Consider the following 57,671-nt stretch of genomic DNA (forward strand, 5'->3'; position numbering starts at 1 on the left):
GTATGGCTTAATCGCCGTCGCAGTGGCAGTCTTAATTATTGCTGCATTTTATAGTGAAAATAGTTTTATAAAAAAACTACAAAGTAAATTTTCTAACTTAGCTAGTGGTATAAATGGCACTGCTAATGAATTAAATAACTTTCACAAAAATTCAACACGATAATTAAGAGAAAAAATGTTATCTACATTAACAACTAAAGCGTATATTTCTACTAGTGAAACATTACGTAATAAAATGAAAACTTTTAGACAGGATCAACAAGGTGTAACAGCAATTGAATATGGCTTAATTGCAGTAGCAGTTGCGGTACTAATTATTGCCGTATTCTATAGTGAGGATGGCTTTTTATTTAAATTAAGAGAAAAATTCTTTCATTTAGAGGTCGGATTAGGCAACGCCGCACCTGATGGAGATCTTATTAATTTTAATAAAGCGAGAAGCTAAAATTAGTATTAGGTCATATGTGTATTTAATTTTACTGTATGGCCTATAATTAATAGTAGGTGTAACTATGCTTGGTTATTCTAAATTAGTGCTTTTTAGTTTTATTATATCACTGCTTATTTGGCTATCTTATACCGATATTCGCGCCCGCATTATTACCAACAAAGTCGTGCTAGTGCTATGTTGTGCGGTTTTGCCATTTAGTTGGCTAACACAAGGCATGGTTTACCCCATGCCTGCATTAATTTGTTTAGTCGTTGGCTTTGTATTGTTTATGTTAGGCGTAATCGGCGCAGGTGATGTCAAATTAATGGCGGTGTTAATGCTAGCCATCCCGTCTGAATATGCGATCTTTTTCCTTTTTTTCACCGCGTGTGCAGGCTTAGGGCTAATTATCATTGGAGGGTTGTTTTTCCGCCAAGCCATTGTTAAAAAAGGGTTACCCTATGGGGTAGCAATCAGTGTCGGCTTTATTGCCACACAATTATTATTTATTTTATAAACTTTATCTTCACTCAAGGAAATAAACGATGAATTATAGATCACTCTTTATTCTCTCTATTATTATTCTGGCAGTGGGCTTTGGTGGTCTATTTTTCCTACCTGATGACCAACCAAATACACCGCAACAAACCACTACCCAAGGCGAAGTAGCCGCCGAAGCACCACAAAGCGAACCAAGCCAAAGCGAGAAAGTAATCACCACAGTTACCTTAAATCACGATATCAAAAAAGGCACCTTATTACAGCCTGAAGATTACACCGTATCTGAGTTAACCGTGCCAGAAAACAGCCCATTAGTTGAATCAGATGTTAAAGAATTAGTTGATTCAGCCGCAAATAAATCATTACAAGGCTTTTTAGTAGCCGAAAACCTCTCAAAAGGTTCGCTATTAAACCAAAAAGTATTGATCGACCCTGAAGATCCACGTTTTATTTTAATGAGTATCGACCCACAACAAGAAGTGGCGTATCGCATTTATATTAAAGAAGCGGAAAGATATTTATTAGATTCTATTCGTGGTGGCGATATGGTTTCTGTTTATAGCGTGCAACAAGATTTAGGCCGCCCAGAACGTGACCAAAACTCATTAGCAAAAATTGCTGAGAATTTCAAAGTATTAAAAGTTAAAAAATTCTCACCACAACAAGCAGATCCTAACAACGATGAAAATACGAAGAAAACCGACACTGAATACAACAAAGATTTTCTTGGTTATTTAAGTCTTAAAGTAGATGCAATGCAATTAAAAGAATTTTATTCATTAGATAAACAAGCCAGATTAATTGTATTACCAACCACAAACGATGAAGCAACAGAAGTTAATCACCGTGGTATGTTTATCCGTCAGTTAAGAGGAAGAAATTAATGTTAACTAAAAAATTTCCTAAAACGTTACTCTGCTTTGCTTTGCTTGGCATGTTTACCTTTACGCCAAGCTTAGCGAAAACATTTAATTTGGAACAAGGCCAAACTAAATTAATTAAAACGAAAACTAAAATCGATACTATTTTTGTGTCTTCTCCAGAAGTGGCTGATTATCAAATTTTAGATGATAACAGCTTTATGCTTTATGCCAAAGGCGAAGGCAAAACAGAAATCGTAGCCTTTGACTTTGAAGGCAATACGTTAACGGAAGATGTGGTAAGTGTTAATAATATGATTAATAACATTTCAGAAACCAACCAACAAATCCAAACACGCTTTCCAAACAGTAACTTAACCGTTAAAAAAATCGGTAAAGCCTATGTAGTAGAAGGCAAAGCCAAAAATGAAGCCGAAACTGAAGACGTCATTCGTGTAGTCGGTGAAGCATTAGGCGCAGGCAAAAACGTTACCTCTAAAAACTTAGCGGGCGAGCAAGTGCCATTTTTAAATGATTATCAATACGAAGGTATTATTAATAACACCACCGCTAGCGACGCAACGCAAATTAACGTTAAATTAACCGTAGCAGAAGTAAACAAAAAATTCTCTGATGAAATCGGTATCCACTGGAGCAATCTAAGCGGTAACTTTTTCAAAAATTTAACTAATTTAGCAATTCAAGGCGGTTTTGGCCCAGAAGGCGGTAAATTAGCATTAGTCAATCAAGATAACTTACAAATGTTAGTCACTGCCCTAGATAACCAAAGCAACGGTAAAATCTTAGCTGAACCAAACATTTCAATGTTATCAGGCGAAACCGCTGACATTTTAGTCGGGGGCGAAGTGCCAATCATTGAACGTAAAGATGGTTCACCAACCGTGAACTATAAAGAGTTCGGTATTAAATTAGCCGTCGGTGCTAAATTACAAAAAAATGATCGCATTCGTTTAGCATTATCACAAGAAGTCAGCACCATTGCAGGTAGCTTTAAGCTAGACCAAGATTCATTACCAATTTTTAATACACGTCGTTCAAAATCAACGTTTGAAGTTGGTAATGGTGAAAGCTTTATTATCAGTGGTTTACTCAATAAAGAAGACATTGAAAGCATCACTAAAGTGCCGGGTTTAGGCGATATACCAATTTTAGGTGCATTCTTCCGTAGTGCGAATACTTCACGCGGCAGTAAAGAGTTAGTAGTCATTGCTACAGTTAACTTAGTTAAACCGGTTGATGGTTCAGAAATTCTGTATCCAACCTTTGAAAACACCGGTACGATGGAACGTTTCTTTAATTCAACAGCATTAAAAAATGTTTACCACAAAACGTTAACCTCTAATTTCTTAAAAAATGGTGGGTTTATCCAATGAGAAAATTATTAACTGTCTGTAGCCTTTGTGCAGTGGCTCTTCCAACTTTTGCACAAACTGAACTGCTAGCAAATACACAACCAGTACAACCGCTTAAAAGCCAAATTGCATCTGCAAAATCATTTAACATTAAACGATTTGTATTAGCAAATAACAGCGATGTTGCAGTCGAAAACTTACTGACTGAAGTAGCTGCAAAAGCAAAAAGCGCGCCTGATTCACAAACTTTACATATTATCTCTATGGATAAAAAAGTTAAAGAATTAGCAAAATCTATCAGTAACCGTTTAAAAGCGATGAAGATCAAACATAATATCTCCGTTGAACACAGAGCAACGATTAATCCGTTATACCCTATTTATGTTGAGTTCCACGAAATCGCACGTAAACCAATCCATTGTAAAGTAGAAATAGGCGAAGATTATTGGAGTTTCGATCCAGCTGACTACTGTGCTACTAAACACAATGACTATTTACAATTAAAATAATAATTAACTAAAAGGATCTCTTATGTTATTGCTCGATCAAGAAAATCAAGCCGTCGATAGCGTTCGCAAGATTATGATCATTTCTGAAATTAATGAATTAAATGATCGTATTGCTCAATTGCTACGTAGTCGCGGCTTAGAAAATATAGAGTTAATCAATGCTGATTTCTTTAGTAATGACACCTTATCTATCTCTGCCGAAGAAACGATCGGTGTCATTGTTGATATTAAAAATGAAACTAGCATTAATCAAATTACTAATAAAATTCACAGCATCATTCCACAAAATGTTTGGTGCTGCACAATGGGCCATAGTGACTCAATCTCACTAGCCCAAAAATTATTAGACGCAGGCGTAGTTTATTTCAATGCTGAAACACAGCTACCTCAAATGGTTGAGCGTATCATTACAGGGGTAAATATCCCGTTCTTACGCAATACGATTAAAATCAGTGTATTAGGCTGTAAAGGCGGTATCGGTTCAAGTATCATCAGCTCCCATATTGCAAATGCCATTGCCACTGAGAAAAAAGTACCGGTATTGTTAGCGCAAAGTAAATTAGGCTCACAAGACTTAGACTTATTATTCGATAAAAAGCTACAAAGCGATATCGTTGAATATGCGCCAAATCTTGATTTATACCAAGGCATACCATCTAAATTAGCTAGCCATGCCTTAAATAAATATAACTTTATTGTTTATGACCAACCTATCTTCAGCTTAGATAAAGAAGAATACGATAGCATATTTGAGCATAGCAATACTTTTGTATTAGTAATCGAACGTAAAATCAGCTCATTACGTGTAGCAAAACAATTCTTAGATGAATGTGAACGCATCCGTAATACCACAAGCCGTTTTATCCGTACATTTATTTGTATTTCTGATCACAAAAATGAAATATCTAAATTAATGGCAACTGGCGATGTTGAACGTCTATTACAATGCGAGATCGATAACATTATCCCTTATGCAAAAAATATGTCATCTTCTGATAAAGCCTTAACAGCAAATTTAGGCACTAAAGGGAAAAAAGAAATAAGTTTATTGGCAATGAAAGCAATTGGTGCTTTATCTCGTAACGGTGTTAAACAAGGTGGGCAATCTGGTTTAGCGACATTCTTTAAAAAACTCTTTAAATGAGTATTCCTATGTTAACAAAAGATCAACAAGTATTCTTCCGTAACGCACTTCTTAGTAATTTGAATGTTGATACATTAGATGAAATCGAAAATGAACGGAGTAAGCTAGTTACGGAATTAACTCAATCCCTTTATCGGGTTGCTAATACCAATAATATTTATATTACTCCTTATGATGCTACTGATATGGCTGAAATTGTTGCCGATGAAATCGGTGGCTATGGCCCTATCCGTGAGCTAATGGAAGATGATACGGTCAATGATATCTTGGTCAATGGTCCAGATAATATATGGGTTGAACGTGCGGGTGTATTAGAGAAAACCAATAAAACCTTTATCAACAATGAACAATTAACAGATATCGCAAAACGTTTAGTCGCGCGTGTTGGTCGTCGTATTGATGAAAGTATGCCATTAGTTGACTCACGTCTACCCGATGGTAGCCGTTTAAACGTAGTAATTCAGCCGATTGCATTAGATGGAACATCGATTTCAATTCGTAAATTCTCTAAATCGAAAAAATCATTGCAAGAGTTAGTTAACTTTGGTTCTATGACATTAGACATGGCCAATTTCTTAATCATTGCCGCACGTTCACGCGTTAATATCATAGTATCAGGGGGTACGGGCTCTGGTAAAACAACTCTACTAAATGCGCTTTCTAGCTATATCTCACCAACTGAGCGGGTATTAACCTTAGAGGATACCGCCGAGTTACGCTTAGAACAGCCACATGTTGTACGTTTAGAAACGCGTTTAGCCGGTGTTGAACGTACAGGTGAAATCACCATGCAAGACTTAGTAATCAATGCCTTGCGTATGCGTCCTGAACGTATCATCGTCGGTGAGTGTCGTGGTGCAGAAGCATTCCAAATGTTACAGGCAATGAACACCGGTCACGATGGCTCAATGTCTACCCTGCACGCCAATACACCACGCGATGCAACCGCACGTTTAGAAAGTATGGTGATGATGTCAAATGCTTCCCTACCATTAGAAGCAATTCGTCGTAATATTGCTTCTGCGGTAAATATCATTATCCAAGCATCTCGTCTAAATGACGGTTCGCGTAAAGTAATGAATATTACTGAGGTAATGGGTATGGAAAATGGACAGATCGTTTTACAAGATATTTTCTCATTTGAACCAAGCCAACATCGTGATGAAAATAATAAAATTATCGGTAAATTTGTTAATCACGGTTTATTAACGCGTTCAGCGGTGTATCAAAATGCGCAAGTATTTAACCTCACTGGTGAATTACAAAATATCTTTAGGGAGCATGCTCAATGATACTTCTCTATTACCTTGTATTCGGGTTTGGGGGATTATTATTACTGCTAACAGTAACAAGTTGGTTAAAAACACGTAAACAAATCCAAATACGTGAAACCAACTTTAACCAGAAAGTAAGAGAAACTTTTGACATCTTTGAAAAGAATGTAACACTTTGGTTTTATTATTTATCTGGCAGCGGAAATAATCACCTGATTAGAAACTTAATAATCCATTTTGCTATTTTTGTTGGTCTCTATTATGCCAATGCAGCGTTAATTCGATTTGATAACCAATCATTTATGATTGCCGAGCTGATCGGATTCGTAATGCTAGTGTGGAAAATGGGTCAACGACGTAATAAAAAAATGTTTGATGAGACGTTTCCTGAAGTAATTCAAATCTTAAATGCAGCAACCTCTTCGGGTGTTAGTTTATTGCAAGCAATGGAACGATGTGGTAAAGATATCAGCGGCCCATTAGGACAAGAATTTACTTTAATTTATAAGCGGTTAGCACGTGGTGAAGACGCCATGGCTGTCTTCCAAGACAGCTATTCTCGCTATCCTTATAAGTCGTTTTATTTCTTTATCTGTATTATTCGCACCAACTTATCACGTGGTGGACAGATTCGTGAAGTAGTATCTCGTTTAGGCAGAGCGATTGCTGATGCGAATAAAATGGAACAAAAGAAGAAAGCAATGACAGCTGAAGCCCGTATGTCGGTAATGATTGTTGCTTGTTTCCCTGTATTCTTCTTTTTCTTTATGAAGTTTATGACCCCTGAAAACTTCGACTTTATGATGAATGATCCAGGTGGTCGCATTATTCTCTACTATGTAGTAGGCAGTGAATTATTAGGAATATTTACTGTTTGGTGGCTTATGAGGAAGGCAAGTTAATGAAAACGATTTTATTCTTTCTATTAATTATCATCTTTGGTCTATTTATATTAGTGATGGCCTTTGCCCAGAAAAAAGGCGTTGATCGCCATAAAGACATTTTAGAGGGTAACTACCCACAAGAAATCGCTGAAGATGAAAAACCGAAAGGAAAAACTAAACAGCAAGCCGAGCTTGAAGTTTTACTTATTCAAAATAATCCACTTTTACGCTTCTTAAGTTTGATTGATAAGAACGTTAAGGTTAAACTCTTAACAATTGCTTTACTTTCCTTCATTAACTACACAATCAATGAAGATCAACTTGAATTTATGTTGGGTGAAGCGGTAGTGGTAGTTCTCACAATCATGTTACCTAGTATGATTGTAAATATGATCATCAAAAGTAAAATTAAACGGATTATGAATGACCTGCCCGGTTTCATTGACTTAGTGGCCGTAAACGTTCAAACAGGGATCAGTATTGAAGCCGCATTCAAACAGGTTTCAATGGATTTTGAACGTTTAAATCCTGATTTAACTTATGTATTATTACGGATTATCCGTCGTGCAGAACTCACTAGCTTAAACGTAGCTTTACAAGACTTAGCGATTTCCTTGCCAACAAAAGAAATCAGAATGTTCTGTACTGTTATGCAACAGAGTTTAAACTTTGGTTCTTCAGTATACGACAATTTAACCACATTATCTGCGGATATTCGTGATATGCAACTACTTGTAATGGAAGAAAAACTCGGTACCTTAGCAGCAAAAATGAGTGTACCATTAATTCTTTTCGTTATGTTCCCAATTATTATTCTAATTGTAGCACCTGGTGCAATGAGGGTTTTACCAAATGCTTTCTAAATTCATTAAAACAACGCTAGCCACTAGTTTGTTAATTACTTTATCAGCTTGTTCAAACTTAAAATCACCGGTTCCACCGGCTAAAAAAGCAGATCAAGAAAAACTGTACGAAAGTACTAAAAATTATAATGCGCTAATTGCCATGTATCGTGCCGATCTCAAACATTTCAAAGATCCGATGACGCAATTTAAATTAGCTAAAAGCTATTATCATATAGGTGACAGTAAATCGTCTGTGCTTTATCTCAAACCATTACGCTTTACTAAACAACCATTTAACAATGAAATTGAATTACTGTACATCCGTAACTTAATTCAATTAGGCAAATACCAAGAAGCACAAACTGTTGCTACAGATTTAATCAAAATGTCGCCACAAAACAGTGAGGCTTATAACCTACGTGGTATTAGCTCAGCCCAACAAGGTGAATTGGCTAAAGCAGAACAAGATATGAATAAAGCACGTGAGTTATTTATTAACGACGTAGTCGCAATTAATAACATCGCAATGTTAAATATTTTAAATAATGATTACCGTAATGCGGTCAATTTATTATTACCTCAATATTTAAATGGCTCTAAAGATTCACGCTTAATTCATAACTTAGTCTTTGCATTAGTGAAAAGTGGCGATATTGATTATGCTACAGACATTATCCGCAAGGAAAGTCTATATGCTTCACCTGAAGATTTAATCAACGCACTTAAAAACACTGAAAAAGCACCTAAAGTGGGTCGTTAATTATGAAAAAAGCCATTCATCGTTTTATAAACAATGTAAAAGGCGTCGCAGTAGTTGAGTTCAGTCTAACGATTGGACTCTTCCTATTCGTCCTTTTTATGATTTTAGAAGCCTGTCGCATTGTTGTATTAGGATCTTATTTAGATTTATCAGTAACAGAAGCCGCTCGTTTCGCTAGAAAAATGCCAGCAGGAACAAAAGAGTATAAAGAAGTCTTTGAAAAGCATATTCAACCGCCAGATACATTTTGGGCTTTTATCAGCCACGGTGAAAAAGTTCAAGCACAGTCTGTTCAATATTTTAAAACAGTAGAAGAACTCGTAAATAAAACATCGACAACAAGGCAAAACACTAGCACTGGTTCTGCTTTCGCAGAATACTCATTTGAATATAAATATAAACCAATGTTTTTTATAACACCTGAACAAGCCGTTCAGCGATTATTTAAACGTAAAATCGTGGTACTCCAAGAATATGAAAAAGATCAACAAAAAATTTCTAAAAAATAACCAAGGCGCTGTCTTAATAGAATTTGTATTTATTTTCTTTATGTATTCCGTCATTCTTATTTTCTTGATTGACGTCGCTATTCTGCAAGCTAGCGTTGGGAAATTACAACGCACTTCTTATTCATTAACCAATGTTATCAAAGAACGAAATATCGGCCATAATGGGAATGAGGATATAACAGACGATGAACTAAAAAGCATGAAAACGTTAGCAGCTGATTTAATGGGAGAAAAAGAAGAGCAAATTGCTGTTACTATCTACAAATATGCTTTCGAATCTATTGATTCATCAAAGCCTGAAAAAAATAAAAATGAGCAATCCAGACCAAAAATAAAACTAGATAGTTCAAAAGAAAAAGCATATTCAAGTGACAAACAACATTGCCAATCAATTCAAGGCGATATTACAAAAGCAGCTCCATTAACAGAGAACTTACGTGGTAGCAATCGTTATGCGACCCTTTATCAGGTGACTGTTTGCAAAAAAATGGATAATTTATTTAAAGGCTTGACATTAAATAGAAAAGATTATTCTAGCAGTTGGTTACGTGCTTCTTCATTAGGCGTTGCTCGATAAATAATCTGTTATTAGCAAAACTAAAAAGGAATAATGATTATGAGAAAATATGTTATTACTCAAAGTAAACGATTTATTAAAGATGAATCGGGCATTTATATTATTTTTGGTGCATTATTGACGCTACCTATCGTGGCATTGCTTTTTGTTTCCTTAGAGGTGGCAGGCATAATTCAAGATAAAGCTAGGTTAAATGATGCACTAGAGCAAGCCGTGCTCTCTCTTACCGCAGAAAATAACAGCGGACGGAAATCTTACGATTATGCATTAGATAATGCTGAAAAAGCTAATGGTAAATACCTTAAAGATTCTGAAGCTGGCAAGCGAGATAGTCAAATTGTTAAAACCTTTGTTAAACTTTATTTACCACAGGTTGATGCAAGCAGCATGGAATTTGAGCCTATTTGTACCACTAAAGGCAATACACCAACACCAGAAAATAGCAAAAAATATGCTGAAACAAGTTCAAGTCATGTAACTTGTACAGTAACGGGGAGTATAAATCATCGCTCGCTGTTCCCGATGACCGTTGGAAAATCAGAGATTATCCCTACACAAGTCCCTCTTTCTAGTGCTTCAATCGCTCAAAAAATTAATAATGTTAGCTTACCGCTTGATTTAATGGTGGTAGCGGACTTATCAGGTTCAATGCGGTTTGATATTAATGATATTAATAATGAACATGATCAAAGAGAAATCAAAAATAAAAGTATTACAAGCAAATTAGACACATTAAAAAGTGTTTTGAAAAGTTTAACAGATCAATATTTGTTTAATACAGATGCAAACCCACATAACCGAATCGCACTGACTCCTTTTGCAATGGGGGCGATACCCGCTACAAAAGATCACTGTGTATTGCCTTTTAAATGGCTTGATACTTATGAAAATCACGAAAATAATAGTCGAGTTGATTTAACTGATATACTACGCCCTCTTAGAAGAGGTTCATTATATTTTAGAGCTAAGTTTGTGGATGATATGGTTACACTATTAGATACAAAAGGAACTTTGGATTCTATTGGATCACCTAGTAGCTATAAGATGGAATTCGATAAAGCTGACGTATGCCTAAAAAATTTAAAAGCATCTTCTAAATTATGGTATGGGCGTGAAGATAAGGAAACATTTAAATCCTATATTACCGATTTAGATGCTGATGGAGCAACCTTAGCTAGTGCTGGATTAATTGTGGCTGCTAATTCTATGCTAACAGAAGAACAAAGCCGAACAGCACAATTAAATACCCCAACTAAGCGCGTAATCTTAATCCTATCAGATGGTCGAGATGATATTTTTAGCGGAGGCACTCCTCAGCAAAATGCGGAAGCCCAAATGAATATTCCATTTATTAACTTTAGTCGAATTACCGAAAATCTTATATATGGAAAAAAAGAAGTACTTAAAATAAAGGGCTCAGATAGACAAGGATATATTACTACAAGAGATTATCCTAAATATGAATCAGAAGATCCATATCGCTTAAAAAATCTTAATACGTATCGTAATAATTATTATTATCCCCATAATACAATACAAATAACGTATCCTAGTCATCTTACAAATGAGACTACCGCAGTTAAATCAAAAGGAATGTGTGAGATTATTACAGATAAATTAAATGAATTAAACCATGATGAAAATACTAAAATTGTATTCGTAGAATTTGGTTATCAATCTAAATCTAAAGCAGCATGGCAAAAATGTGTTGGATCAAATTATTTTTCTGTTAACCACCACGACGAATTACTAAATGCTTTCAAACAAGCAATTGGACAAAATGACGACATCGGTCATAGCATGAATCCAAATGTTCGTGAGAAAAAATAACCGCTTGATAACAAAAAACCTCAGTTAACCACTGAGGTTTTTTTATTGCTGATAGTAATGGAAATAATGATACAGTGGCAGATAAATTATCTTGGCTGATTAAATCTGCGCTATTCATAAGGAAATATGCGGTCGATTATTAAGATAAATAAATGTTTTCTTCAATAAAATGTGTTTAAACGCTTTCTCGTTTGAGTAATGCGCATAAGAAAAACACGCCTGCACAACATACGACTGATGGGCCTGCGGGGGTATCTTGCCAACTAGACAGCAATAAGCCACTGCTTATTGATAAAATGCTAAATAGAATGGCATAACCAACCATCGCTTCGGGGGTGCAGGCAAAACGGCGGGCAATGGCGGAGGGGATAATGAGTAATGAGGTAATAATTAGGGCACCTACAAATTTCATACTTAATGCGATGGTTAATGCGGTTAATATCATTAATAATAGGCGTAAGCGGTTAACATTTAAGCCTTCTATTTGCGCTAATTCTGGATTAATAGTGATCGAAAGTAATTTTTGCCAAAAATACGCTAATACGCTGGCGATGATCAGTACGCCGATGCCGATAAATAATACGTCATTAAAATCAATCGCTAATAAGTCGCCAAATAAATAGGACATTAAGTCTACCCTGACGTTATCTAATAAACTGATGGTGATTACACCTAGTGATAAGCTACAGTGGACAATGATGCCTAAGACGGTATCTAATGAGTAAGCGGTGCGATATTCTAGCCAAACTAATAGGAGCGCTAGCAATAAGGTCATGATGATCACTGCAATATAAGGGTCGATTTGTAAGAAAATACCTAATGCTACGCCCAATAAGGCGGAGTGGGATAATGTGTCGCCAAAATAGGCCATTTTACGCCATACTACGAACGCCCCTAATGGTGCGGTAATAAAGGCAAGCAATAAGCCTGCTAGCCAGGCTGGGAATAGAATTTCAAACATAATTTCCTTGTTAAATGTAAAAAATCAGTCTAAATTTAGCGCTTGCAGCGTTGCTGTTCGCTAGCATGATCTTGCATTTTCAGCCATGCTAATTTTTCTTTGATCTGTTTTTCCATACCACGTTCTGTGGGGAAGTAAAATTGTGTATCTTGTAATTGTTTGGGAAAGTAGTTTTCACCGGCTGCATAGGCATTTGCTTCATTATGGGCATAGCGGTATTCTGCACCATAAGCTAAAGATTTCATTAATGCTGTTGGTGCATTACGTAAATGCAGTGGTACATCATAATCTTTTGCTTGTTTAGCTAATTGTTTTGCTTGGTTAAAGGCTTGATAAACGGCATTACTTTTGGGTGCAACGGCTAAATAAATGACCGCTTGTGCAATGGCTCTTTCGCCTTCATAAGCCCCTACCCTGCTATAACAATCCCAAGCATTAATTGCGATTTGCATTGCTCGTGGATCAGCATTGCCTATATCTTCAGATGCGATCGCTAATAAACGGCGAGCAACGTATAAAGGATCGCCTCCCGCGGTTAATATTCTTGCATACCAATATAATGCTGCATCAACCGCAGAACCGCGGATCGATTTATGTAAGGCTGAAATTAGGTCGTAATAATGATCGCCACCTTTATCAAAGCGAGCGTTTCGTTCGCCTAATATTGCAATTAATAATGCTTGATTGAGTACTTTTCCTTGTGGCGAAGATTCTGCCATATCCGCCATTAATGCTAAACAATTCAATGCATAACGTGCATCGCCATTGACATAATCAGATAATAATTTCAGTACTTCATCGGCTAATATAAAATGTTCTTGTCCAAGGCCATTTTGTTTATCTTGTAAGGCATTTTGCAAAATTTGTTCAATTTCGTCCGCTTGTAATGGTTTGAGTAAGTAAATTCTAGCACGTGATAATAAGGCATTATTTAATTCAAAGGAGGGGTTTTCGGTTGTCGCGCCTATAAAAATAACGGTGCCATCTTCAATATAAGGTAAAAAGGCATCTTGTTGGCTTTTATTAAAGCGGTGAACTTCATCAACAAATAATAAGGTTTTTCTGCCCGCTTGGCGGTTGTGTTTAGCTTGTTCAATCGCTTCGCGGATCTCTTTTACGCCACTGGTTACTGCTGAAAGCCGTTCTACTTCAGCATCAAAGTGTTGTGCCATGATCTCCGCTAAGGTGGTTTTGCCCGTACCGGGTGGTCCCCATAAAATCATTGAATGCGCATAACCGGCTTCAATCGCACGGCGTAGCGGTTTATCTTTGCCAAGTAAGTGGCTTTGGCCTATGTAGTCTGCCAAGCAACGCGGTCGCATTTTAGCGGCCAAAGGACGAAAATCATCTGAAAAATCAAAGGATAAATTATTCATTTAATTTTGCTTACCATAGTGGTTAATGTGCGGATTGGCTAAGGTGATTAACGTAATCCCAATTGGCGACGAATATGGCGCATTAATAAGAAAATCCAAGGCCATAAAATACCGCTAATCACTGCCCCTAAAATCTCTTGCTGATTAAAATCAGCGCTGTGTAAGACTAATTCAACAAAAAAGATAAAAAAGCGAATTGCAATAATATATAGCATCACCAAAATGGCTTGTAACCATAAGGATAAGTTACGTAAAATAAGGTGATATTTTGCAATAAAATAGATTGCGATAGATAACACTAAAGCGTGAATGCCCAGAATAGAACCGAGCACTAAATCCCATACGATACCGGCAATAAAGGCGGTGCCAACACTCATTTTATCCGGTAAGGCTAATGCCCAATAAATTAATACTAATACAATCCACGTTGGCCTTAATCCTTGTAAACTTATTGGCCAGGGCATAATTTCTAACACAAACGAAATAATGAAAATACTAATAACAGCAATCAGCTGAAAAATTGGATTGGTACGCATTATTCAGCCCCTTGTTCTGTATGATTATTTTCATCGCGTTCTATTTCTAGCTCTCTATCGGGGTTAATTTGCTCATCATTATGATCAAGTTCAGCCTCTTTTATTTCATCATTTGTTTGTTCTTTTACTTGATCTTTTTGCTTGATTTTAAAACGCGAAAGCGGATTTAAACTATTGCGACGTTCTTCTACTACATCACGCACTTGCTGTGGCGATAGGCTTTTAGCTTTGCGTAATTCTTCTCTCGTTGGCCACAATAGTAGCAAATAGCGTAAGCGGTCAAAAGATGCGAGTGGCCGTGCCACAATTCGTGCAAATTGGCTTTGACTGTCATTTGTTACTGCTTCAACAATCGCAACCGGATACCCTTCAGGAAAACGCCCGCCTAAACCAGAAGTAATTAATACATCGCCTTTGACTACATCAACAGCACGCGGTAGATTATCAATAAATAGTTCATCATTATGCCCGCTACCATTGGCAATGCCTCGCACGTCATTACGTAGCACTTGTACCGGTACGGCGTGTGTGACATCAGTCAGCAATAATACACGGCTACTGTTTTCTCCTACGGAGATAATCTGCCCAACAACGCCTTTCTCATCAATAATCGGTTGCCCAACAAAAGCGCCATCATTTTTACCACGATTAATAATCACTTGTTTACGGTAAACATTCATTTCTGCGGTTAATACTTCAGCAATTTTTTTATATTCATCTTGGCGTAATGGTGAGCTTAATAGCAAACGTAAACGTTGATTTTCAACTTTTAGTTGATCCAACAGCAATAAATCCGCATTTTTTTCACGTAACTGCTCCTTCAAAACGTGATTCTCTAATTGTAATTTATTATTATCGATAAAATTATTGCTTACGCCATCTAGTACAGAACGTGGCGCGTTAGCAAAGTAATATAAGCCACTGACGGCTGTTTCTAGCATATTACGAAATTGAATAATGACACTACTACATCCATCAAATGCGATCAACATAATAGAGAGAATAATGGCAAAGAATAGGCGTACGCCTAATGAGGGAGCTTTAGCAAAAATTGGTTTCATTGTGTTATATTTAAATGACGCTAAGCGATAAGAAGTAATAATCAATAATGGATAATGCAAAATATTTTAGCATTATCCATACTGTTTAAGTTAGATTAATCATCATTACTAAATACATCACCACCGTGCATATCAATCATATCTAGCGCTTTACCTCCACCTCTTGCGACACAAGTTAAAGGATCATCTGCCACAATCACCGTCACGCCGGTTGCTTCTGATAATAAAACATCTAGATTTTGTAATAATGCGCCACCACCGGTTAAAACCATACCGCGTTCAAAAATATCCGCAGCTAATTCTGGTGGGCATTGTTCTAATACGGATTTCACCGCTTGTACAATACCGCTTAATGGTTGCTCAATTGCTTCCAAAACGTGTTTTGAATTTAGTTCGAAAGTACGAGGTGCGCCTTCAGCTAAGTTATGGCCGTGCACTTCCATTTTACGCACTTCATCTTGCTCACGAATAGTTGCCATTGCAATTTCTTTCTTAATTCTTTCAGCGGTTGCTTCACCGATTGCAGAGCCAAAGTGACGGCGTACATAAGCAACAATTGCTTCATCGAGTTTATCGCCACCAATGCGAACAGAGGTTGAATATACAATGCCATTTAAAGACAATACCGCAACTTCCGTTGTGCCACCACCGATATCGATCACCATTGAACCTGTTGCTTCATGCACGGGTAAATCTGCACCTATTGCGGCTGCCATAGGTTCTTCAATTAAATAAACTTCACGTGCGCCCGCACCGATTGCTGATTCTTTAATCGCTCGGCGTTCTACTTGTGTCGCACCGGCAGGTACACACACTAATACCCGTGGACTTGGGCGCATAAAGTTATTGCTATGCACTTGCTTAATAAAATGCTGTAACATTTTTTCTGTTACGAAAAAGTCAGCAATCACACCATCTTTCATTGGCCGAATAGCCATAATACTTTTTGGCGTACGACCTAACATTAATTTGGCATCAGTCCCCACCGCTGCAATACTTTTTAAAGAACCAACACGGTCTTGTCGGACGGCGACAACAGACGGCTGATCAAGCACAATCCCTTGTCCTTTGACGTAAACAAGCGTATTGGCTGTGCCGAGGTCGATAGAAAGATCATTTGAAAATAAGCCAAGAAATTTTTTAAACATATGAGTGTGATCCGTTAATGAATTTAGGCGATTTGCGATAACAAAAATAGCGCGCTTAAAAAGAGAAAATTATGCTTAAATATAACAAAAAAGGCTATCTCACTTCAATGAATAATTTTATGGAATAAAAATAAATAGCCAAATAGAAAAACGAAAACGCCATTGTTTAAAGTGGCGTTTGATACGTTAATGCAGATAGTAATTAGCCTTTATAGTTATAAACGTGCGCAACTAAATCTAATACTTTGTGAGAATAACCGGTTTCGTTGTCGTACCAAGAAACTAATTTGACAAAGGTATCGGTTAATGCGATACCTGCCGCTGCATCAAATACTGACGTTTCTGTTGCACCATTAAAGTCGGTTGAAACAACAGCATCTTCGGTATAGCCTAATACGTCTTTCATTTCATTTTCTGATGCACGTTTAATTTCCGCACAAATTTCTTGATAGCTTGCCGCTTTTTCTAAATTGACGGTTAAATCAACCACGGATACGTTAGTTGTCGGAACACGGAATGCCATACCGGTTAATTTACCATTTAATGCTGGTAATACTTTACCTACTGCTTTAGCTGCGCCAGTTGAGGACGGGATAATATTTTGCGCTGCACCACGTCCACCACGCCAATCTTTCGCTGATGGGCCATCTACTGTTTTTTGCGTTGCTGTAGTGGCGTGGACGGTTGTCATTAAGCCTTCTTTAATACCAAATTTATTATGGATAACTTTTGCTAATGGTGCTAAGCAGTTAGTCGTACAAGAGGCATTTGAAACGATATCTTGACCGGCATACGTATCAAAGTTTACACCATTCACAAACATAGGTGTGGCATCTTTAGATGGGCCTGTTAATACTACTTTTTTAGCACCGGCAGTAATGTGCTTACGTGCTGTTTCATCAGTTAAGAATAAACCGGTTGCTTCAACCGCAATATCAACGCCGATTTCATCCCATTTTAAGTTCGCAGGATCGCGTTCTGATGTAACACGAATCGTTTTACCATTTACTACTAATTGACCATCTTTTACTTCAACTGTACCGTCAAAACGACCATGCGTTGAATCGTATTTTAACATGTAAGCCATGTAATCAACATCAATTAAATCGTTAATACCGACTACTTCGATATCATCACGTAATTGTGCTGCACGGAAAACGATGCGACCAATACGACCAAAGCCGTTAATACCAATTTTAATAGCCATAGATTTTTTCACCTATATTTAAAAGTTAAACAAATTTTTCTTCCCGTCACAAGACTTTAGGAAGTGGTTTGATTATAGCCATAGTCGAACATGACTTTCAACTAAAACTACTATCTGTAAAAGTATGAGATAAAATATTTGTGATCTACGTCAACTTTTTAAAAGTTGTCCAACTAAGCGGTCTAAAAGCAGGTAGAATGTAGCTTGCGACTAAACAAGTTTAATAACTTAAACCATCATTTAAGGGAGATAAACAATGAAATCGATTAGCGACTTAACGAAAGAACAAAGAGAAATATTAATTAATCACGGCACAGAATTGCCCTTTACCGGTAAATTTTTAAACGAAGCACGCACTGGCACTTATCGTTGTGTGCGTTGCCATCATTCGCTTTTCCGCTCAGACACTAAATTTGATACGGGGTGTGGTTGGCCTAGTTTTTATGAAGCGATTTCAGCAGATGCGTTGCGTTATGTAGATGATTACCGTTTAAGCCGTCCTCGTACTGAAATTCGTTGCGCGCATTGTGATTCTCATTTAGGTCACGTATTTAACGATGGTCCTCCACCAACCGGTTTACGTTTCTGCTTAAATTCCGTTGCACTCAATTTTAAATGGGATCAAACGGGTGAAGAAATAGATGGTTAATTGGCTTAAATACGCGGTTTAGTTTTGACTTTTTTACGTAAAATTGACAATTAAACGTGTAATTTGATCGCTTATTTTGCTGAATTACTCAAATTATTTCCACGTTTGCACGAAAAAGACCGCTTGTAGCGGTCAAATTTCTATTCAAATGGCTTGGCTATAACATAACACTATGGCTAGTTTAAACACTAATGGAGCCAATATTGATGAGAGTACGCCATTTGCTACTAAAGCAATAGAGCTATAACTACCGGCTTTTATACTGTATTCCATACCGCATCCGGTGCATAATACGTGTGAAACCGTCCCCATTGTTAAACCAACCGCTCGCATATTACGTACATTAATCAGATGTAAGATCGTAAATCCTAACACTGAACCAATCAGTCCTGCAATCATTACGCCAACTGCGGTAATTGCTGCATTTCCACCAATTTGAGTGGCAATCGCAACCGCAATCGGTGTAGAAACAGATTTAGCTAAATAACATCATATAACGCGTTAATGATCTTGCACTAGGCGTAATCCATTGCACTTTAACCACGCCGATCACTAAAACGCTAAACAGTAATAGCAATCCCCAAATACTATCCGGTATACCAATCGGGAGTAAAAAATCTACCCCTTTACCAAGTAATAACATCAAAAAAAGTAACGCTAATGACAGTAAAAAACGAATCATCTGCAACATATAAACTCCAACACAAGCGGTCGAATTAGGCAAATTTTTCGGAAAAAAGACCGCTTATTTTTTCAAAAATTGAATCACTTTAGCAAGATCACGAGTACGGCTTGATGGTGGCAAACTTTCTAAAAAAGTCTTGCCATACTGACGCATCACTAAACGAGCATCACAAATAATCACTACACCTTTATCGGTTATATCACGAATCAAACGCCCAACGCCTTGTTTTAGCGTAATCACCGCTTCAGGAATTTGAATATCATTAAATGGATCACCACCTTGCAAACGGCAATCTTCCATTCTCGCTTTTAATAGCGGTTCATCTGGTGAGGTAAATGGTAATTTATCAATAATAACTAAAGATAATGCATCACCACGAACATCGATCCCTTCCCAAAAACTTTGCGTTGCGACTAACACGCTATTTTTTTCGGCAATAAATTGTGCTAATAAGCGCGCTTTGCTTGTTTCACCTTGCAACAATACGCTAAGCTGGCTATGTTCTCGTAAAAAATCAGCCATACCGCGCATCATTGAATAAGAAGTGCACAACAAAAAGCAACGGCCATTATTGGCTTCAATAACGGGCATTAGCATATTTCCTAACGTGGTTAACGTGTGAGATTTATTGGTATCAGGCAGATAACGTGGCACACAAAGCAGTGATTGATTAGCATAATCAAATGGACTGGGTAATACTATTTGTTCTGCATTTTCAATGCCTAAGCGTTGACAAAAATGATCAAACTGACCACCAACTTCCAAAGTTGCTGAAGTAAAAACCCAACCAATTTGTTGCTTTTTGAGTTGTTCACCAAATTTATCTGCCACGGTTAACGGGGTGATATGTAAACCAAAATAACGTCCGTTGGCTTCATACCAATAGCAATAACCAACTATGCTAGTATTACTCAATTTTTGTAATTGAACTTTGACTTCCGCCAATCTTTCGAAGATTTTATCTAACGTTTCTGAGCGACCAAGTGATTTTTTAATCACTTCTTGTAGAAATTCTATATTTTCTGCTATTTTGGTTAAGCCATTTACGACTTTTTGATCAGCCAGTAATTCACGTAAATTGCCACGAATACTGCCTTCAACACCCATCAGTAAACGAAAATCTTGAATCACTTTTTGCAAATGTTCCGCCACTTTGCCTAACTGAGCAACGTCTTTTAATTCGGTACGATAGACAATCTGGCAATCTTTACAAAGATCAAATAGCTGACGTGAAGTGAGTGATTGCCCAAAATATTGGCTGGCAATATCCGGTAGTTGATGTGCTTCATCAAAAATCACTAATTCTGCTTCGGGGATCAATTCGCCAAAACCGCTTTCTTTTACTGCCATATCCGCACAAAACAGATGGTGATTAACCACCACGATATCGGACTCCATCGCAGTACGGCGCGCTTGAACAACATAACACTCTTTAAATTGCGGGCACTCTGCCCCTAAACAACTGTCAGTCGTACTCACTAATTGTGGTAAAATGGCACTATCTTCAGCAATGCTCGTGCATTCACTTAAATCGCCTGTGTGCGTGCTACTCTGCCATTGGCGAACTTTCTCTAAATCCGCTAATACAGTTCTATCACCGACCACTCCCATTGAAATAACTTGATCTAACCGTTCCAAACATAAATAGTTAGCACGGCCTTTTAACAACGCCACCCTGCCTTTATATTTCAAGGCCTGTTGAATGGTGGGTAAATCACGTTTAAACAGTTGATCTTGTAAATTTTTTGAACCGGTCGAAATGATTGTTTTTTTACCCGACAATAGAGCCGGGACTAAATAAGAAAACGTTTTGCCTGTACCTGTCCCCGCTTCCACTACCACTGATGTCGCAAAATTGATTGCTTTTCCCACCGCTAGTGCCATCTCAAGCTGGGCGGCACGAGGACGAAAGCCTTTAATTTTTCTACTTAGCAAACCTTGTTCACTAAAAGTATGGATAATTTTATCGTTTTTCATCATTCTTGATAGGGCTAATAGCCTTAACCTTTCGCCAATATTTGTGTTAAAAATCGCGCGGTGTGAGAGCCTGGTTGTTGAGCCACGTCTTCAGGCGTACCTTGTGCAATAATTTGCCCGCCTCCAGCCCCTCCTTCCGGGCCAAGATCAACGATCCAATCCGCCGTTTTAATCACATCTAAATTATGTTCAATCACGACAATGGTATTGCCTTGATCGCGTAATTTATGCAATACGGCTAATAGTTGTTTAATATCGGCAAAATGTAATCCTGTGGTCGGTTCATCTAAAATATAGAGCGTTTTACCGGTATCGCGTTTGGATAATTCAGTAGCTAATTTAACCCGCTGTGCTTCGCCCCCCGACAAAGTGGTTGATGATTGACCTAAGCGGATATACGATAATCCTACGTCAATTAACGTTTGCAATTTACGTGCAATCGCTGGAATAGCATCAAAAAACTCACGCGCTTCTTCGACAGTCATTTCTAATACTTGGTGAATCGTTTTGCCTTTATAACGAACTTCCAACGTTTCACGGTTATAGCGTTTGCCTTTACAATGATCGCAAGGCACATACACATCCGGTAAAAAGTGCATTTCTACTTTAATTACACCATCACCTTGACAAGCCTCACATCGCCCGCCTCTCACATTAAAACTAAAACGTCCAACGTTATAACCTCGTGCGCGTGCTTCTTGAGTACCGGCGAATAATTCACGAATTGGCGTAAATAAACCGGTGTAAGTCGCAGGGTTAGAACGCGGTGTCCGACCAATCGGGCTTTGATCAATATCAATCACTTTATCAAAATGAGCTAAGCCATCAATCGCTTGATAAGGCGCAACATCTGTTCTTTCCGCACGATTTAACGCATTCTGTGCCAATGGGAACAAAGTATCATTAATGAGGGTTGATTTGCCTGAACCAGATACTCCGGTAATACAAGTAAATAAACCAACAGGAATCACTAACTCAACGTGTTTTAAATTATTACCGCTTGCTCCGCTTAAAATCAGTAATTTGTTGGCATCATAAGGCATTCGTTCAGTTGGAATCTCAATTTTCTGTTTGCCGGCTAAATATTGACCGGTAATAGAAGCTTCGATCTGCATAATTTCAGTAGCTGCACCTTGTGCAATAACTTGACCACCGTGTACCCCTGCGCCTGGACCAATATCAACAATATGATCAGCCGCACGGATAGCGTCTTCATCGTGTTCTACTACAATCACGGTATTGCCTAAATCACGTAAATGAATCAGCGTATTGAGTAGCCGTTCATTATCGCGTTGATGTAAACCAATTGAAGGTTCATCTAACACATACATGACCCCCACTAAGCCTGCACCAATTTGGCTTGCCAAACGTATTCGTTGTGCTTCACCGCCGGATAACGTCTCTGCTGAACGGGATAACGATAAATAATTTAAGCCAACATTCACCAAAAATTGCAATCGTTCACGAATTTCTTTTAGAATTTTTTCAGCAATTTTGGCTCGTTGACCATTTAATTCTAGCTGTTCAAAAAAAGTTAATGCTTCACCAATCGATTTTTCGGCTATCTCAGGTAAATTGGCTTGTTCGATAAACACATTACGCGCTTCTTGGCGTAAACGTGAACCTTGGCAAGCCAAACAAGCTCGATTATTGATATATTTGGCTAATTCATCTCGCACGGCATTCGATTCGGTTTCTTTATAACGTCTTGCCATATTGTTTAATACACCTTCAAAGGTATGTTTGCGTTGTATTTTGTCGCCACGATCATTGATATAAAAAAACTCAATCTCATCGCTTGATCCATATAAAATAATTTGCTGGATTTTAGCGGGCAATTGCGCGAATGACGTATCAATATCAAAGGCATAATAACTAGCCACTGCGGTTAATAGGCTGAAGTAATACAAACTACGGCGATCCCAACCTTTAATTGTACCGCTTGCTAAAGAAACATCTGGGTTCTGTACTACTTTAGCGGGGTCAAAATATTGTTCAACACCTAAACCATCACAAGTTGGACAAGCACCGGCAGGATTATTAAAGGAAAACAGACGAGGTTCTAATTCAGGTAATGAATAGCCACATTCAGAACAAGCAAAACTAGCAGAAAAGACAATTTCTGGCGCGCTGTGGTCGTCCATATCAGCGATAATCGCCGTAGATCCCGATAATTCTAATGCAGTCTCAAACGACGCCGCCAAACGAATCATCATATCCGATCGTACTTTAAAACGATCTACCACCACCTCAATAGTGTGTTTTTTCTGTAATTCAAGCACGGGAGGATCGGATAAATCACAAATTTCACCATTAATTCTGGCACGGATATAGCCTGAAGCGGTCAAATTTTCTAATAATTTAACATGTTCGCCTTTACGGTTACGCACAACCGGAGCTAATAACATTAAGCGTTTACCTTCAGGCTCTTGCATCACGCGATCAACCATTTGCGAAATGGTTTGAGCGACTAATGGCAAATCGTGTTTTGGACAACGCGGTTCACCTACTCGAGCAAACAACAAACGCAAATAATCGTGAATTTCAGTAATAGTGCCAACGGTTGAGCGTGGGTTATGTGACGTTGATTTCTGTTCAATCGAAATCGCCGGCGATAAACCTTCAATATGATCAACATCGGGCTTTTCCATTAATGATAGAAACTGCCGTGCATAAGCTGAAAGTGATTCAACATAACGACGTTGCCCTTCCGCATAGAGAGTATCAAAGGCTAAAGAAGACTTACCAGAACCTGATAAGCCGGTAATTACAATTAATTTATCTCTTGGTAGAATTAAATTGATATTCTTAAGGTTGTGGGTTCTTGCACCACGAATGTCGATAGATTTCATTATGATTTGCTCTATGCTCAAAAAATTTTAATTATTATCGCATATTTCAAAGCTGTACAAAATATCAGTTTTAGTGCGTGCATTTTTCTGATTTTTCAGTAGAATAGTATCAAAATTTAGTGACACTTATTTAAATAGAGGATTTTATGGCAGGAATTAATAAAGTGATTATCGTCGGCAATTTAGGCAACGATCCTGAAATGCGAACCATGCCAAATGGCGAAGCCGTTGCTAACATTAGCGTAGCAACGAGTGAAAGCTGGACAGACAAAAACACAGGCGAACGCCGTGAAGTAACTGAATGGCATCGTATTGTGTTTTATCGCCGTCAAGCAGAAGTCGCAGGGCAATATTTACGTAAAGGCTCTCAAGTTTATGTAGAAGGACGCTTAAAAACGCGCAAATGGCAAGATCAAAATGGGCAAGATCGCTATACCACTGAAATTCAAGGCGATGTATTACAAATGCTAGGTGGACGTAATCAAGCCGGTGATGTTGCTACTCATCAAAATCAAGCAGGTTGGAATGCACCAGCTTCCGTACAAAATAATTATAATCAAGGCGCTAGCAATTATAATCCTAACCAAACACAAGCGTATTCAACAACTCAGACAAATCGTACTAAACCGGCGGCTGAGCCTGTGATGGATAATTTTGATGATGATATCCCATTCTAAATTGCTTATATACTCAAAATATAACATACTATTATCAGAGAAGTTTTATTTATAAAACTTCTCTTTTAGATATCATGTAAAAAATGCTGATATACGCCCATTAAGTCACCATTAACTTCATGATATTTGTTTAAACTTCATCAATGATCCATTCAAACCAATCAATCACATCTTTTTCATGAATACCATGATTAATTAATATCGCCGCATTTTTAACGGAATTTGGATCTTTTGAGATCAATGGGTGCCAATCAAAAAGCGGTTTGCCTTCATACAATAACCGATAAGCACAGGTTTTAGGTAACCAACTGAAATCGGCTAAATTTTTTTTAGTCAATTTTGTACAATCTGCCTCTAATTTAAAGCGCTTTGCATAATTCATACAACGGCCATTATTGATATCAAGTAAATTACAAGCAATCGATGTATAATATAACCGCTCGCGCTTACCTTTACCGTATAAATACTTACGATAACAACACTTACCACAACCATCACAGAGTGCTTCCCATTCTGTTTCATTCATTTCAATCAATGATTTTTTCTGCCAAAAATTATCTTCTAATGGGTCCATATTCTTTTTTGTTAAAAGTTTGTTAGTTTACTTTATTTTAGCGCCATTTTAGCATATTCTAAGCTAACGCAAATCAAGCAATCGGTTGCCAAAATCAAAAAATAGTGGAGAACAATCAATGAAAAGCGATGTAGAAATTGCACAATCTGCAACTATGCAACACATTAATCATATAGCCGAAAAACTAGGTTTAACAGTAGATCAAATCGAGCAATATGGTAAATATAAAGCCAAAATTAATCCTGCCGATGCCTTTAAATTGCCCGCTAAAAACGGTAAATTAATTTTAGTTACTGCGATTAATCCAACTCCGGCAGGCGAAGGCAAAACAACCGTAACAATTGGATTAACTGATGCGTTAAATCATATTGGGAAGCAAGCAGTGGTTGCTGCTCGTGAACCGTCTTTAGGCCCCGTGTTCGGAGTAAAAGGCGGTGCTGCGGGTGGGGGTTATGCACAAGTATTGCCAATGGAAGATATTAATTTGCATTTTACCGGTGATTTTCATGCAATTACGAGTGCTAATAATTTACTCGCGGCGTTATTAGATAACCATATTTATCAAGGTAATGCATTAAACATTGATCCAAAACGGATTCTATGGCGACGCGTAATTGATATGAATGATCGTCAATTACGTAATATTCTAGGCGGTTTAGGCAACACTACCGATGGTGTTATTCGCCCAGATGGTTTTGATATTACCGTTGCGTCTGAAGTAATGGCGATTTTCTGCTTAGCCAAAGATTTAGCGGATTTAAAAACACGGTTAGGCAATATTTTAGTCGCATATACCAAAGATAAACAACCGGTTTACGCTAAAGATCTAAATGCACAAGGTGCAATGGCTGCACTGTTAAAAGATGCAATCAAACCAAACTTAGTACAAACAATAGCAGGCAGTCCTGCATTTATTCATGGTGGCCCTTTTGCCAATATTGCCCATGGCTGTAATTCAGTTATCGCCACCCGTTTAGCATTACATTTAGGTGATTATGCCGTTACAGAAGCGGGCTTTGGCGCTGATCTTGGTGCAGAAAAATTCTGTGATATTAAATGCCGTTTAGCAGAATTAAAACCCGATGTTGCAGTCATTGTGGCTACTGTACGTGCCTTAAAATATAACGGTGGCGTAGAAAAAGCTAATTTAGCGGAAGAAAATCTTGAGGCATTAACAGAAGGTTTACCAAATTTGCTGAAGCACATTGCTAATTTAAAAAATGTACTAGGTTTGCCGGTTGTAGTCGCCTTAAACCGTTTTGTGTCAGATTCTGATGCAGAATTAGCGCTAATCCAAACCGCTTGTGCTAAACAAGGCGTTGAAGTTTCATTAACGAAAGTTTGGGCTAAAGGTGCTGTCGGTGGCGTCGATTTAGCGCATAAGGTGTTAAAAGCAATTGATGAACAACAAAATAATTTCCAATTTGCTTACGATGTTAATGACCGTATTCAACATAAAATCACTGCAATAGCACAAAAAATTTATGGTGCAACCGATGTAAACTTTAGTGCTGAAGCGCTTGCAGAAATTAAAAAATTAGAAAAATTAGCTTTAGATAAGTTACCAATCTGTATGGCAAAAACACAATATTCATTAAGCGATAATGCTAAATTACTTGGCTGTCCTATTGGTTTTAACATTACTGTGCGAAGTATTACTGTTTCAGCGGGTGCTGGTTTTATTGTTGCAATTTGTGGCAGTATCATGCGAATGCCAGGCCTACCTAAAAATCCAGCAGCAAATCGGATTGATGTCGATGAAAATGGTATAATTAGCGGTTTGTTTTAATATATTATTTTCAATAAATTCGCTTAGCAGATAAAAAATCACCGCTATTAAAACATAGCGGTGATTTTATTTTGACCTACATAAAAGTACGCTTAGAATTTAACATGGATATCTGCACTTACTACATTATTATAACCTTTAGTATTTTCTAATTTAAGATCGTAATTAACATACCAAGTAGTATTTGGTGTAATTTCTGTTGTTGATCCAATACCTAACCATGTTTTGTTTTTCACTAATCCAATACCTTTTACTTTAAAATCTGCATGATTAAGAACATTATTAGCTCCGGTATATTTTGCAGTATAGCTTAAATCTTGTTGGTTAAAGGCAACTTGATGATTGACATAACCTTGTAAAGTGGTTTTCATACCGTTGGCATAACGTAGTTGGTGAGCCACACGTAATCCAACTAAACCACTCGTTTGAGCATAGGTCTGTTTTGGTGCAGTTAAACCTAACTGACTATTTGTTTCAGTAAATGCTCCACGAATAACATTGTCATAAGCAACCCCTATAAATGGCGTCACGGTAAAATCATTTTGTTTAAGATTATAGCCGCTCTCAATATAAGCAGAAATAACTTTATCACGATGGTTTACTTTACCTTTTTGTTGTTGTGTTTCTTGAACTAACTCACGTTCTACATCACTATTAACACTGCCAAAGCCTAATCGACCTTGTAAATATACTGGCGTTGAATAGATATTATTTAAACGAGAATAAAGTGAAACACCGACACCTTTAGCTTGAGAGTTTCCACCATAGCGGTTAAAAGTAACATTTGCTTTAGAATAGTTCATCGCAGCCCCTACAATAACATCATCGGCAGCCATAGTATCAGCACCGACCTGCCCTGCTAAAGTTTGCGTTTTACCTTCACCAAAGCCTGGTTGTGTTAATTTACCATTTGCATAGATTGCACTCGCCCAAGCCCCCGATGCTAACGTTGGATCCGCTGATGTGCCTAAGGTATCTAAACGGTTAGATAAATCTTTATTCACCGCTTCAGCATTTTGGAAGGTTAACGCCTGAGCAGAAGCATAGATTTGCCCGGAGAGTTTATCGAATGTAGATTCTTCGTTTTTATCGTTCAGTTTACCTTGCTGTAACTCCGCAAGAACTTTGGTAATTGGCGCAGAAAGTAAGGAACGATAGGTAGGTAATTGATTATCAATAGCGACCATTGTTGTCTCTAAAGCTACTGCAACATTTTGTATCATACTATCGCTATTCAGATTAGATTGTACATACTTTTCTACGGCTTGTCGTTTTAAACTAGCCTCTATTTTGTTATCTATCACTTTCGCTGTTACAGAATACATTCCTTGAGGTTTAACTTTAAAGTCCCCCTCTATTTTCTGTGCAATAACTGGTATAAATTTTTCCCCATTAGAAGTCACGTAGTTTTCTGAACTCATTGCTAACGTTGAACCATCTAATATAGCTGTACCATTAACTCGAACTGACGAGTTAGGAGAAGTATGTAGTGTAGAACCATATATCGATCTATAATATGGAACTGTAGAATGACCATAAGATCTCCAATATCCTCTGTTCTCTACGCCATTACTAAAATTAGTATTAGATGTAACTAATCCACCATTTTTATTTATCGTCATCGGTGAATCATATCTTTTATTATTAATCTGTAATGTCCCTTGTTCAATAACAGTATTACCAGTAAAAGTACTATTCCCAGATAAAATCAAATGCCCATTGCCTTTTTTTATTAAACCCACATCGCCTGATATATCATTCTCAAATTGATATGGATTACGATTATAATAATAGCCATAATAATTGGTATAGTTATTATTAACATTTAATACAACATCTTTTCCATCAGTCAGACGTTTATCAAATATAGCCGGTCCTTTAGTGGCTTTTTCTACATCCAATAGCCCCCAACCAAACACATCATCAACACCTTCTGCACCAATATCCGTTGCCGTACTCAAAATTGTCATTTTGATTTGTTCATTCGTTATCCAAGGATATTTTTCCTTAACTAGCGCAGCTGTGCCTATTACTGCCGGTGCAGCAAACGAGGAACCACTCTCAATCATAGTGACCCTTTTCGCTATTGGTATATGGTAAATATCGAATGCATAATCACCTACTGCTGTAATACTCCAATCTTTTGCCACACCGGCTTGAGAATAAGGTTTAAGGTTACTCCAATTAAAATCTCCTAATCCACTTTGATGTCTTGCTGCAACTGCAACAACAGATATTCAACCTTTTTTTAAGTTGGGTTCAAAATGTGGTAGGCCCGGTTCTAAAGATGGATTTTTATCTCCTCGCTCATTACCTGCTGCCCAAATAAATAGACCATTGTCATTAACTTTCTGACTGTAAAAATCTAATATTTCTCTTTTAAATGGGACTTTATAATAATTTCTATTATATTTTCTACGAAATCTTCTTGTTGGATTCAAAATTTCTATATTAGAAAAGTCTGTTACTTGATTCCTAATACCAAAAGACTGATTAAATATTCTAGCCCCTTTGTTCCATAAAGCATTATAGATTTCTAAGGAAGGCGATACACCACTAGCATTACCTGTAGATATATCGGCTAATAATAATTTCGTTTTTGGCGCTATGCCATTATTATGCTGATCCTTATTACCTGCAATCATCTCGCTTACAGTAATACCACGGGTACCCGCTACAGTAAAACGATCCGTTTTCATAATTGCAGCATGACCACTAAATTTTCTAATTATATCGTCCTTCATAAATGGATTGCTGAATCCACTATCAAGCACACCAACTAGAACACCTTCACCTGTCAATTTATTTTCTATGGCTTTTTTATTATTAGGATCGTTAGCATCATATTCCCTAAATTTATTACGCCATATAATATTATCATGCGAATTATAAGTACTAGTACTAGTACTAGGATAACTCTGATCATAACCATAATAATAGTAATCAGGTCTATCCCATAATAACCACTATAATATCGATTATCTAGATCGTCATAAGCTAAAGCATTAATAGAAGTTAAAATACTTGCTGCTAAAAGTGTTTTTTTGTACAACATAAAAATCCTTTCTTTACCTGAATTGATTTTAAAATAATTTGCAATTATTACTGCTATTACAAAATTATCTACCACCCAATATTTTTGTTTACCAATTATACAATAATAAATAAACAAAATTACTTGCAAGCAAGTATAATCTATTTTTTGTAAAGAAAAGTATAGAAATCGTCAATAATGCAATTAACACCATTGTTTGTTTAAAAAACAATATAAAAATGAAAAAAAACGCTAATCAGATGATTAGCGTTTTTGTATTTGGTGCTCTGAGCGAGACTCGAACTCGCACATCCTATGGACACTACCCCCTCAAGATAGCGTGTCTACCAATTCCACCACCAGAGCTTTTTTGATTAGATATTATTGAGGAATATCATTATTTTGATTTTCAACTTTTGTAGGTTGTTCTACCTTTTGTTGAATACCACTTAAATCTTCAAACTGACTTACGTTACCTGTTTTATGTGAGTTTAAATTGCCGATTAATAAGCTAAGTGCAAAAAAAATAGTGGCTAAAAAAGCGGTTGTTCTTGATAAAAAATTTGCTGAACCTGCTGAACCAAATACCGTTCCTGAAGCACCGGCGCCAAACGAAGCACCTGTATCGGCACCTTTACCTTGTTGCATAAGCACAAAACCGATTAATATTACAGCAACGATAAGATAAATAATTGTGAGTACATTTAACATTTGATTTCTCTATTCTGTACGCGATAAAGTAAGTGATTTCAAGATTAAAATCAATTTTCGATGGGGCGTATGATATAGATTATGCATTTTGGTTGCAAGTAAATTTTATTACGCCATCCACATTTGACTTATTTTTCATCAGCCATTATTGATGCTTTAGTATGTGCTTGCTTAGCAGATAGCTTAAGCGGTGTAATTGTGTTGAGTTTTTGCAATTTTTGTCGGTCTGTATGCAGTAGCTCGGGTAATTTAGTCATTAATTGGTGCATAAATTGTTGGTAAGTGACTTGTTTTTGGCTAATTTGTTTCAGTTGCATTTCCCATTGGGCAGTCATATCTGGTTGAGTCGCTATATCTGGCAAGGCGCTAATTAAAACTCGTCCTGTTTCAGTACTTTGAATATTACGCCCTTTTTTGGTAACAAAACCGCGTTTAAAGAGCAATTCAATAATACCTGCACGAGTGGCTTCTGTACCCAAACCATCTGTTTCACGTAGTATTTTTTTAAGCTGTTTATCTTGCACAAAACGTGCAATACCTGTCATAGCGGATAACAAACTTGCATCAGTGAAATGGCGTGGCGGTTGTGTTTTTTTACTGATAATTTCCCCTTTCTCACAATGCAGTCGTTGTGCTTTCTGTACTGTGGGTAACAATGGTTCAATCATTTCATCACAGTCTTCCTTACCTAATAAGGCTTTCCAACCTGCAGTCACTAAATTTCTAGCTTGAGCAATAAACGTGCCTCCCGCAATATCTAAAGTGATTTTTCTTTTGCTATATTCTGCATCTGGGCAAAATTGCATTAAATATTGACAAGCGATCAAGCGATAAATCCGTTGTTCATTTTCAGTGAGTCGCAGATTGCCTTGCCTAGCGGTCGGAATAATGGCGTGATGTGCTTCTATTTTTTTATCATTCCAACAACGGCCACGTAATGCTAAGTTAACGACTTCGGGTTTTTGTTGATATTCAGTCAGATGATGTGCAATCGCTGCCACGACGTTAAACCGTTCGTTATAATGTTCATTTGGTAAATAACGATTATCTGAACGAGGATAAGTAATTAATTTGTGGGTTTCATATAAGGTTTGGCAAATATCTAATACTGCTTGAGCCGATAGACCATAACGGCGTGCGGCATCAATCTGTAGTGCTGAAAGCGAATAAGGTAAAGGTGCTATTTCACTTTCGGTTTTGTCTTGATAATCAGTCACGCAAGCGGTTTGATCACCGATACGTTTAACAACATTTTCCGCCAATGCGTGCGAGAGTACTCTTCCTTCTTCATCTTGGTAATCTTCACATGCTTTACTTGGCTGCCAGAGGGCAGTAAATCTTTCTTGTGTGGTTGGCACAATGATATGTGCTAAAACTTCAAAATAATCTTTAGGTGTAAAATGTTCGATCTCAAGATCACGCCGTACAATTAAACCTAATACAGGCGTTTGTACGCGCCCGACTGAAAGCACGCCTTGATAACCAACCCAACGGCCTTGTAGAGTATAGGCTCTAGTCATATTAATGCCATACAACCAATCTGCTCTTGCGCGTGCTAACGCAGAAGTAGCAAGCGGTATAAAATCACAATTATTTTGTAATTTATTGATGGCTTTACTGACTGCAGTTGGATTAAGATCACTAACTAAACAGCGTTGTATTTGGCTTTTTTTACTCGCAGGCACATTTAAATAATTAAATACTTCATCAACTAATAATTGGCCTTCTCTATCAGGGTCGCCCGCATTGACTAATATTTCTGCTTTTTTAACTAATTTTTCGACCACTTTAAGCTGTTTAGCGGTTTGTTTTTTAGCAATTAATTTCCATTGCTTTGGAATAATCGGTAAATGCTCCATTCGCCAGGTTTTAAAACGTTCATCATATGCATCTGGCTCGGCTTGTTCAAGTAAATGGCCTATACACCAAGTCACATAATCATGTTCACCGCATTGAATATAACCATCGCTTCGGATATGAGGTTTAGGCAATACTTCAGCAATCGCACGGGCTAAACTCGGTTTTTCGGCTAAAAACACTCGCATCATATAATCAATTAATTAAGGCCTTGTGAGGAAAGGATCATTTGGCATTGTACGGGCGCCATTGGTATTACTTTTGGCTTAGCAGCAGTCGCATTAGCGGGCGCTGGCAAAAACCAAGAATGCAATTCATCACCACAACCATCACCTGCGACAATTGGTGGCTGATTCTCGCAATTTCGAGCATCAGCTGGACAACTTAATCGAACGTGGAAGTGTGAGTCGTGCGCATACCAAGGTCGGATTTTTTGTAACCAAGCACGATTTTTACCCGCTGTTTGACATAATTTAAGCTTAATCGCTGGATTGACAAAAATACGGTTCATTCGCTGATCTTGGGAAGCCAGTCTAATTAAAGTAGTGTGTTGGTTTGTCCAACGTTTTTCATCTACACGTTGTAAAGTGCGATTCACCATAATAGTCGCCAAACCGGCTGGATTACGGGCGGTTTTATCATCCATTGGTCCAAAACGTAGCCAAATATCTGCATCTAATCCCGTCTGATGGCTAGCATGGCCTGAAGCAAAACGGCCACCGGCGGGCATGCCCATATCACCAATTAAAATTGGTGGTAGACCTGCTGTCCGAGTGCGTTTAGCTAAATCAGTTAAATAACTTAATAACTGAGGATGGCCATAATAGCGGTTTTTAATTGAGCGAATAACTTGGTAACCATTGCCTTTTAGTGCTAACGGCCGAGCACCAATAATACAACCATTACTATACCCACCGATCGATTGCGGTTGCCCTGCAACGGGTTGGCGGATTTTCTCCCACAGAGTCGCTTGGCTGACTAGGCTAGATAAAGTAAAACTGAATAAAAGCAGGCTTTTCAATACATTCATCTTGCTTTCCTAATAAATAAAAAAATGTTCAGTGTTCAGAATAGCGTGATATTAACCACACTGTGCTTTGAAACGAAGTAGGTGATCAAGCAATACAATAGCAACCATTGCTTCCACTATCGGTACCGCGCGGATACCCACACAAGGATCATGGCGTCCTTTAGTGACTAATTCTATCGCTTGATTATCCATATTAACCGATTTACCCGGCACCATAATGCTAGAGGTCGGCTTAAAGGCAATGTGTGCTATAATAGGCTGACCGGAACTAATACCACCTAAAATGCCACCGGCATGATTAGAAAGAAAGCCATTTGGTGTCATTTGATCACGATGCTGACTACCTTTTTGGCTCACTACCGCAAAACCATCTCCAATTTCAACCGCTTTTACGGCATTAATTGACATTAATGCGTGAGCTAAATCAGCATCTAAGCGGTCAAAAACAGGTTCGCCTAAACCTGTTGGGACATTTTCTGCAATCACGGTTAATTTAGCCCCCATTGAATCGCCTTCTTTCTTCAAACAACGAATTAATTCATCAAATTTTGGTACTGCCGTTGCGTCAGGGCAAAAAAACGGATTGTTGTTTACATATTTCCAATCAATTTGCGCAATATCCGCTACACAAGTAGGATCAATTTTGATTGTGCCTATTTGAGCTAAATAAGCCCGTACTTGAATGCCAAATTGTTCACTTAAATATTTTTTAGCAATCGCTCCGGCGGCCACTCGCATTGCGGTCTCTCGCGCAGATGAACGTCCGCCACCACGATAATCACGAATACCATATTTTTGTTGATAAGTATAATCAGAGTGTCCTGGACGAAATACATCCATAATCTCACGATAGTCACTTGAGCGTTGATCATTATTTTTAATGATTAAGCCAATGCTAGTACCGGTCGTTTTTCCCGCAAATACTCCCGATAAAATTTGTACTTGATCGGCTTCTCGGCGAGCAGTGGTATAACGTGATGTGCCGGGTTTACGCCGATCTAAATCTGGTTGAATATCCGCCTCAGATAACGCCATATTGGGCGGGAGTCCGTCAATTATACATCCCAAAGCAAGTCCATGTGATTCGCCAAAAGTGGTCACTTTAAATAACTGTCCAATGCTATTGCCTGCCATTATGTTTCCTATTTATTCATTGTTGCTTCATCATTAAATTGAAATGTTTTACTGGCTACTTTTAGCTCTTCTTGTGTATCTTTATTTTTAATAAATACGTCCATTTGGTTAAAGGCAATTTCAATATTATTTTGATTAAATAATTCATAAATACGTCGATTTAAGAAATCTAGTGTTGGATTTCGATCGCCTAATTGTTCAACATAAACCCGTAATTCATGATCTAAGGTGCTTTCCCCAAAAGTTAAAAAATATGCGCGTGGCGTAGGATCTTTTAACACTTTATCGTCTTCTAATGCAGCTTGTAACAATAGCGCTTTGACTTTTTCAAGGTCAGAACCATAAGCGACTCCGACTTTAACAATTAAACGTGTTGCTGAGCTACTTAATGCCCAATTGACTAATCGTTCAGTCACAAAGGCTTTATTGGGCACAATCACTTCTTTACCGTCAAAATCAACTAAAGTTGTCGCACGAATACGGATTTTGGATACGGTGCCACTAAATGCACCAATAGTTATGGTATCACCAATCCGCATCGGTAGTTCAAATAAAATAATGATGCCTGATACAAAATTAGCAAAGATTTCTTGCATACTAAAACCTAATCCAACCGATAAAGCGGTAAATAACCATTGTAGTTTATTCCACGACATCCCTAGCATTGAAAAGGCTGAAATAGCACCTAATGCAATCATTAGGTAAGTGAGTAAGGTCGTGATCGTGTAAGGCGTACCCTGTGAAAGTTTGATATGTGAGAAGAAAATAGCTTCTAATAAACCGCTTAAGTTACGAATTAATACATAAGTGACCGCTACAATAATAAATGCAATCAATAAGTTGAGCAGGGTAATCGACTCCATTACAGTGCCGGTCTCTGTGACAGTGGCTTGTTGCCATAACGTTACGCCATCTAAATAATAAGCAACGGTAATTAAATCAGACCAAACCCAATACAATAGACCAAATAAGCCAACCCATAATAAAAAGTCGGTAATCTTCAACATTTGATCACGAATATCACTGACTGCCATTGTGTCATCGTGCAATTCAAAGGGAACATCTTCTCCCGTGCTATTCGTTTCTTCTGTAGCAGATTTTAATAATTGTTCGCGTTTATCTTTCAAACGGCGATACGCTAACCGGCGAGAAGCAACGCTAAATGCGCGATAAAACACATTACGAATAATAATCCAAGTAATCTCCGCAAAATAAGTTGAAATCAAATGTTTTATTAGCACTAATGCGGTGTAGTAATACCCTAAAATAATCAAGATGATCAACACTATTGGTGCAAGCAATAGCACAATACGAACGAGAGTCAGTAAAAAATTACGTGGGCTTTTTTCTTCTTTAGCAACATGTTGATAAGTTGAAATCGCATTTCTAAAGCCCGGCACCACTAAAAAGACCATTACACCTAATACACAAATAGTCATTATCTGACCAATAATATCATAAGCAACGCCTGTTTCTAAATTAGTAAACAGTGATGTATTGAGTAATAACACAATTAACCAAACAGAACGCTTGATCATTCTACGGAAAGCTTGGTTACTTTTCTGTGGCATATTAAAGTGTCGGAACCCTAAGCCATTGCGCCGTAACATGGCGACTAAAAAGGCAAAATACAGCCAATAACCTGCCATTTTAGCGCCCCAAGGCCAAATATCTACCGGTTCTTGGAAAAATGTATCCGTGACTAAAATAAATGAGATTAAAAAGAAAAAAGTACTCGGTAAACAAAGCACAATCGTCCAAAAAATCGCAGTGGGCGTATTCCATTGACTATCAGTCGCTATGGTTAACATACTATTATTAATTCTGGTCAACCGTTTTTTGATCTGCTCTTTTTTGCGTTGAATCAACCAGTTCATAAATAGCAATAGCATAATTAATAGACTTGCTGACACAATATTATTGTGCCAATTAGAGAAATCCAAATGCTTAGCTAAATCTTTTAATTGGAAACCAGCCGTTGTGAAAAACTTCATAAACCAGTCTAGATCCATCGGTGAGTTACTTTTTACCCAGAAACTTTGCTGTTGTAATTTCTGTTGTAAAGTATCGCTGATAGCTTGTACTTGTTTTTGATTTAACTCGATATTTATTGATAAATTTAACTGACTATTTAGCGATTTAACTAACTCAGTTAACGTTTCTGCACGTTCCTGTAAAATAGCTTTTAGCTGTAGTCGTTCTGTATCAGACAAAGTTGTTTTTTCATTTTTTTCTGCTTTGGCAATATACGATTTCTCATCAGCAATAGCATCTCTTAATTCCGTGATATCAAAAACACGTACACGTAAATCCTCAATTTGTTTGGATAAACCTAAAATCATCTGATCTTGCGGTAATAATTGTCTTTGTTTATTGATAATACGAGATAATACTAAGGTGCCTTGCAATGAACTAATTTGTTCATCAATATTACGTTGCGTTTGTTGCAAATTTTCTAACACATTTTTGATGCGTAAATTATCTTGCGATAATTGGCTCATATCCGTAGTTTGTTTAAGTAATTCTTGGCTGATTTTGGTATTAAACGCCAACTCTTTTACAATCAATGGATTAGTATCTGCTTTAACTTGTTGTTGTGATTGTTCTGCCTGTTCAACTTTATTTTTTGAATCTTCAACTAATTTGCGGTTGATTGCCATTTGTAAATTAGCCAGCTTAGATAACATATTTTACTGAGCTAATTTCTTTTCATCTAATTGACTATCATATAAAGTGGTTAATTCTTCTGTGCCACGTAATAAATCATAGTTATAACCATTTTGTAGATCTAATAAGGTTAATTCTGTTTCAAATTTAACTTTTTCTGCTGAAGAAAGGTTGGTATTACCTAGTGCAGCGTTAATCATCTGTCGCCGAGTTGCATTATCTGCTAAAGCTAATTGTGCTTTATCAGGCACGGTATTTTGTGCTACTAAATTACCATTGATAGTGGTTAATTCGGTCTGAATCATTTCTAATTCAGCTTCTAAACTCGCTAATGCTTTTTGTAAATCGCCAATCGAACTTTTTTCCAACATATCAACTGTTGGCACAATTATATTTTTTAATTTTTCAATATTCATTTGGCTAATGCCTAATGCAACACTCGCGCCTTTAATCTCTTTCGTTAAATCTTCATTATCATTTTTTTGCTGAGCAATTTTCTCTAACAAACTACGCGTTTCTTCTAGGTGTTTCACCAGTGCATTATTGCTATCGTTCTTATCTAGCTTTTTTGCATCATTAATTTGCATTTCAATCACTTTATAGCTTGGTAATTCAGCCGCAAGTAGCACACTGCTACATACAAATAAATTCAACCAAAATAAGATAACATTTCGCATCAGTTTCATAATTAATTTTTCCTTAATAATTTAGTTAATGCTGTTTGCACTTGTTGTCTAGCAATTTTAATGTTGCCCTGTTGTTCATAATCTTGCATATTTAACGGATAATACGCGATCGGCAATTTAAATTTTTCTAATTTATCGGTTAACCAAGCCATCAGCTTTGTAACATTTTCAGTAAAATCACCACTATTAAATTGAATAACCGCAACCGGCCGCTGGCCAAATTCGCTATCTTCTTTGGGAAGAACAAATACTTGTTGCACCCAACTGGATTGATAAATCAGCTGTTCTATTTCTTCTGGCTGAATATTTTCCCCACCTGAAATAAACATATTATCTAATCGCCCTTTGACGACTAATTGACTTTGTTGGTTCCATTTACCACAATCTTTAGTCTGTAACCAACCTTGTTGATTAACAAGCGGTTGAATTTCACCATTTTTTTGCCAATAACCTAATGCTAAGCCCGCTCCTTTTACCCAAATTTCATTTTTTACAATGCGTATTGAACGCCCAGCTAATGGCCGACCCACATTATCTATTTCATTTTCAACCGCACAAATTGTTGATGCCATTTCTGTCATACCATAACCTGCATAAGTGGTAATACCTTGTTGTTGTGCTTGCTGAATTAATGTTGCAGGAATGGCACTCCCTCCTAATAAAAATTTTTGCTTAAGCGTATTGGTTCTCCGTTCTTTTAAATAGCGTTGTAATTGCGTCGGCACCAAAGAAGCGTGCGAAACATTGGCTAAACAATCAAAAAATTGCGCTTTCGCATCATTTAAATAAAGCGTGGCACCTTGTAATAACCAACGCCAAACAATGCCTTGTCCGGAAACGTGAAAAAGCGGTAAACTTAATAGCCAACAATCCGTCTGCGTAAAGTGCATTAATTGGCACACTCCAACCGCATTTTCTAAATGATTACGAATAGAGTGAACGACCGCTTTGGGTGATCCTGTAGAGCCTGAGGTGAGCGTTAATGTTGCGGGCTGATCGATATTGAGTTCTGACAAGCTATAGGCGGTTGTTTGTGGCAAAATATCCGCTAATAAATCTTTAAACAGCTGATCGGTAATCAAAAACTCAACTTGATTATCAGATAGAATTGCTTGGCGTTGCCCTTCATTTAACGCGGGATTTAACATTAAGATCGGGACACCGATCGCCAATGCAGTGCAATAACATAATAGCCCATTGAACTTTGATTGCCCTGAATAAGCTATTAACTTAGCTGAGGTGATACCTTGAACATGGAAGTATTGCGCAGTTTTAAGAATGGTTTGATGAAAATCAGCCCAGCTCAGCTGATGAGGAACAGCCGTAGCATCAAGCTGTTTTCCCTTTTGCCATATAATAGCAGACTCTTGAGCTTTCTGTTCTGCCCAATACGCAGTAGGAAAAAGGGAAAATGTGACCATTTATGCAAATAATACTCGCACACGATCAATTAAATGACTAGGCATTTGCATTGATTGCATTACAGCGGTCAAAATCAAACCTTTTCTTGCTGTACTATTATTCGTTACGACCCAAAATGGTGAATCAGGAATTTTTTTTGCCTTTACGCCGTTGCCACATCTTAACAACATATCTTCATTTGTGGCAAAATATGTACGTTCTGTGCCAGTTACAACCGCTGTTGCATTTGCAAAGCCTTGTTGATCTGAAATATGCAGAGCCGAAAGCAACATTAAAAAACGTCTTACATTTTTTGTTTCATTCACAAAAGTTTCTGACTTAAGTACTCGTTCAAACTTCTGCACAGTCTTTTCTATATTTGTTTGCTTTTTAGCTTGGTTAGTTGATTTAGTAGATGCGTTCAATTCTTCAGCAATATTGGGTTGCACAAGCACAAAAGGTTGTGGCGATGATGGCAAACGCAACAAACGACGTAAAATATCTGATGCACTTTCGCCAATTGCTTGGGTTCTACTCGCAATATAATGATATAATTCATCATCAACTTCGATTGTTTTCATCTGATCCTCTGAAATTTGTTAAATGATTGACTGTTAAATGAGTGATCAGCATTATAATACAGATTCAAGATCTTTTAACAGGATCTTAATGAAATAAAATAACTGCATAAAAAATAATTACTTATGTCAAAAAAAATGTATCTTAATTATCAATTTCAGCCTGCAATTCAACAGCCAAATGCTCAAACTATGTTATTCTTACACGGTTTATTTGGCGATATGAATAATTTAGGCATTATTGCTCGTAAATTTGCGGAACAATTTAATATCCTACGGGTAGATTTGCGTAATCATGGTCGATCTTTTCATTCTGAACAGATGAATTATTCCCTAATGGCACAAGACCTGATTGATCTGCTTACTTATTTAAATATTACTGAGGTAATTGTTGTGGGGCATTCTATGGGAGGCAAAACAGCAATGACTCTCGCGCATATGGCGCCAGAGCTGATCGATAAATTAGTGGTTATAGACATTGCCCCTGTCAGTAATCCGCTTAATCGCCACGATAATATATTTGAAGGGTTATTTGCAGTAAAAGCCTCTCAAGCGCTGACTCGCCAACAAGCACAGCAAGCTATGCAAAACTTGATTAATGAACAAGAACAACCGTTCTTATTAAAAAGTTTTGATGCTCAAAGCAGTGAACGTTTTCATTTTAATTTAAGCGCTTTAAAAGCACAATATCCATATTTAATGGATTGGCAAACGGTTTTCTTTGATAAACCAACCTTATTTATTAAAGGTGCTGATTCAGATTATATTCAAGCTAAAGATACAGCAACAATCCTAGCCCAATTTCCTCAGGCTATATCATTTATTGTAGCAAATGCAAATCATTGGGTGCATGTAGAAAAACCTGATGCTGTAGTACGAGCTATTACTAAATTTTTAAACAAGGATCAAAGACTATAATGAATAGAGATACGATTTTTTCAACCCCCATCGAAAAGTTAGGTGATTTTACTTTTGATGAATCAGTTGCGGATGTATTCCCCGACATGATCCAACGTTCTATACCCGGTTATTCCAATATTATTACCGCTATTGGAATGCTGGCAGAACGCTTTGTGACTGAAGGATCGAATGTCTATGATTTAGGCTGTTCAAGAGGCGCTAGCATTTTATCTATTAGGCGAAATGCGCCAACAAAAAATTTTCGCATTATTGGAGTCGATAATTCTCGACCCATGGTTGAACGTTGCCGTTCACATTTAAGTGCTTATCATTCTGATATCCCCGTTAATATTGTATGTGATGATATTCGTAATATTGAAATTCAAAATGCTTCTATGGTAGTACTAAATTTTACCTTACAATTTTTACCACGCACTGACCGCATAGCATTACTGACTAAAATTTACCACGGCTTAAATCCAAATGGCATCCTAATCCTCTCCGAAAAATTCTCTTTTGTCGATAATACAATAGATGAATTATTAGTCGATTTACACCACACATTCAAACGCGCAAACGGTTACAGTGAACTAGAAGTAAGCCAAAAGCGTACCGCCTTAGAAAATGTTATGTTAACAGATAGCATTCAAACTCATAAAAACCGTTTACAAGATGCAGGTTTCTCACAAATCGAACTTTGGTTTCAATGTTTTAATTTTGGCTCTATGGTAGCGATTAAACAATCACCATAAGCGGTCAAATTCCCCTCTCTTTTTTCCAATACAACTCGGATCAGGCCACTTACTATTGACTAGATTTGCTCAAAGCGCTATTTTTTAGCTATAATCGCTAAGTTTTATGCCGCGTTTAAATGCGGATAAGAGCCAACCACCCAACGAATTTAATCAAAGAGGAAACACTATGAGCTTTTTAGCGGGTAAACGTATTTTAGTGACAGGTCTTGCAAGTAACCGTTCAATTGCTTACGGTATTGCTAAAGCAATGAAGGCACAAGGTGCTGAATTAGCCTTCACTTATTTAAATGATAAACTACAACCACGCGTTGAAGAATTTGCCAAAGAATTTGGTTCAGATATTGTGCTACCATTAGATGTTGCAACAGATGAATCTATTCATAATTGCTTTACTGAATTAAACAAGCACTGGCAAAAATTTGATGGTTTCGTCCATGCAATTGCGTTTGCACCTGGCGATCAACTCGATGGAGATTATGTAAATGCGGCAACACGTGATGGCTATCGTATTGCCCACGATATCAGTGCCTATAGTTTTGTGGCAATGGCACAAGCTGCACGCCCATATTTAAATGAAAATGCCTCATTGTTGACATTAAGCTACTTAGGTGCTGAACGTGCAATTCCTAACTACAATGTAATGTGTTTAGCTAAAGCCTCCTTAGAAGCAGCAACACGTGTAATGGCAGCAGACTTAGGTAAAGAAGGCATTCGTGTTAATGCTATTTCAGCCGGTCCAATCCGCACTTTAGCCGCTTCAGGAATTAACAACTTCAAGAAAATGCTCTCTGCATTTGAAAAAACAGCCGCATTACGTCGTACAGTAACCATTGATGATGTGGGTAATTCCGCTGCATTTTTATGTTCTGATTTAGCTTCAGGTATTACGGGTGAAATAGTACATGTAGATGCCGGTTTTAGTATCACAGCAATGGGTGAGCTAGGCGAAGAATAAATAACTAAAATCACAATAATAACGGACGCAATCGCGTCCGTTTTTATTCACCACTATATAGCCAAAACACATACTAATTTACTCGCTATTTAGTTCATTTTATTCAGACAATTTACAGAAAAATCCTTTATAATGAGCAACAACTACCATTGCACTTTTGCGTGCTTTTTATACATAAATAAGAGAAATTATGTTCCAAAACAATCCACTGCTAGCTCAGCTAAAACAACAAATTGAAGCAAATAAAGAATATGTTGAGGGTAAAGTAAAGGCCTCAGATAAAAATTTTGGCTTTTTAGAAGCTGATAAAAAAAGTTACTTTATTCCACCGCTTGAAATGAAAAAAGTGATGCATGGAGATAATGTCAAAGCGGTTATAAAACGAGAAGGCGATAAGGAATCGGTCGAAATAGATAGCTTAATTGACCCTATGTTAGATCGTTTTATTGCACGAGTTCGTTTTAATAAAGATGGTAAACTACAATTAGCGGTTGACCATCCACAAATCAGACTAAATATTCCCGCGACTACGCATAAAAAAGTAACAGAACCGTTAGCAAATGACGACTGGGTAGTCGCACAATTAAAAAGCCATCCATTACGAGATGATCGTTTTTTCTTTGCACAAGTCACTGAATTTATCTGTAAAGCGGATGATCATTTTGCGCCTTGGTGGGTTACACTTGCTCGCCATCAACAACCACGTGAATCGGTAAAGACTGAACAATCCTATACTTTACAAGATCAATCACCTCGTGAAGATTTATCACATTTATATTTCACCACCATAGATAGCCCATCTACGCAAGATATGGACGATGCATTATTCATTGAGCCGATCACTGAAAATGCTATCCAACAAGGCTGGCGTTTAGTGGTTGCAATTGCAGATCCCACTGCTTATATTGCCGAAGACTCAAACATTGAACACGCAGCCCGCCAGCGTTGTTTCACAAACTACTTACCAGGGTTCAACATTCCTATGTTGCCACGTGAGCTTTCTGATGATCTTTGTTCCCTCGTACCAAACAAAAAACGCCCTGCGTTAGTTGTTTATATTGAAACCGATCTTAACGGCAATCTAATAAAAGACGCTAGTTTCCATACCGCTTGGGTAGAATCGAAAGCAAAATTAGCATATGACAATGTTTCTGACTATTTAGAAGGCGTAGCGCAAGCGTGGCAACCTGATTGTGCTGAACTAAAACAACAAATCGATTGGCTACATCAATTTACACAATCTCGCATTCAATGGCGATCAAAAAATGCTTTATTGTTTAAAGAACAAATGGATTATAACTTTGAGTTAAATGCAGATGGTTCCGTCAAAAGCATTCAGATTCAATATCACCGCATTGCTAACCAAATTATTGAAGAAGCGATGATTATTGCTAATATTTGCTGTGCACAATTCTTAGCTAAACATGCCAAAACAGGTATCTTTAACAGTCATGCAGGTTTTGATCCTAAAAATTATGAAGCGGTACAAACATTCTTACTCAATACTTTAGCAACTGATGAAAATCGTTCTGAGTTAACAGATCTCTTTAGCCCAACACAATTAGCAACACTCGATGGCTATTGTGCAATGCGACGTTATATTGAAGATTTTCCGGAAAAATTCCTCGAATTACGTTTACGCCGTTACTTGACGTTTGCTGAATTTAAGGCTGAAGTCACCCCTCATTTTGGTCTAGGTATTAGCCATTATGCCACTTGGACTTCACCTATCCGTAAATATGGTGATATAGTCAACCACCGTTTAATCAAACAAGTATTACTAAATCAGCCAATTAAGCACATAGAGAGTACAATTTTAGCCCGCTTACAAGAAGCACGCCGCCAAAATCGTTTAGTCGAACGTGATATCGCAGATTGGTTATATGCACGCTATTTGCTCCCAATCGCAACACAAGGGGTAGAATTTGACTGCGAAATTACCGATATTTCACGTGGTGGTATTCGTGCTAAAGTACTAGAAAATGGCGCACAAATTTTCATTCCTTGTTCAACATTACACGAAAATAAAGATGAAATTGATTTTATTCCTGAAGAAATTGCACTTTACATTAAAGGGGAAAAAGTTTATCAAATAGGGCAAGCTACCCGTGTAAAACTAACCGATGTGCGGTTAGAAACACGTTCAGTGTTAGGTAATATTATTAAATAGCAAATCACTCAATTCTCCACCTATTTATCAAAAATTAACCGCTTATTTTAGGAGTAACAATGGCGACTTATATTATGGGTGACTTGCATGGTTGTTTTACTGAGTTTCAGCAACTGCTTGACAAAATCGGCTATAACCCTAACTATGATGAATTATGGCTAACGGGAGATATCGTTGCGCGTGGTGAACATTCATTAGCTTGCTTACGCTTTATAAAAGATCCCAAAAACAATATCAGAACGGTATTAGGCAATCATGATCTGCATCTCTTAGCAACGTTAGTCGGGATCAAAAAAGTAACACCAACAGATAAACTCGAAGCTCTTTTCTCTGCACCTGATCGCCTTGAGTTACAACACTGGCTTAGAAAACAACCGCTCATGGTTAAACACCCAACACACAACTTTTTATTAGTTCATGCGGGCATTAGTCCAGAGTGGGACCTTAGCACAACACTTAGTTGCGCACGTGAAGCCGAAATGATTTTACAAAGCGATAATTATGCCGATTATCTTGCCGAAATGTATGACAATACTCCCGATCAATGGCAGGATAATTTAACAGGCATAGCACGTTGGCGTTATATCCTAAATGCATTTACTCGAATGCGTTTTTGTTACGCCGATAAGCGGTTAGATTTTAGTTGTAAATTGCCGATTGAAAAAGCGCCAGTAACCCTAAAACCTTGGTTTGAACTTGATAATCCATTATACGATACGCACGATATTCTATTTGGCCATTGGGCAAGCTTAATGGGAAAAACGAACCGAAGCAATATTTATGCCCTTGATACAGGCTGCGCATGGGGTAATCATCTAACCATCATAAATTGGCAGACTAAACAAATTTTTAGGTAAGAACGCTTAAAATAAAGGCAATCAATCGCTTCACATATTGCAATCATTTATATTGTTTATTAGAATTATTTCCATTGTGCAGCTATAGCTCAGTTGGTTAGAGCACCACCTTGACATGGTGGGGGTCACTGGTTCGAGTCCAGCTAGCTGCACCATTTCTTTTCATCATAGTATTCTTTTTCATAAAAATCCTCTCATATTTCTGTATTCAATTTTATTTTTTATCTGCGATTTATCCATTATTAAACAGAAAATTTATAATTGTTTGGCTATAAGAAAAATAAAAATTTCTGTATAATTGAATCTAATGCCTCATAATGAAAGCGGCCTTATTTTTGCAACATTTTACAAGATAGGAGTTTCTATGAAGAAAGAAGAAGTTGGTCATAATTTCTTAGCTCGCCTTGGTAAAACACGTTTGCGCCCGGGGGGTAAGTTAGCAACAGATTGGTTAATCGCAAATGGCGATTTTAATAAAGACAAGAAAGTTTTAGAAGTTGCCTGTAACACCTGTACTACTGCGATTCAAATCGCACAGCAATATGGTTGCCACATTACTGCTATTGATCTAGATGAGCAAGCACTAGCAAAAGCGCGTACCCACATTGAAGAAAATCGTCTTACACATTTAATTAATCTACAACGTGCTAATGCAACAAAATTACCTTTTTCAGATAACACTTTTGATATTGTATTAAACGAAGCAATGCTGACCATGCTACCCAATACAGCAAAAGAGACAGCTATTTGCGAATATTTACGTGTCCTAAAACCTGGGGGTTTTCTATTAACACAGGATGTTATGCTCACTACTGATGAAGCAACATCAACGATTGATAGACTACGTGAAGCAATTAATTTAAGGGTAACACCATTGACCAAAGAAGCTTGGAAGGCAACCTTCCAACATTGTGGTTTTAGAAATGTTGATGTTTTTTCTGGTAAAATGAGTTTGCTTTCACCAAAAGGACTTATTTATGATGAGGGCGTATTAGGTGCAATGAAAATTGTTGGTAATGCATTAAAAGCTGAAAATCGTCATACATTTAAAAAAATGTTCAAAATTTTCAATGACCCAAACAATAAATTAGGTTTTGTGGCAGTGTGTAGCCAAAAATAATAAAAATCTTCCTAATAACTAGGAAGATTTTTTTACTCTCTATAAGGATCAAATAATGTTTGAGATGTTTCAAACTTGGTATAAAAAAAAGTTCAATGACCCACAAGCAATCGCGTTATTAGGCATTCTATTAGTAAGCTTTTGTATCCTCTATTTTTTTAGTGATCTCCTTATGCCATTATTAGTGGCAATAGTTTTTGCTTACTTATTAGAATGGCCAATTAAACTACTCTCTTACCATTTAAAAATGCCTAGATTATTCAGCCTTATCTTAGTTTTAGGCAGTTTCATCTCGCTTTGTACTTTTTTATTCATCTTCTTATTGCCAAATTTATGGAATCAAGCAGTCACTTTTATTCGCGATTTACCGTCAATGTTCAACTTATTAAACGCTTGGATTCAAGCCTTACCCGAACATTATCCAGAATTAATTGATTATGCAATGCTTGATTCATTGATGAGTTCACTCAAAATAAAAATTTTAAGCTTTGGTGAATCGCTCTTAACGCTGTCAGTTAATTCAATTATCAGCTTAGTAGGTCTTGGCATTTATGCTTTTTTAGTCCCTTTAATGGTCTTTTTTTTACTGAAAGATAAACCGCTTTTTGTCCGTTCATTTGTCAAAATTTTACCCAAACACCGCCGCTTAGTGACCAATGTATGGTTTGAAATGCAACAACAAATTGCCAACTACATTCGTGGCAAAGTGCTTGAAATTTTAATTGTTGCAATTGTCACTTACGCTATTTTTCTCTTTTTTGGCTTACGCTATCCCTTATTGCTATCTGTTGCCGTTGGTTTATCGGTTCTGATACCTTACATTGGTGCCGTATTAGTTACGATTCCAGTTGCATTAATCGCATTGTTACAATTTGGTATTTCACCTGAGTTTTACTACTTATTACTTGCCTTTGTCATCAGCCAGCTACTTGACGGCAACTTAATTGTTCCCTTTTTATTTTCAGAAGCAGTTAATTTACATCCATTAACCATTATTGTTGCTGTGCTTATTTTTGGTGGTTTATGGGGCTTTTGGGGCGTGTTCTTTGCTATTCCACTTGCAACGTTAGCCAAGGCCGTCATTAAAGCTTTACCATCAACCGAAGAATAAAAAGATGACTTTAGTAAAGCGGTATTGCTTGGGGAGATTGACATCATTGTTTAAACCAAATTATCGCAAAACCAACCGTTGCTTCCGCATTATTTGAATACCGTTTTCAAGGTGACGGCGAATTAGGCGGTCATAATCTTGGTAATTTAATCCTTAAAGCATTAGAAAAAATACTACGCCGTGATTTATCTGATGCCGATGTTTATGACCACCACGACAGAATAAACTCAGCAAGGCAATTAATGATATAGTAAAATTATTAGATAATAACTGTTCGCTTGCTTGATCAAGGCAATCTATTTTAAGAGGACTCCCTGTGTTAGTTTCTGATTTCCATTTTAATTTACCTGATGAATTAATTGCACGTTACCCAGAAGATGAACGTACAGCAAGCCGTTTATTACATTTAAATGGCGAAAGCGGTAAATTTACTGATTTACATTTTTCTGATCTATTAGATCATATCAACCCTGGCGACTTATTAATTTTTAATAATACACGCGTTATTCCCGCCCGCCTTTATGGACGCAAAGAAAGCGGTGGAAAACTTGAAGTATTAATCGAACGTGTATTAGATGAACATCACTGTTTAGCCCATATTCGTTGTTCAAAAGCACCTAAAGCAGGAACCAAATTAATTTTAGGTGAAGATAAATTAGGGGTTGGCAATGGTTTAGAAGCAACAATGATAAGCCGCCACGATACCTTATTTGAGCTACGCTTTAACGCTAGCACTCCACTCTTTACCTTACTGCAACAAGCGGGCCATATACCATTGCCACCTTATATTGATCGCCCTGATGAAGACTTTGATCAAGAACGCTACCAAACCGTTTATAGCAAAGTATTAGGCGCGGTAGCTGCACCAACTGCCGGCTTACATTTTGATAATCCTATGCTTGATAAATTAAAAGCTAAAGGGGTAAATATGGCTTTTGTCACGCTACACGTTGGTGCGGGTACATTCCAGCCTGTACGGGTTGAAAATATTCTTGAACATAACATGCATGCAGAATATGCAGAAGTGACGCAAGCGGTCGTTGATCAAATTCTTGCCACTAAAGCTGCCGGTAAACGCGTGATTGCAGTAGGGACAACTTCCGTACGCTCTATTGAAAGCGCGGCACAAGCTGCCCAACCAACAGGTAAATTGATTGCGCCTTTTTTCTCAGATACCAACATTTTTTTATATCCCGGTAAAACATTCAAAATCGTGGACGTATTAATCACCAATTTCCACTTGCCTGAATCTACATTAATTATGCTCGTCTCCGCTTTTGCAGGCTATCGGCATACGATGAATGCTTATCAACATGCAGTGCAACAAAAATACCGCTTCTTTAGCTATGGTGATGCAATGCTTATCAATAAAAATCCTAATGCATTAAATGATTTGCCGTAATTGCCTCCAACAAAATGATAGAGCGTAATAAATATTAATTACGCCGGATCCTTACTGTTTAGCCGATGTTGCATATAACTGTCGATACCACGCAGAAAACTTATTTCTGTTAGTGATTACCTCCCAAGTATTATGCTCAAAAATAACCTTTATCATGCCATCTGTTGCAGTAGTGACTAAAGGAATGTTGTATTGTTCAAAACGTTCTACAACTCTAGGATGAGGCATTCGCCAAGGATTCCAACGCCCCACCGAAGCAATTGCCAAATGCGGTTTAATTTTAGCCAATAGTGCTTGGCTACTACTCGTCTTACTACCATGATGTGGCACTTGTAAAAAATCAATCCGTGTTAATGATGGTGTTATCGTCCTTTCTTGTTGGGCAGTTGCATCGCCTGTCAACAATATACGAAAGCGGTCTATGTCCACAATTATAATGCAAGAATCAGCATTTTTAGATCTTGTTGTTAATTTAGTCGGATAAATTGCTCGAAAAATCAATTGATTAAATTGCCACTGCTTTCCCGCAATACAAGCTTCTGGCATTTTATTTGCATAAGGCATAGCACTGCTTGAGATCAAACGCGCATTTGGATACGCTGCTAGCAGATCAGGAATTCCGCCCGCATGATCTCGATCATCGTGGCTTAAAAAAATTGCTTCTACCTCAATATTATGTCTCCTTAAATAAGGTAAGATCTCAAGACTTGCCATTGAATTACCACTTGCGCCCCAGCTTACCCCCGTATCATAAAAAATAGCCTTATTCTGTCCATTTTGTTGATAAACGAAAGCTTGTGCTAAACCTTGCCCAACATCGAAAGTAATCCATTCAATTTTTTTACTACTAAAAATGAATAAATGAATCAATACACTCACTAAGATTAACCCCGCACTTTGCCACCAAAACCATTTTGATTTAGCGTAAAAAATACCATAAAGCATAACAAGTAACCCAGCGAATCCGGTCAATAATTGCCATTGCTGTGATTAGCTTAACCAAAACCAATGCGTTGAAGCGGTGTTTAAAATAGTTAAACTACCTTGAATCAATTGATCAGTTAACTGCCAAGTATGAAAAAAATTATTCGTTAATAGGCTTATCAAAATAAGCGGGACAACCAGAAAACTGTAATAAGGAACAATCAATAAATTGGTAATAAAAGCAACCGCTGATAAGCCTTCAAAAAAATAGTATTGCACCGGTGCAAATACACACAAAATACCCAATTGAAGATGCGCTAAACTCAGTAATAAGCGATAAAATTTAGGCAATTTTTTATTTTTTTTCTGAACAATAAATTCAGTTAATGGAAAATATTGATACCAAATAATCAGGCTTAAAACCGCTAAAATGGATAACCAAAAACTATCAGCTAAAATAGCTAAAGGATCTAAAACCAGTAATATGGCTACAATTCGCCACCATAACTGCCAGGCCGTATAGTAACAACGGCAATAACGACAACTTAACACAAAAATAATGGCAATTAAGGCACGTACTGTAGGAATCGCAAAGCCCGCTAAATAACTATATCCAAAGGCAAAAATAAGCCCAATTATATTTACAACAGAATAATTAAATGCGATCGCTAGTCTGCACCCCACACGTAAAAAACACCATTGCAATAACTTCGCGCACCAAAAACCGAAAGCAAATGCTAAACCAATGTGCAAACCAGAAATCGCAACTAAATGTGCGGTAGAGATCTGTTGAAAAAGTTTCCAATCTTCCGCTGTAAGCCAAGCCCGTTCGCCAAATGCTAAAGCAAGCAATAGCCCTTGTGTCGGCAAATGTTTAGTTTGATGTTGACTGCGCATCAACCAATCGTGGCGTAACGAAGATTGTGCATTATTCAATCAATAAAGTGGCTTTTCTGACTGTTGCTTTACCGATGAGATGTTGTGAGAAATACCAACGTTGTTGATCAAAATTACCTTGATTTGATCTCGCTGAGATAGGATAAAAATTAAGCTCTGCTTGATAAATTGCTTCTAAATAAAGCGGGCTTTTAGCTTGCCAATTCAGGTAAATTAAATCGCCGTTTTCACGTTTTGCGATTGCTGTTTGGTAGTTTTGTTGCTTCAGTAAACGTGTAACTTCAAGCTTTTCATACGTTTTTGTTGCGACTTGATGATCTGCCTTATTAGCAATGTTGCTAATGTAGCTATAACTGGCAAAAATCACTATCGCTAGCCATATTAATGCACAGTTACGTTTTAATATGGCATATCCAATCAATGCCATCGCAATGTAGCATGGTATGCTTAACCATTGCATTGGCAGCCATAATATTGGTAAAAAAGAAAAACATACGAAAACAGCAAAGCGGTCAAAATTCATAGCACTACTCTATTTAATTCTATAAAGTATGCGAGAAATTTAACCGCTTGTAATACGTAATTTAGAAAATTTCGATCAAGATCGCAAAACTCAAAAGTGCTAGCTCATACACAATTTTATGATCTGGTAGCCTTTTACTAACTTTCTTTTCGATCTTCCGCTTGACTGACCGCTGTCGTAAACAATACATCTGTTGAAGAATTTAAGGCTGTTTCAGCTGAATCTTGAATAACACCAATAATGAAACCAACACCAATAACTTGCGCAGCAATATCATTTGGAATATTAAACAAACTACACGCTAATGGAATAAGTAACAGTGAGCCACCCGATACACCTGAAGCACCACAAGCACAAATTGATGCAACAATACTTAATAATAATGCGGTCATAAAATCAGGGTAAATGCCTTGTGTATAAGCAGCCGCTAGTGTTAATACTGTCACCGTGATCGCAGCACCTGCCATATTAATGGTAGCACCTAATGGAATTGCGACTGAAGCAATTTCATCACGAACACCTAAACGCTTTGCTAAATTCATATTTACCGGAATATTCGCCGCGGAACTGCGCGTAAAAAATGCGGTTAAACCACTTTCTCGTAAACAGATAAAAGTCAATGGATAGGGGTTGCGACGAATTTTCCAATAAACAAGTATTGGATCCAACACAAAAATTACTGTCATCATTGCCCCTAATAATACGCCTAATAAACGTGCATAACCAATAAAGGCATTCATACCATTCGTGGCAATGGTTTCAGCAACTAAACCAAATACGCCGATGGGTGCTACTGAAATAACCATTTTTACTACATAAGATACCGCTTCAGATAAATCATTTAAAAAAATCTTTGTGCTTGGCGCGGCATAACGTAATGGAATACCTAAGCCAATTGCCCAAGCTAAAATCCCAATAAAGTTTGCATTCGCTAAAGCCTGCAGTGGATTATCTACCAAATTAAACACCACTGTTTTAATAATTTCACCAATACCTTGTGGCGATGTTAAATCCCGGGGGCTAGATACTAGCTCTAATCTTGTTGGAAAAATAAAACTGAAAACCACCGCTGTTAACGCAGCTAAAAATGTACCAAGGACATACATGACTAAAATCGGTTTTAATTTAGTATCAGTGCCAACTTCTTTATTAGCAATGGCAGAAAGCACTAATACAAACACTAAAATTGGTGCAATTGCGCGTAATGATTTAACAAAGAATTGACCTAAAACACCCACACTCTTGGCCCATTCTGGACTGATAAAGGCTAGCAAAACACCTAGCACTAAACCAATAGCAATTCGTATCACCAAATTACCTCGAAATAGTTTTGAAGATAAATTACTCATATTATTTTATTCTTATCTAATCACATAAAAAGTGAATAATAAACATTCACCGCCTATATTTGAGATTAACTAAAAATAATCTGTTTGGGAATAGCTAACTAGACTTTTTCTATAAGTTTTTACGAGTTCAAAAGCCAATCTCTCAATAAGTTAATCATAAAAAAGAAAAGACCTTGTGTAATAGTCGCCTTTCGGTAAAATAATAAATATTTTTGTATAGATAGAGATTTAAATGAAACCTGAAAATAAAGCTAATTTCCAACGCATTATTAGAGCAATGGGGTATTCTATGAAAGGCTTAAAAAGCACCTATATTTATGAATCTGCTTTTCGCCAAGAACTTGGATTAGCCATAATATTTATACCGCTTGGTTTTTACTTAGGCGATACAGCTATCGAAAAAGTGTTATTAGTCGGTTCAACCTTATTAGTGTTAATCGTAGAATTATTAAATAGTGCTGTTGAAGCCGTAGTCGATCGGGTTGGTTCAGAATACCATGAGCTTTCTGGTAGGGCAAAAGACATTGGCTCTGCCGCAGTTTTTGTAACTATGCTGTTATTTGCAATAACTTGGTTATTGCTAATTTTTTAAAAAGTAAAATAGGCAATGGATTACACAATCCACTGCCTATTTTTTTATATCATCAATTAAGAGGTTATTATGAAATTCAATAAAACACTCCTTACCATAACACTTTGTGCTTCTAGTGCAATAATGGCTTATCAGCAGGATAAAGATTATTCATTTACTGTATTGCATACTAACGATATTCACGGCCATTTCTGGAATAATGAAAAAGGGGAATTTGGCCTTGCCGCACAAAAAACACTAATCGATCAGATTAAAAAAGAAGTTGAAGCAAAAGGTGGCTCGACTATCATTTTAAACGCCGGTGATATTAATACGGGAGTCCCAGAATCAGATTTACAAAATGCCCGTCCAGATTATGAAGGATTAAATGCGATTGGCTATGAAGCAATGGTACTAGGCAACCACGAATTTGATTTCCCTTTACCGATATTAACTATGCAAGAAAAGTGGGCTAAATTTCCGTTGATTTCTGCTAATGTATTTAACAAAGCGACAAAAAAAGAATTAGTTGATCCTTATATTATGTTAGATAAACAAGGCTTAAAAATAGCTGTTATGGGATTAACGACTGAAGACACGGCTAAAGTAGGCAATCCTGATGTTACTGAAAATGTCCTTTTTAAGGATCCAATTAAAACGGCTAGAACGATGTTAGCTAACATTAATGAAAAAGAAAAACCGGATGTCCGAATTGCATTAACACATATGGGCTGGTACTTAGATGGCAAACATGGTACCAATGCGCCAGGTGATGTCACTATGGCAAGAAGCCTTGATAAAGGTGCTTTTGACTTAATTGTTGGTGGCCATACACACGATACCGTTTGTTTTGATGAACAGGGTAAATTCAAAACTAAATATATTCCAGGCGAAAGTTGTAAACCTGATTTTCAAAATGGTACTTGGATTGTACAAGCGGGCGAATGGGGAAAATATGTTGGCCGTGCCGATTTTAAATTCAAAAATGGTAAAACTACATTACTCAATTATCAATTAATTCCAATTAATTTGAAAAAAACAATAACAACAGCAGACGGTAAAAAAGAATATCAATTATACCAAAATGAAATTAAACCGGATCCCGCATTATATGAACAGTTAGAGAAATACCAAGATGATGGAGATAAATTGCTGAATATTTATGTTGGCGAAGTTAAAGGCTTATTAGATGGTGATCGTAATCACGTACGCTTCCACCAAACTAACTTAGGCCGATTAATCGCTCAATCACAAAAAGAACGTGTAAAAGCTGATATTGGTATTGTAAATTCTGGCGGTGTTCGTGCTTCTATTGAAGAAGGCAAAATTACTTACAGAACAATTCTAACCGTTCAGCCATTTGGCAATATGATCGCAACAATTGATCTAAAAGGGCAAGAATTTATTGATTTTCTAACTTCTGTGGCTTTAAAAGAAGTAGATACTGGTGCTTATCCTCAATTTGCAGGCATCTCAATGGTCGTAGATCGTACAGCAAAACAGATTTCAGACCTTAAGATTAATGGCCAAGCATTTGATCCAAACACAAGCTATAAAATTTCTATTCCAGATTATTTAACCGCTGGCGGAGATGGTTATCCTGTTATGAAAAAACATCCAACTTATGTAAACACTGGTTTTATTGATGCTGAAATGTTAAAAAAATACTTTGAAGAAAATAAAGTCATTGAAGCAAGTATGTTTGATCCAAAACAAGATATTATCTTTAAATAAAATTTTAAAAGCCAAGCTAAAATGCTTGGCTTTTTATTTGAATCTATAGCACAAATTAAAATGCCCTTTTAATATTTAAAAGGGCATCTTTATAAAGTATAGACTACACGCGTTTAAAGTCTAAGTGAAGTAATTTTGGTTTAGTCGGATGACGTTGAATTGCTTGTACTTTAACTTGCACTTCTTTTTCCGCTAATACAATTGTTAATACTTCATTATAGAATGCATCATGAATTTGTACGTTATTTACTTTATCGTGATCTAAAATGATTGATACCGGCTCTGCATTACCACCATAAATGATTGCAGGAACTTGACCATTGTGACGCAGGCGGCGGCTCGCACCCTTACCTTGCGCAGAACGAACTTCAGCTTCAAATTTGAATGACATTGTTTGATTCTCTTAAAATAAAAAGGAACATAATGTTCCCGTTAATATACAAAATAGCAGGCGACCCAGCTATTTGACGAAATATTGTAGGCACGTCGTGAGCCTACAATATATTATACGTAATCTTATTTTAAAAAGCAAAATAAAAACAAACCGTTTACTCTATCTTGAAGCTTAGTTTCTTAGGCTAATAATGTTTTTAGCTTTTCTGCATAAACAGCCCAATCTGAAATTGGACGAGTAGCAACACCTGATGCCATTGCCGCTTTAGCCACGGCCGTAGATACAGCAACAATCAAGCGTGGATCAAATGGCGTTGGAATAATATATTCAGGGCCAAATGATAGCTCACCATACGTAGATAATACTTCTAAAGATACCGGTTGTTTTGCTAAATCAGCAATTGCTTTGGCTGCAGCTATTTTCATTTCTTCATTAATCGCGGTTGCCCCAACATCTAAGGCTCCTCTAAATAAGAATGGGAAACACAGTACATTATTTACTTGATTACGATAATCTGAGCGACCTGTACAAACAATAGCATCTAAACGTGCTTGTTTTACTTCATCAGGTGTTATTTCTGGCACGGGATTTGCTAATGCAAGAATAAGCGGATCTTTCGCCATTTTTTTAACCATTGCCTGTGTTAATGCGCCTGCTTTTGAACAGCCTAAGAAAACATCCGCACCATTAATTGCATCTGACAATGTTCTCCAACCGTTATCTACTATCGCATAAGCTTGTTTGGTTTGATCGATCTGATCGCCACGGCCTTTGAAAATAATACCTTTTGAATCACACATCGTAATATTTTCTTTTTTAATTCCCAAAGAACATAATAAATTAGTACAGGCAATGGCTGATGCACCCGCGCCATTCACAACCAAACGCACTTGATCAAGCGATTTACCTACAATTTGTAAACCATTTAACACCGCTGCGCCAACAATAATGGCTGTTCCATGTTGATCATCATGGAATACCGGGATCCCCATTCGCTCACGTAATTTCTGCTCAATATAAAAACATTCTGGTGCTTTAATATCTTCAAGATTAATACCACCAAATGTTGGTTCTAGCGAGGCTATAATATCAATGAGTTTATCTGGATCTTGTTCATTAATTTCAATATCAAACACATCAATGCCCGCGAATTTTTTAAATAATACGCCTTTGCCTTCCATCACGGGTTTAGATGCTAATGCACCAATATTACCTAAACCTAATACGGCTGTACCATTTGAAATAACCGCAACTAAATTGCCTTTTGCCGTGTAAAGACGAGCAGTAGATGGATCTTTTTCAATCGCTAAACAAGGCTCTGCTACACCAGGTGAATAAGCTAAAGCTAAATCATGCTGAGTTTTGAGAGATTTGGTTGGTGTAACTGAAATTTTACCTGGTATTGGGAATTCATGAAAATCTAATGCTGCTTGTTTTAAATCACCCATTAAGATGTCCTTTTATAAAATGCTGAAAAATATATCTGTTGTTGAACACAATGAAAAGTAGTTATTCACTATACTAGTTTACATGAATAACAATGTTAAGATATTTTACTGTAATATTTAGCAACAAGTTGTGATGTAGATCTAAATTTTAACCGCTATTACAAATAAAAAAGGAATTTTGCTAGAAACTCACAAAATTCCTCTAATTAGATAATTAAAACAAGCTGGGTACGTTATTTAGCCATTGGTAACCACCCCATGTTAAATAAGAATTGCCACCAAGCGATACCTAATGTTGCATGAATAATTAAGCTTCCAAAAGCAATAACTACACCTGCCATCCACCAAGATTTAATATCATTATAACCTGCACCAAATGTAATTGGACCAGGGCCGCCGCCGTAATGTGTCACTGAGCCACCATATGAATTAGAGAATAACAATCCTAGTGCTAATAATTCTACAGGCGCGCCGG

Annotated in this window: 46 protein-coding genes, 2 tRNA genes and 6 pseudogenes (1 of these 54 running past the window's edge); 28 read left to right on the top strand and 26 right to left on the bottom strand. The window is 37.2% G+C overall.

Annotated elements, in window-relative coordinates:
* The first annotated feature begins 175 nt into the window (after positions 1 to 175).
* The 13 genes from BMX01_RS04795 (at position 176) to BMX01_RS04855 (ending at position 11,496) form a co-directional block, all read left to right on the top strand.
* Complete coding sequence (locus tag BMX01_RS04795) at positions 176 to 445, top strand: Flp family type IVb pilin (RefSeq protein WP_064082985.1); 270 nt, start codon at positions 176 to 178, stop codon at positions 443 to 445.
* A 67-nt stretch (positions 446 to 512) separates the two neighbouring features.
* The gene (locus BMX01_RS04800; RefSeq protein WP_064082984.1) at positions 513 to 947 is read left to right on the top strand and encodes an A24 family peptidase; all 435 of its coding nucleotides are present in this window, start codon (positions 513 to 515) and stop codon (positions 945 to 947) included.
* Positions 948 to 975: 28 nt separating this feature from the next.
* Positions 976 to 1,815 (top strand): SAF domain-containing protein, encoded by an 840-nt coding sequence (locus BMX01_RS04805; RefSeq protein ID WP_064082983.1) that lies wholly within the window; start codon positions 976 to 978, stop codon positions 1,813 to 1,815.
* Entirely contained in the window at positions 1,815 to 3,185 is a 1,371-nt protein-coding gene (locus tag BMX01_RS04810; RefSeq protein ID WP_064082982.1) for a type II and III secretion system protein family protein, read from the top strand. The genes BMX01_RS04805 and BMX01_RS04810 overlap by 1 nt, the downstream gene beginning before the upstream one ends.
* Positions 3,182 to 3,673 (top strand): hypothetical protein, encoded by a 492-nt coding sequence (locus BMX01_RS04815; protein ID WP_074647864.1) that lies wholly within the window; start codon positions 3,182 to 3,184, stop codon positions 3,671 to 3,673. The genes BMX01_RS04810 and BMX01_RS04815 overlap by 4 nt, the downstream gene beginning before the upstream one ends.
* A gap of 22 nt (positions 3,674 to 3,695) precedes the next feature.
* Positions 3,696 to 4,817, top strand: coding sequence for a CpaE/TadZ family protein (locus tag BMX01_RS04820; protein ID WP_074647865.1), 1,122 nt, complete (start codon positions 3,696 to 3,698; stop codon positions 4,815 to 4,817).
* Between the two features lie 8 nt (positions 4,818 to 4,825).
* Complete coding sequence (locus BMX01_RS04825) at positions 4,826 to 6,109, top strand: TadA family conjugal transfer-associated ATPase (RefSeq protein ID WP_064083057.1); 1,284 nt, start codon at positions 4,826 to 4,828, stop codon at positions 6,107 to 6,109.
* A complete protein-coding gene (locus BMX01_RS04830; RefSeq protein WP_064082979.1) occupies positions 6,106 to 6,993 on the top strand; it encodes a type II secretion system F family protein in 888 nt (295 codons plus the stop codon). The genes BMX01_RS04825 and BMX01_RS04830 overlap by 4 nt, the downstream gene beginning before the upstream one ends.
* Positions 6,993 to 7,838, top strand: coding sequence for a type II secretion system F family protein (locus BMX01_RS04835; RefSeq protein ID WP_064082978.1), 846 nt, complete (start codon positions 6,993 to 6,995; stop codon positions 7,836 to 7,838). Before BMX01_RS04830 ends, BMX01_RS04835 begins: the two co-directional genes overlap by 1 nt.
* Positions 7,828 to 8,580 (top strand): tetratricopeptide repeat protein, encoded by a 753-nt coding sequence (locus BMX01_RS04840; protein ID WP_010945171.1) that lies wholly within the window; start codon positions 7,828 to 7,830, stop codon positions 8,578 to 8,580. Before BMX01_RS04835 ends, BMX01_RS04840 begins: the two co-directional genes overlap by 11 nt.
* A 2-nt stretch (positions 8,581 to 8,582) precedes the next feature.
* On the top strand, positions 8,583 to 9,089 hold the full coding sequence (locus BMX01_RS04845; RefSeq protein WP_064082977.1) for a TadE/TadG family type IV pilus assembly protein: 507 nt from the start codon (positions 8,583 to 8,585) through the stop codon (positions 9,087 to 9,089).
* Positions 9,055 to 9,666, top strand: coding sequence for a tight adherence pilus pseudopilin TadF (gene tadF / locus BMX01_RS04850; RefSeq protein WP_064082976.1), 612 nt, complete (start codon positions 9,055 to 9,057; stop codon positions 9,664 to 9,666). Before BMX01_RS04845 ends, tadF begins: the two co-directional genes overlap by 35 nt.
* A gap of 39 nt (positions 9,667 to 9,705) precedes the next feature.
* A complete protein-coding gene (locus tag BMX01_RS04855) occupies positions 9,706 to 11,496 on the top strand; it encodes a TadE/TadG family type IV pilus assembly protein (protein ID WP_074647867.1) in 1,791 nt (596 codons plus the stop codon).
* 175 nt (positions 11,497 to 11,671) lie between these two features.
* On the opposite strand, the gene znuB is transcribed toward BMX01_RS04855, so the two are convergent.
* The 6 genes from znuB to gap all read right to left on the bottom strand — a co-directional run bounded on the left by znuB (position 11,672) and on the right by gap (position 17,785).
* Positions 11,672 to 12,457: a zinc ABC transporter permease subunit ZnuB gene (znuB, locus tag BMX01_RS04860; protein ID WP_064082974.1), complete on the bottom strand. Its 786-nt coding sequence runs from the start codon at positions 12,455 to 12,457 to the stop codon at positions 11,672 to 11,674.
* A 35-nt stretch (positions 12,458 to 12,492) separates the two neighbouring features.
* Positions 12,493 to 13,833 (bottom strand): replication-associated recombination protein A, encoded by a 1,341-nt coding sequence (locus tag BMX01_RS04865; protein WP_064082973.1) that lies wholly within the window; start codon positions 13,831 to 13,833, stop codon positions 12,493 to 12,495.
* Positions 13,834 to 13,880: 47 nt separating this feature from the next.
* On the bottom strand, positions 13,881 to 14,369 hold the full coding sequence (mreD, locus tag BMX01_RS04870; RefSeq protein ID WP_010945165.1) for a rod shape-determining protein MreD: 489 nt from the start codon (positions 14,367 to 14,369) through the stop codon (positions 13,881 to 13,883).
* The gene (mreC, locus tag BMX01_RS04875; RefSeq protein WP_064083056.1) at positions 14,369 to 15,430 is read right to left on the bottom strand and encodes a rod shape-determining protein MreC; all 1,062 of its coding nucleotides are present in this window, start codon (positions 15,428 to 15,430) and stop codon (positions 14,369 to 14,371) included. Before mreC ends, mreD begins: the two co-directional genes overlap by 1 nt.
* A gap of 95 nt (positions 15,431 to 15,525) precedes the next feature.
* The gene (locus BMX01_RS04880) at positions 15,526 to 16,578 is read right to left on the bottom strand and encodes a rod shape-determining protein (RefSeq protein ID WP_010945163.1); all 1,053 of its coding nucleotides are present in this window, start codon (positions 16,576 to 16,578) and stop codon (positions 15,526 to 15,528) included.
* Between the two features lie 202 nt (positions 16,579 to 16,780).
* The gene (gene gap / locus BMX01_RS04885; RefSeq protein ID WP_064082972.1) at positions 16,781 to 17,785 is read right to left on the bottom strand and encodes a type I glyceraldehyde-3-phosphate dehydrogenase; all 1,005 of its coding nucleotides are present in this window, start codon (positions 17,783 to 17,785) and stop codon (positions 16,781 to 16,783) included.
* A 256-nt stretch (positions 17,786 to 18,041) separates the two neighbouring features.
* On the opposite strand from gap, the gene msrB reads away from it, so the two are divergent.
* Complete coding sequence (gene msrB, locus BMX01_RS04890; protein WP_064082971.1) at positions 18,042 to 18,434, top strand: peptide-methionine (R)-S-oxide reductase MsrB; 393 nt, start codon at positions 18,042 to 18,044, stop codon at positions 18,432 to 18,434.
* 144 nt (positions 18,435 to 18,578) lie between these two features.
* Here msrB and BMX01_RS04895 read toward each other — a convergent pair.
* The 4 genes and pseudogenes from BMX01_RS04895 to uvrA form a co-directional block, all read right to left on the bottom strand.
* Positions 18,579 to 18,911 (bottom strand): annotated as a pseudogene (locus tag BMX01_RS04895) (LrgB family protein); the annotation flags it as partial.
* A 4-nt stretch (positions 18,912 to 18,915) separates the two neighbouring features.
* A pseudogene (locus BMX01_RS04900) lies at positions 18,916 to 19,125 on the bottom strand (CidA/LrgA family protein); the annotation flags it as partial.
* Between the two features lie 54 nt (positions 19,126 to 19,179).
* Entirely contained in the window at positions 19,180 to 21,099 is a 1,920-nt protein-coding gene (locus tag BMX01_RS04905) for a DNA repair helicase YoaA (protein WP_064082969.1), read from the bottom strand.
* 20 nt (positions 21,100 to 21,119) lie between these two features.
* Positions 21,120 to 23,948, bottom strand: coding sequence for an excinuclease ABC subunit UvrA (gene uvrA, locus BMX01_RS04910; protein WP_074647872.1), 2,829 nt, complete (start codon positions 23,946 to 23,948; stop codon positions 21,120 to 21,122).
* Positions 23,949 to 24,094: 146 nt separating this feature from the next.
* On the opposite strand from uvrA, the gene BMX01_RS04915 reads away from it, so the two are divergent.
* Complete coding sequence (locus BMX01_RS04915; protein WP_064082967.1) at positions 24,095 to 24,625, top strand: single-stranded DNA-binding protein; 531 nt, start codon at positions 24,095 to 24,097, stop codon at positions 24,623 to 24,625.
* Between the two features lie 130 nt (positions 24,626 to 24,755).
* Here the strand turns inward: BMX01_RS04915 and BMX01_RS04920 are convergent, their stop codons facing one another.
* Positions 24,756 to 25,199, bottom strand: coding sequence for a YcgN family cysteine cluster protein (locus BMX01_RS04920; protein ID WP_064082966.1), 444 nt, complete (start codon positions 25,197 to 25,199; stop codon positions 24,756 to 24,758).
* 118 nt (positions 25,200 to 25,317) lie between these two features.
* Here BMX01_RS04920 and BMX01_RS04925 point away from each other — a divergent pair, with 118 nt between their 5' ends.
* Entirely contained in the window at positions 25,318 to 26,988 is a 1,671-nt protein-coding gene (locus tag BMX01_RS04925) for a formate--tetrahydrofolate ligase (RefSeq protein ID WP_064082965.1), read from the top strand.
* 92 nt (positions 26,989 to 27,080) lie between these two features.
* Here BMX01_RS04925 and BMX01_RS08000 read toward each other — a convergent pair whose 3' ends face one another.
* From BMX01_RS08000 to seqA, 10 genes and pseudogenes are all read right to left on the bottom strand, one after another.
* A complete protein-coding gene (locus tag BMX01_RS08000) occupies positions 27,081 to 28,610 on the bottom strand; it encodes an autotransporter outer membrane beta-barrel domain-containing protein (protein ID WP_327216414.1) in 1,530 nt (509 codons plus the stop codon).
* Between the two features lie 33 nt (positions 28,611 to 28,643).
* A pseudogene (locus BMX01_RS04935) lies at positions 28,644 to 29,789 on the bottom strand (S8 family serine peptidase); the annotation flags it as partial.
* Positions 29,790 to 30,302: 513 nt separating this feature from the next.
* Positions 30,303 to 30,388: transfer RNA gene (locus tag BMX01_RS04945), tRNA-Leu, on the bottom strand.
* Between the two features lie 15 nt (positions 30,389 to 30,403).
* Entirely contained in the window at positions 30,404 to 30,733 is a 330-nt protein-coding gene (gene secG, locus BMX01_RS04950; protein ID WP_064082961.1) for a preprotein translocase subunit SecG, read from the bottom strand.
* 128 nt (positions 30,734 to 30,861) lie between these two features.
* Positions 30,862 to 32,778 (bottom strand): DNA topoisomerase III, encoded by a 1,917-nt coding sequence (locus tag BMX01_RS04955; protein WP_064083055.1) that lies wholly within the window; start codon positions 32,776 to 32,778, stop codon positions 30,862 to 30,864.
* Between the two features lie 11 nt (positions 32,779 to 32,789).
* The gene (mepA, locus tag BMX01_RS04960; protein WP_064082960.1) at positions 32,790 to 33,620 is read right to left on the bottom strand and encodes a penicillin-insensitive murein endopeptidase; all 831 of its coding nucleotides are present in this window, start codon (positions 33,618 to 33,620) and stop codon (positions 32,790 to 32,792) included.
* Between the two features lie 51 nt (positions 33,621 to 33,671).
* Entirely contained in the window at positions 33,672 to 34,754 is a 1,083-nt protein-coding gene (gene aroC / locus BMX01_RS04965; RefSeq protein WP_064082959.1) for a chorismate synthase, read from the bottom strand.
* 8 nt (positions 34,755 to 34,762) lie between these two features.
* Positions 34,763 to 38,110 (bottom strand): annotated as a pseudogene (gene mscK / locus BMX01_RS04970) (mechanosensitive channel MscK).
* Positions 38,110 to 39,528, bottom strand: coding sequence for an o-succinylbenzoate--CoA ligase (menE, locus tag BMX01_RS04975; RefSeq protein WP_064082958.1), 1,419 nt, complete (start codon positions 39,526 to 39,528; stop codon positions 38,110 to 38,112). The pseudogene mscK and the gene menE overlap by 1 nt, the downstream one beginning before the upstream one ends.
* Positions 39,529 to 40,089, bottom strand: a complete 561-nt coding sequence (gene seqA / locus BMX01_RS04980; protein ID WP_064082957.1) for a replication initiation negative regulator SeqA — start codon at positions 40,087 to 40,089, stop codon at positions 39,529 to 39,531.
* Between the two features lie 123 nt (positions 40,090 to 40,212).
* Between seqA and BMX01_RS04985 the strand changes: the two genes are divergently transcribed.
* The 10 genes and pseudogenes from BMX01_RS04985 (at position 40,213) to queA (ending at position 49,356) form a co-directional block, all read left to right on the top strand.
* Entirely contained in the window at positions 40,213 to 41,004 is a 792-nt protein-coding gene (locus BMX01_RS04985) for an alpha/beta fold hydrolase (RefSeq protein ID WP_064082956.1), read from the top strand.
* Positions 41,004 to 41,738 (top strand): carboxy-S-adenosyl-L-methionine synthase CmoA, encoded by a 735-nt coding sequence (cmoA, locus tag BMX01_RS04990; protein WP_064082955.1) that lies wholly within the window; start codon positions 41,004 to 41,006, stop codon positions 41,736 to 41,738. The genes BMX01_RS04985 and cmoA overlap by 1 nt, the downstream gene beginning before the upstream one ends.
* A gap of 169 nt (positions 41,739 to 41,907) precedes the next feature.
* Positions 41,908 to 42,696: an enoyl-ACP reductase FabI gene (locus BMX01_RS04995; RefSeq protein WP_074647878.1), complete on the top strand. Its 789-nt coding sequence runs from the start codon at positions 41,908 to 41,910 to the stop codon at positions 42,694 to 42,696.
* A gap of 190 nt (positions 42,697 to 42,886) precedes the next feature.
* Positions 42,887 to 44,866, top strand: coding sequence for an exoribonuclease II (locus BMX01_RS05000; protein WP_064082953.1), 1,980 nt, complete (start codon positions 42,887 to 42,889; stop codon positions 44,864 to 44,866).
* Between the two features lie 59 nt (positions 44,867 to 44,925).
* Entirely contained in the window at positions 44,926 to 45,723 is a 798-nt protein-coding gene (apaH, locus tag BMX01_RS05005; protein ID WP_064082952.1) for a bis(5'-nucleosyl)-tetraphosphatase (symmetrical) ApaH, read from the top strand.
* Positions 45,724 to 45,801: 78 nt separating this feature from the next.
* Positions 45,802 to 45,878 (top strand) — tRNA-Val (locus BMX01_RS05010).
* A 209-nt stretch (positions 45,879 to 46,087) separates the two neighbouring features.
* Positions 46,088 to 46,843, top strand: a complete 756-nt coding sequence (locus tag BMX01_RS05015; protein ID WP_074647880.1) for a class I SAM-dependent methyltransferase — start codon at positions 46,088 to 46,090, stop codon at positions 46,841 to 46,843.
* Between the two features lie 55 nt (positions 46,844 to 46,898).
* Entirely contained in the window at positions 46,899 to 47,954 is a 1,056-nt protein-coding gene (locus BMX01_RS05020) for an AI-2E family transporter (protein ID WP_064082950.1), read from the top strand.
* A 20-nt stretch (positions 47,955 to 47,974) separates the two neighbouring features.
* Positions 47,975 to 48,199, top strand: a pseudogene (locus BMX01_RS05025) (2-phospho-L-lactate transferase CofD family protein); the annotation flags it as partial.
* 71 nt (positions 48,200 to 48,270) lie between these two features.
* Entirely contained in the window at positions 48,271 to 49,356 is a 1,086-nt protein-coding gene (gene queA, locus BMX01_RS05030; protein ID WP_064082949.1) for a tRNA preQ1(34) S-adenosylmethionine ribosyltransferase-isomerase QueA, read from the top strand.
* Positions 49,357 to 49,407: 51 nt separating this feature from the next.
* On the opposite strand, the pseudogene BMX01_RS05035 reads toward queA, so the two are convergent.
* Together BMX01_RS05035 and sstT are read right to left on the bottom strand one after the other, a co-directional pair.
* Positions 49,408 to 51,700 (bottom strand): annotated as a pseudogene (locus BMX01_RS05035) (DNA internalization-related competence protein ComEC/Rec2).
* Between the two features lie 137 nt (positions 51,701 to 51,837).
* Entirely contained in the window at positions 51,838 to 53,049 is a 1,212-nt protein-coding gene (sstT, locus tag BMX01_RS05040; protein ID WP_064082948.1) for a serine/threonine transporter SstT, read from the bottom strand.
* Between the two features lie 232 nt (positions 53,050 to 53,281).
* Between sstT and BMX01_RS05045 the strand changes: the two genes are divergently transcribed.
* Both BMX01_RS05045 and ushA read left to right on the top strand, forming a co-directional pair.
* Positions 53,282 to 53,641, top strand: coding sequence for a diacylglycerol kinase (locus BMX01_RS05045; RefSeq protein ID WP_064082947.1), 360 nt, complete (start codon positions 53,282 to 53,284; stop codon positions 53,639 to 53,641).
* A gap of 69 nt (positions 53,642 to 53,710) precedes the next feature.
* Positions 53,711 to 55,354, top strand: a complete 1,644-nt coding sequence (gene ushA, locus BMX01_RS05050) for a bifunctional UDP-sugar hydrolase/5'-nucleotidase UshA (RefSeq protein ID WP_064082946.1) — start codon at positions 53,711 to 53,713, stop codon at positions 55,352 to 55,354.
* A gap of 103 nt (positions 55,355 to 55,457) precedes the next feature.
* Here ushA and rplY read toward each other — a convergent pair whose 3' ends face one another.
* From rplY to BMX01_RS05065, 3 genes are all read right to left on the bottom strand, one after another.
* Positions 55,458 to 55,745: a 50S ribosomal protein L25 gene (gene rplY, locus BMX01_RS05055; protein WP_010945133.1), complete on the bottom strand. Its 288-nt coding sequence runs from the start codon at positions 55,743 to 55,745 to the stop codon at positions 55,458 to 55,460.
* A 182-nt stretch (positions 55,746 to 55,927) separates the two neighbouring features.
* A complete protein-coding gene (locus BMX01_RS05060; RefSeq protein ID WP_074647882.1) occupies positions 55,928 to 57,196 on the bottom strand; it encodes a malic enzyme-like NAD(P)-binding protein in 1,269 nt (422 codons plus the stop codon).
* 233 nt (positions 57,197 to 57,429) lie between these two features.
* Positions 57,430 to 57,671 carry the 3' end of an anion permease gene (locus BMX01_RS05065; protein ID WP_064082944.1) on the bottom strand. The gene runs 1,210 nt beyond the window's last position, so 242 of the gene's 1,452 nt are visible here — the last part of the coding sequence; the start codon falls outside the window, past its right edge; it ends in the stop codon at positions 57,430 to 57,432.

The sequence above is a fragment of the [Haemophilus] ducreyi genome (genome assembly GCF_900109315.1).
In the GTDB taxonomy this organism is placed as follows: Bacteria; Pseudomonadota; Gammaproteobacteria; order Enterobacterales; family Pasteurellaceae; genus Haemophilus_B; species Haemophilus_B ducreyi.

Bases quoted from the DNA above. Each gene is read 5' to 3' on its own strand.
- mreC (WP_064083056.1), bottom strand. From the start codon at position 15,430: ATGAAACCAATTTTTGCTAAAGCTCCCTCATTAGGCGTACGCCTATTC.
- BMX01_RS04955 (WP_064083055.1), bottom strand. From the start codon at position 32,778: ATGCGAGTGTTTTTAGCCGAAAAACCGAGTTTAGCCCGTGCGATTGCT.
- msrB (WP_064082971.1), top strand. From the start codon at position 18,042: ATGAAATCGATTAGCGACTTAACGAAAGAACAAAGAGAAATATTAATT.
- BMX01_RS04815 (WP_074647864.1), top strand. From the start codon at position 3,182: ATGAGAAAATTATTAACTGTCTGTAGCCTTTGTGCAGTGGCTCTTCCA.
- BMX01_RS04845 (WP_064082977.1), top strand. From the start codon at position 8,583: ATGAAAAAAGCCATTCATCGTTTTATAAACAATGTAAAAGGCGTCGCA.
- BMX01_RS04835 (WP_064082978.1), top strand. From the start codon at position 6,993: ATGAAAACGATTTTATTCTTTCTATTAATTATCATCTTTGGTCTATTT.
- BMX01_RS04825 (WP_064083057.1), top strand. From the start codon at position 4,826: ATGTTAACAAAAGATCAACAAGTATTCTTCCGTAACGCACTTCTTAGT.
- BMX01_RS04820 (WP_074647865.1), top strand. From the start codon at position 3,696: ATGTTATTGCTCGATCAAGAAAATCAAGCCGTCGATAGCGTTCGCAAG.
- BMX01_RS04925 (WP_064082965.1), top strand. From the start codon at position 25,318: ATGAAAAGCGATGTAGAAATTGCACAATCTGCAACTATGCAACACATT.
- BMX01_RS04800 (WP_064082984.1), top strand. From the start codon at position 513: ATGCTTGGTTATTCTAAATTAGTGCTTTTTAGTTTTATTATATCACTG.
- BMX01_RS05020 (WP_064082950.1), top strand. From the start codon at position 46,899: ATGTTTGAGATGTTTCAAACTTGGTATAAAAAAAAGTTCAATGACCCA.
- BMX01_RS04905 (WP_064082969.1), bottom strand. From the start codon at position 21,099: ATGATGAAAAACGATAAAATTATCCATACTTTTAGTGAACAAGGTTTG.
- rplY (WP_010945133.1), bottom strand. From the start codon at position 55,745: ATGTCATTCAAATTTGAAGCTGAAGTTCGTTCTGCGCAAGGTAAGGGT.
- BMX01_RS04855 (WP_074647867.1), top strand. From the start codon at position 9,706: ATGAGAAAATATGTTATTACTCAAAGTAAACGATTTATTAAAGATGAA.
- BMX01_RS04915 (WP_064082967.1), top strand. From the start codon at position 24,095: ATGGCAGGAATTAATAAAGTGATTATCGTCGGCAATTTAGGCAACGAT.
- seqA (WP_064082957.1), bottom strand. From the start codon at position 40,089: ATGAAAACAATCGAAGTTGATGATGAATTATATCATTATATTGCGAGT.
- BMX01_RS04865 (WP_064082973.1), bottom strand. From the start codon at position 13,833: ATGAATAATTTATCCTTTGATTTTTCAGATGATTTTCGTCCTTTGGCC.
- BMX01_RS04830 (WP_064082979.1), top strand. From the start codon at position 6,106: ATGATACTTCTCTATTACCTTGTATTCGGGTTTGGGGGATTATTATTA.
- sstT (WP_064082948.1), bottom strand. From the start codon at position 53,049: ATGAGTAATTTATCTTCAAAACTATTTCGAGGTAATTTGGTGATACGA.
- znuB (WP_064082974.1), bottom strand. From the start codon at position 12,457: ATGTTTGAAATTCTATTCCCAGCCTGGCTAGCAGGCTTATTGCTTGCC.
- BMX01_RS04995 (WP_074647878.1), top strand. From the start codon at position 41,908: ATGAGCTTTTTAGCGGGTAAACGTATTTTAGTGACAGGTCTTGCAAGT.
- mreD (WP_010945165.1), bottom strand. From the start codon at position 14,369: ATGCGTACCAATCCAATTTTTCAGCTGATTGCTGTTATTAGTATTTTC.
- BMX01_RS04985 (WP_064082956.1), top strand. From the start codon at position 40,213: ATGTCAAAAAAAATGTATCTTAATTATCAATTTCAGCCTGCAATTCAA.
- cmoA (WP_064082955.1), top strand. From the start codon at position 41,004: ATGAATAGAGATACGATTTTTTCAACCCCCATCGAAAAGTTAGGTGAT.
- BMX01_RS04880 (WP_010945163.1), bottom strand. From the start codon at position 16,578: ATGTTTAAAAAATTTCTTGGCTTATTTTCAAATGATCTTTCTATCGAC.
- BMX01_RS04810 (WP_064082982.1), top strand. From the start codon at position 1,815: ATGTTAACTAAAAAATTTCCTAAAACGTTACTCTGCTTTGCTTTGCTT.
- ushA (WP_064082946.1), top strand. From the start codon at position 53,711: ATGAAATTCAATAAAACACTCCTTACCATAACACTTTGTGCTTCTAGT.
- BMX01_RS05015 (WP_074647880.1), top strand. From the start codon at position 46,088: ATGAAGAAAGAAGAAGTTGGTCATAATTTCTTAGCTCGCCTTGGTAAA.
- apaH (WP_064082952.1), top strand. From the start codon at position 44,926: ATGGCGACTTATATTATGGGTGACTTGCATGGTTGTTTTACTGAGTTT.
- mepA (WP_064082960.1), bottom strand. From the start codon at position 33,620: ATGAATGTATTGAAAAGCCTGCTTTTATTCAGTTTTACTTTATCTAGC.
- uvrA (WP_074647872.1), bottom strand. From the start codon at position 23,948: ATGAAATCTATCGACATTCGTGGTGCAAGAACCCACAACCTTAAGAAT.
- BMX01_RS05060 (WP_074647882.1), bottom strand. From the start codon at position 57,196: ATGGGTGATTTAAAACAAGCAGCATTAGATTTTCATGAATTCCCAATA.
- BMX01_RS04795 (WP_064082985.1), top strand. From the start codon at position 176: ATGTTATCTACATTAACAACTAAAGCGTATATTTCTACTAGTGAAACA.
- BMX01_RS04805 (WP_064082983.1), top strand. From the start codon at position 976: ATGAATTATAGATCACTCTTTATTCTCTCTATTATTATTCTGGCAGTG.
- gap (WP_064082972.1), bottom strand. From the start codon at position 17,785: ATGGCTATTAAAATTGGTATTAACGGCTTTGGTCGTATTGGTCGCATC.
- BMX01_RS05000 (WP_064082953.1), top strand. From the start codon at position 42,887: ATGTTCCAAAACAATCCACTGCTAGCTCAGCTAAAACAACAAATTGAA.
- BMX01_RS04920 (WP_064082966.1), bottom strand. From the start codon at position 25,199: ATGGACCCATTAGAAGATAATTTTTGGCAGAAAAAATCATTGATTGAA.
- menE (WP_064082958.1), bottom strand. From the start codon at position 39,528: ATGGTCACATTTTCCCTTTTTCCTACTGCGTATTGGGCAGAACAGAAA.
- BMX01_RS08000 (WP_327216414.1), bottom strand. From the start codon at position 28,610: ATGACGATAAATAAAAATGGTGGATTAGTTACATCTAATACTAATTTT.
- BMX01_RS05045 (WP_064082947.1), top strand. From the start codon at position 53,282: ATGAAACCTGAAAATAAAGCTAATTTCCAACGCATTATTAGAGCAATG.
- BMX01_RS04840 (WP_010945171.1), top strand. From the start codon at position 7,828: ATGCTTTCTAAATTCATTAAAACAACGCTAGCCACTAGTTTGTTAATT.
- tadF (WP_064082976.1), top strand. From the start codon at position 9,055: ATGAAAAAGATCAACAAAAAATTTCTAAAAAATAACCAAGGCGCTGTC.
- secG (WP_064082961.1), bottom strand. From the start codon at position 30,733: ATGTTAAATGTACTCACAATTATTTATCTTATCGTTGCTGTAATATTA.
- aroC (WP_064082959.1), bottom strand. From the start codon at position 34,754: ATGGCAGGCAATAGCATTGGACAGTTATTTAAAGTGACCACTTTTGGC.